44 protein-coding genes, 1 tRNA gene and 1 other RNA gene (1 of these 46 only partly in view) are annotated in these 57,671 nt (G+C 52.0%); 31 read left to right on the top strand and 15 right to left on the bottom strand.

What is annotated here, in order from left to right:
- The first annotated feature begins 37 nt into the window (after positions 1 to 37).
- Together sodA and ACPXSQ_RS19300 are read left to right on the top strand one after the other, a co-directional pair.
- Positions 38 to 655 (top strand): superoxide dismutase [Mn], encoded by a 618-nt coding sequence (gene sodA / locus ACPXSQ_RS19295; protein WP_014607023.1) that lies wholly within the window; start codon positions 38 to 40, stop codon positions 653 to 655.
- A 326-nt stretch (positions 656 to 981) separates the two neighbouring features.
- On the top strand, positions 982 to 1,944 hold the full coding sequence (locus ACPXSQ_RS19300; protein WP_022623756.1) for a VirK/YbjX family protein: 963 nt from the start codon (positions 982 to 984) through the stop codon (positions 1,942 to 1,944).
- A gap of 7 nt (positions 1,945 to 1,951) precedes the next feature.
- Here the strand turns inward: ACPXSQ_RS19300 and ACPXSQ_RS19305 are convergent, their stop codons facing one another.
- From ACPXSQ_RS19305 to ACPXSQ_RS19325, 5 genes are all read right to left on the bottom strand, one after another.
- Positions 1,952 to 2,314, bottom strand: a complete 363-nt coding sequence (locus ACPXSQ_RS19305) for a YibL family ribosome-associated protein (RefSeq protein WP_013024016.1) — start codon at positions 2,312 to 2,314, stop codon at positions 1,952 to 1,954.
- A 102-nt stretch (positions 2,315 to 2,416) separates the two neighbouring features.
- Positions 2,417 to 3,019 (bottom strand): mannitol operon repressor MtlR, encoded by a 603-nt coding sequence (gene mtlR, locus ACPXSQ_RS19310; protein ID WP_014594981.1) that lies wholly within the window; start codon positions 3,017 to 3,019, stop codon positions 2,417 to 2,419.
- A 7-nt stretch (positions 3,020 to 3,026) separates the two neighbouring features.
- Entirely contained in the window at positions 3,027 to 4,175 is a 1,149-nt protein-coding gene (mtlD, locus tag ACPXSQ_RS19315) for a mannitol-1-phosphate 5-dehydrogenase (protein ID WP_028716123.1), read from the bottom strand.
- Positions 4,176 to 4,268: 93 nt separating this feature from the next.
- Positions 4,269 to 6,203, bottom strand: coding sequence for a PTS mannitol transporter subunit IICBA (locus ACPXSQ_RS19320; protein ID WP_014607019.1), 1,935 nt, complete (start codon positions 6,201 to 6,203; stop codon positions 4,269 to 4,271).
- A gap of 436 nt (positions 6,204 to 6,639) precedes the next feature.
- Positions 6,640 to 7,356 carry a DUF3053 domain-containing protein gene (locus ACPXSQ_RS19325; protein WP_019106243.1) on the bottom strand — a complete coding sequence of 239 codons (717 nt, stop codon included), beginning with the start codon at positions 7,354 to 7,356 and terminating at the stop codon, positions 6,640 to 6,642.
- A gap of 1,017 nt (positions 7,357 to 8,373) precedes the next feature.
- Here ACPXSQ_RS19325 and ACPXSQ_RS19330 point away from each other — a divergent pair.
- Positions 8,374 to 8,667 carry an HTH-type transcriptional regulator gene (locus tag ACPXSQ_RS19330; RefSeq protein ID WP_014607017.1) on the top strand — a complete coding sequence of 98 codons (294 nt, stop codon included), beginning with the start codon at positions 8,374 to 8,376 and terminating at the stop codon, positions 8,665 to 8,667.
- A 114-nt stretch (positions 8,668 to 8,781) separates the two neighbouring features.
- Here the strand turns inward: ACPXSQ_RS19330 and tnaB are convergent, their stop codons facing one another.
- The 4 genes from tnaB to ACPXSQ_RS19350 all read right to left on the bottom strand — a co-directional run bounded on the left by tnaB (position 8,782) and on the right by ACPXSQ_RS19350 (position 12,956).
- Complete coding sequence (gene tnaB, locus ACPXSQ_RS19335; protein WP_426144243.1) at positions 8,782 to 10,029, bottom strand: low affinity tryptophan permease TnaB; 1,248 nt, start codon at positions 10,027 to 10,029, stop codon at positions 8,782 to 8,784.
- A gap of 112 nt (positions 10,030 to 10,141) precedes the next feature.
- The gene (gene tnaA / locus ACPXSQ_RS19340; protein ID WP_426144249.1) at positions 10,142 to 11,560 is read right to left on the bottom strand and encodes a tryptophanase; all 1,419 of its coding nucleotides are present in this window, start codon (positions 11,558 to 11,560) and stop codon (positions 10,142 to 10,144) included.
- Between the two features lie 266 nt (positions 11,561 to 11,826).
- On the bottom strand, positions 11,827 to 11,904 hold the full coding sequence (gene tnaC, locus ACPXSQ_RS19345) for a tryptophanase leader peptide (protein ID WP_104933743.1): 78 nt from the start codon (positions 11,902 to 11,904) through the stop codon (positions 11,827 to 11,829).
- Positions 11,905 to 12,362: 458 nt separating this feature from the next.
- Positions 12,363 to 12,956, bottom strand: coding sequence for an HD domain-containing protein (locus ACPXSQ_RS19350; protein WP_426144244.1), 594 nt, complete (start codon positions 12,954 to 12,956; stop codon positions 12,363 to 12,365).
- Between the two features lie 59 nt (positions 12,957 to 13,015).
- Between ACPXSQ_RS19350 and ACPXSQ_RS19355 the strand changes: the two genes are divergently transcribed.
- The 20 genes from ACPXSQ_RS19355 (at position 13,016) to ACPXSQ_RS19450 (ending at position 40,954) form a co-directional block, all read left to right on the top strand.
- Positions 13,016 to 13,480: a MarR family winged helix-turn-helix transcriptional regulator gene (locus tag ACPXSQ_RS19355; protein WP_013024025.1), complete on the top strand. Its 465-nt coding sequence runs from the start codon at positions 13,016 to 13,018 to the stop codon at positions 13,478 to 13,480.
- A gap of 93 nt (positions 13,481 to 13,573) precedes the next feature.
- The gene (locus tag ACPXSQ_RS19360) at positions 13,574 to 14,002 is read left to right on the top strand and encodes an organic hydroperoxide resistance protein (RefSeq protein ID WP_013024026.1); all 429 of its coding nucleotides are present in this window, start codon (positions 13,574 to 13,576) and stop codon (positions 14,000 to 14,002) included.
- A gap of 260 nt (positions 14,003 to 14,262) precedes the next feature.
- A complete protein-coding gene (gene eptB / locus ACPXSQ_RS19365) occupies positions 14,263 to 15,954 on the top strand; it encodes a kdo(2)-lipid A phosphoethanolamine 7''-transferase (protein WP_014607014.1) in 1,692 nt (563 codons plus the stop codon).
- 124 nt (positions 15,955 to 16,078) lie between these two features.
- Positions 16,079 to 16,155: transfer RNA gene (locus ACPXSQ_RS19370), tRNA-Pro, on the top strand.
- Between the two features lie 33 nt (positions 16,156 to 16,188).
- A non-coding RNA gene (locus ACPXSQ_RS19375) (RtT sRNA) lies at positions 16,189 to 16,318 on the top strand.
- Between the two features lie 880 nt (positions 16,319 to 17,198).
- A complete protein-coding gene (gene dppA / locus ACPXSQ_RS19380; RefSeq protein ID WP_014594987.1) occupies positions 17,199 to 18,809 on the top strand; it encodes a dipeptide ABC transporter periplasmic-binding protein DppA in 1,611 nt (536 codons plus the stop codon).
- A 203-nt stretch (positions 18,810 to 19,012) separates the two neighbouring features.
- Positions 19,013 to 20,032 (top strand): dipeptide ABC transporter permease DppB, encoded by a 1,020-nt coding sequence (dppB, locus tag ACPXSQ_RS19385; protein WP_014607013.1) that lies wholly within the window; start codon positions 19,013 to 19,015, stop codon positions 20,030 to 20,032.
- A 9-nt stretch (positions 20,033 to 20,041) separates the two neighbouring features.
- On the top strand, positions 20,042 to 20,944 hold the full coding sequence (gene dppC, locus ACPXSQ_RS19390; protein ID WP_013024030.1) for a dipeptide ABC transporter permease DppC: 903 nt from the start codon (positions 20,042 to 20,044) through the stop codon (positions 20,942 to 20,944).
- 12 nt (positions 20,945 to 20,956) lie between these two features.
- Entirely contained in the window at positions 20,957 to 21,943 is a 987-nt protein-coding gene (gene dppD, locus ACPXSQ_RS19395; RefSeq protein WP_013024031.1) for a dipeptide ABC transporter ATP-binding protein, read from the top strand.
- Entirely contained in the window at positions 21,933 to 22,961 is a 1,029-nt protein-coding gene (gene dppF, locus ACPXSQ_RS19400; protein WP_028716126.1) for a dipeptide ABC transporter ATP-binding subunit DppF, read from the top strand. Before dppD ends, dppF begins: the two co-directional genes overlap by 11 nt.
- A gap of 838 nt (positions 22,962 to 23,799) precedes the next feature.
- Positions 23,800 to 24,387 (top strand): cellulose biosynthesis protein BcsO, encoded by a 588-nt coding sequence (bcsO, locus tag ACPXSQ_RS19405; RefSeq protein WP_013024033.1) that lies wholly within the window; start codon positions 23,800 to 23,802, stop codon positions 24,385 to 24,387.
- The gene (bcsQ, locus tag ACPXSQ_RS19410) at positions 24,378 to 25,181 is read left to right on the top strand and encodes a cellulose biosynthesis protein BcsQ (protein WP_013024034.1); all 804 of its coding nucleotides are present in this window, start codon (positions 24,378 to 24,380) and stop codon (positions 25,179 to 25,181) included. Before bcsO ends, bcsQ begins: the two co-directional genes overlap by 10 nt.
- A 54-nt stretch (positions 25,182 to 25,235) precedes the next feature.
- On the top strand, positions 25,236 to 27,341 hold the full coding sequence (bcsA, locus tag ACPXSQ_RS19415; RefSeq protein WP_014607010.1) for a UDP-forming cellulose synthase catalytic subunit: 2,106 nt from the start codon (positions 25,236 to 25,238) through the stop codon (positions 27,339 to 27,341).
- Positions 27,338 to 30,199, top strand: coding sequence for a cellulose biosynthesis cyclic di-GMP-binding regulatory protein BcsB (gene bcsB, locus ACPXSQ_RS19420; RefSeq protein WP_426144245.1), 2,862 nt, complete (start codon positions 27,338 to 27,340; stop codon positions 30,197 to 30,199). Before bcsA ends, bcsB begins: the two co-directional genes overlap by 4 nt.
- An 11-nt stretch (positions 30,200 to 30,210) precedes the next feature.
- Positions 30,211 to 34,017, top strand: a complete 3,807-nt coding sequence (locus ACPXSQ_RS19425) for a cellulose biosynthesis protein BcsC (protein ID WP_014594992.1) — start codon at positions 30,211 to 30,213, stop codon at positions 34,015 to 34,017.
- The gene (bcsD, locus tag ACPXSQ_RS19430) at positions 34,017 to 34,463 is read left to right on the top strand and encodes a cellulose biosynthesis protein BcsD (protein WP_013024038.1); all 447 of its coding nucleotides are present in this window, start codon (positions 34,017 to 34,019) and stop codon (positions 34,461 to 34,463) included. The genes ACPXSQ_RS19425 and bcsD overlap by 1 nt, the downstream gene beginning before the upstream one ends.
- Positions 34,464 to 34,472: 9 nt before the next feature.
- Entirely contained in the window at positions 34,473 to 35,477 is a 1,005-nt protein-coding gene (locus tag ACPXSQ_RS19435) for a glycosyl hydrolase family 8 (protein WP_014607007.1), read from the top strand.
- Positions 35,478 to 35,682: 205 nt separating this feature from the next.
- Positions 35,683 to 37,692, top strand: a complete 2,010-nt coding sequence (gene hmsP, locus ACPXSQ_RS19440) for a biofilm formation regulator HmsP (protein ID WP_105087902.1) — start codon at positions 35,683 to 35,685, stop codon at positions 37,690 to 37,692.
- Positions 37,693 to 37,910: 218 nt separating this feature from the next.
- Positions 37,911 to 39,200: a dicarboxylate/amino acid:cation symporter gene (locus ACPXSQ_RS19445; RefSeq protein WP_170934936.1), complete on the top strand. Its 1,290-nt coding sequence runs from the start codon at positions 37,911 to 37,913 to the stop codon at positions 39,198 to 39,200.
- Positions 39,201 to 39,445: 245 nt separating this feature from the next.
- Positions 39,446 to 40,954, top strand: a complete 1,509-nt coding sequence (locus ACPXSQ_RS19450) for a M16 family metallopeptidase (protein ID WP_013024042.1) — start codon at positions 39,446 to 39,448, stop codon at positions 40,952 to 40,954.
- 4 nt (positions 40,955 to 40,958) lie between these two features.
- Here ACPXSQ_RS19450 and ACPXSQ_RS19455 read toward each other — a convergent pair whose 3' ends face one another.
- From ACPXSQ_RS19455 to ACPXSQ_RS19465, 3 genes are all read right to left on the bottom strand, one after another.
- The gene (locus ACPXSQ_RS19455; protein WP_014607005.1) at positions 40,959 to 41,831 is read right to left on the bottom strand and encodes an alpha/beta hydrolase; all 873 of its coding nucleotides are present in this window, start codon (positions 41,829 to 41,831) and stop codon (positions 40,959 to 40,961) included.
- A gap of 357 nt (positions 41,832 to 42,188) precedes the next feature.
- Positions 42,189 to 42,578, bottom strand: coding sequence for a hypothetical protein (locus ACPXSQ_RS19460; RefSeq protein ID WP_238492872.1), 390 nt, complete (start codon positions 42,576 to 42,578; stop codon positions 42,189 to 42,191).
- Between the two features lie 176 nt (positions 42,579 to 42,754).
- Positions 42,755 to 43,687 (bottom strand): sugar kinase, encoded by a 933-nt coding sequence (locus ACPXSQ_RS19465; RefSeq protein ID WP_014594997.1) that lies wholly within the window; start codon positions 43,685 to 43,687, stop codon positions 42,755 to 42,757.
- 268 nt (positions 43,688 to 43,955) lie between these two features.
- Between ACPXSQ_RS19465 and pdeH the strand changes: the two genes are divergently transcribed.
- On the top strand, positions 43,956 to 44,729 hold the full coding sequence (pdeH, locus tag ACPXSQ_RS19470; protein WP_105092029.1) for a cyclic-guanylate-specific phosphodiesterase: 774 nt from the start codon (positions 43,956 to 43,958) through the stop codon (positions 44,727 to 44,729).
- A 63-nt stretch (positions 44,730 to 44,792) separates the two neighbouring features.
- A complete protein-coding gene (locus tag ACPXSQ_RS19475; protein WP_105092028.1) occupies positions 44,793 to 46,850 on the top strand; it encodes an AsmA family protein in 2,058 nt (685 codons plus the stop codon).
- On the opposite strand, the gene ppiC is transcribed toward ACPXSQ_RS19475, so the two are convergent.
- Positions 46,851 to 47,132, bottom strand: coding sequence for a peptidylprolyl isomerase PpiC (gene ppiC, locus ACPXSQ_RS19480; RefSeq protein WP_105092027.1), 282 nt, complete (start codon positions 47,130 to 47,132; stop codon positions 46,851 to 46,853).
- Between the two features lie 147 nt (positions 47,133 to 47,279).
- Here ppiC and rep point away from each other — a divergent pair, with 147 nt between their 5' ends.
- Entirely contained in the window at positions 47,280 to 49,301 is a 2,022-nt protein-coding gene (gene rep / locus ACPXSQ_RS19485; RefSeq protein ID WP_029569329.1) for a DNA helicase Rep, read from the top strand.
- A 16-nt stretch (positions 49,302 to 49,317) separates the two neighbouring features.
- On the opposite strand, the gene gppA is transcribed toward rep, so the two are convergent.
- Together gppA and rhlB are read right to left on the bottom strand one after the other, a co-directional pair.
- Positions 49,318 to 50,802 carry a guanosine-5'-triphosphate,3'-diphosphate diphosphatase gene (gene gppA, locus ACPXSQ_RS19490; RefSeq protein WP_014594999.1) on the bottom strand — a complete coding sequence of 495 codons (1,485 nt, stop codon included), beginning with the start codon at positions 50,800 to 50,802 and terminating at the stop codon, positions 49,318 to 49,320.
- Between the two features lie 7 nt (positions 50,803 to 50,809).
- Positions 50,810 to 52,102, bottom strand: coding sequence for an ATP-dependent RNA helicase RhlB (rhlB, locus tag ACPXSQ_RS19495; RefSeq protein WP_013024051.1), 1,293 nt, complete (start codon positions 52,100 to 52,102; stop codon positions 50,810 to 50,812).
- 117 nt (positions 52,103 to 52,219) lie between these two features.
- Between rhlB and trxA the strand changes: the two genes are divergently transcribed.
- The 5 genes from trxA to wecB form a co-directional block, all read left to right on the top strand.
- Positions 52,220 to 52,552, top strand: a complete 333-nt coding sequence (gene trxA, locus ACPXSQ_RS19500; RefSeq protein WP_006121430.1) for a thioredoxin TrxA — start codon at positions 52,220 to 52,222, stop codon at positions 52,550 to 52,552.
- A 341-nt stretch (positions 52,553 to 52,893) separates the two neighbouring features.
- Positions 52,894 to 54,153: a transcription termination factor Rho gene (gene rho / locus ACPXSQ_RS19505; RefSeq protein ID WP_006121431.1), complete on the top strand. Its 1,260-nt coding sequence runs from the start codon at positions 52,894 to 52,896 to the stop codon at positions 54,151 to 54,153.
- Positions 54,154 to 54,431: 278 nt separating this feature from the next.
- Positions 54,432 to 55,520 (top strand): UDP-N-acetylglucosamine--undecaprenyl-phosphate N-acetylglucosaminephosphotransferase, encoded by a 1,089-nt coding sequence (wecA, locus tag ACPXSQ_RS19510; RefSeq protein WP_014595000.1) that lies wholly within the window; start codon positions 54,432 to 54,434, stop codon positions 55,518 to 55,520.
- A 23-nt stretch (positions 55,521 to 55,543) separates the two neighbouring features.
- Positions 55,544 to 56,593 carry an ECA polysaccharide chain length modulation protein gene (wzzE, locus tag ACPXSQ_RS19515; protein WP_013024053.1) on the top strand — a complete coding sequence of 350 codons (1,050 nt, stop codon included), beginning with the start codon at positions 55,544 to 55,546 and terminating at the stop codon, positions 56,591 to 56,593.
- A gap of 10 nt (positions 56,594 to 56,603) precedes the next feature.
- Positions 56,604 to 57,671, top strand: the 5' portion of a protein-coding gene (gene wecB / locus ACPXSQ_RS19520) for a non-hydrolyzing UDP-N-acetylglucosamine 2-epimerase (protein ID WP_078829282.1). Its footprint extends 63 nt past the window's final position; only the first 1,068 of its 1,131 coding nucleotides appear in the window; the start codon lies at positions 56,604 to 56,606; its stop codon lies off the right edge, out of view.

The raw sequence follows: 57,671 nt of genomic DNA on the forward strand, positions 1-57,671 counted from the left end.
TGTCGTGCTGCTCAAACACTAAATGGAGAGGAAGAACATGAGTTATTCACTGCCATCCCTGCCTTACGCCTACGACGCACTGGAACCGCACTTTGACAAGCAGACGATGGAAATCCATCACACCAAACATCATCAGACCTATGTCAACAACGCCAATGCGGCGCTGGAAGGCACTGAATTTGCTGATCTGCCCGTTGATGAACTGATCACTAAGCTGGATCAGCTGCCAGCAGACAAAAAAGGCCCGCTGCGCAACAACGCAGGTGGTCATGCTAACCACAGTCTGTTCTGGAAAGGCCTGAAAACCGGCACGACCCTTCAGGGCGAACTGAAGGCGGCTATTGAGAAAGATTTTGGTAGCGTTGAGAAATTCCAGGAAGAGTTTGAGAAAGCGGCGACCACCCGTTTCGGTTCAGGTTGGGCCTGGCTGGTTAAAAAAGGCGACAAACTGGCCGTGGTTTCCACTGCTAACCAGGATAATCCACTGATGGGCGAGGCCGTCGCTGGCGTTTCTGGCTATCCGATCATTGGTTTGGATGTGTGGGAACACGCCTACTACCTGAAGTATCAGAACAAGCGTCCGGACTACATCAAAGCGTTCTGGAACGTGGTTAACTGGGACGAAGCGGCAGCCCGCTTTGCATCGGCTAAGTAAGCGATAACCCAAGAGACCTGACCGGCAGAACCTGTTCTGCCGGTTTTTTTTCGCCTGAATATCTGGTTTTCGTCCTTTTCCGGTCTGAATGTTGCCATTGCCATTGCCATTGCCATTGCCATTGCCATTGCCATTGCGATAGCTGATGCTGCGCTGCCCGCACCGCTTCCCACCTTTAAAGCCCAACGTTCGAAGTCAGTTAAACCAGAATTAAACGAAGCGTCAGTTTATCCCGGTAAGTTTTTAACAATTTGAGTCATTAACCTGTCGTTGATGTGGCTCGTTTTATCATCAGCGCCACTATCAAATTAATAAGAACTTATGCCATGTCTATTTATACTACACACGAGCCGGTTGCTGATTCGTATGCCTCTCTTTTTTTTCAATTGGTCAGCGGAAAGTACGTGCCAAATAAACGTTGGCTAAGCCGTCAATTCCGTTTTAAATTTGCCTTAAGGACGCTGATTGCGCCCGTGACCACATTGCGCTATTTACAGCAGCTCTCAGAGTTACCCCGGTTTTCGCAATTAATGCGTGTGCAGGGAGTCTTACCCGCGAAGTTACATCGCCCTTATCTGCGTGCCGGAATGGGTGTAGCTGCACGCGCCCAGGCTATTCTCGACCATTATCATTTAATGAACAGCCTGGATAATCTTCAACTTCGCCAGGTTTTACAAAGTGGCGAAGAGAGCGTGCTGGCCAGGCTGAAGGGTAAAAATGATGAAGATTTTGTTATTGCCTGTAGCTCAGGTTATTACGATCGTGAAGGTGAAATAACCTTAGTCTTGCGTTATCAGGGAGAAGGCTTAGCCTCACTTTCATTCACGATCTTGAACGAGGATAACGCGCGCACACTCTTAATCGGTGGCTTACAGGGACCGCGTAAAAGTATCAGTAATGATGTTATTCGTGATGCAACCAAAGCGGCACATGGTTTATTTCCTAAACGCTTATTGATGGAAGTCGTCTTTATTTTATCTCAGCAATGTGGTGTCAGGAAAATAGCGGCGGTAGGGGATGAAACGCATGTTTTTCGCAGCCTGCGTTATCGCCAGAGTAAAGAGGATAAATTCCATGCCAGCTACAGCGATTTCTGGCTGACGATCAACGGAAAGGAGCGTGCTGACGGCGTCTTTATGCTGCCGCTGGCGCTGCCGCGTAAAACGCTGGAAGAGATTGCCAGTAAGAAGCGTGCGGAATACCGCCGTCGTTATACGCTGCTGGATACGCTGGCAGAGCAGGTTGGGACTGCTACTGGCCAGCAAAACAGCGATCGGGCCGCCGCCTGAAACATGATCAAAAGGCGTTTTTAGCAAATCCGGTCATAACGCTAAGCCCCATTTCTCGTCCCAGCGCGGTCATTGGATGCACCACCACCAGGCCGCGCACGCTTTTCTTCAATGCGCCTAAATTTGCCTGCTCTTTTTTCGTAATTTCGCGGCTGAACGGCAATTTTTGCAGTTTTTGCGCTTCCAGGCTCAGCTTAACGTCACGCTGACTGCGAAGACGCTCAATTTCCGTTACCAGCGTTTCTTTCTCTTTCAGCAACGCGCCCAGCTTTTCAGCATCACCGGATTCGAGTAACTGAGGCTCTTTACGATTCAGCGCGTCAAGTTGATCGCTGAGACGTTTAATTTCGTTTTTTTCTTGCTCTTTCATGACAACAACTCGTTGAGGAAAACAGGCTAAGGATACACCAAATTTAACGTAGATTCTCGGTGGTTAGCGTGAAAAGGGGAGCCTTGAGGCTCCCGGCGGGATTTAGCTGACTGACTTTTTAAACGCCTGTTTCATACTAATGCGGGAAATCAGTTCGGTGAGTGACAGGACCATAGTGGAGCGTACCATCTGCAGATAACGTTGCTGCTGCATAGCCTGTAGTGCTGCATCTTCAGCATGAAATGTGGGAACGGGGGGCCAGGCCGCCACGCAGTGCAATTCACCAAAGGGTCCCAGAATTTCATCATCAGTAAAACGGTAATCGCCCGCGTCATGATTGAGTTCTTCACGCAGCGCCAGCAGTAACTCACAGTCTTCATATTCATGCCGACTAATCACGCCAAGGCCATAGATCAGCTTGAGCCTGACGGAGAGCTCACCTAACGGACCGTCACCCAGCAGCAAGGGCTCTACGGCGTATTTCACCGCGTAGTCATCTTTACGGAATACCTGCAGCACCAGCACATTGACGGCTTCAGCTAACAACTCGACAGCGGCGAACAAAAAGCTTCTCACCGAGCGTCCAGCGTTCAGGCGTTCAAGCACCCGGTTTTCAAAAGCCTGCTTTTCTTCCATTCTTGCCTGCATCAGTGTAGTGCTGCTGTCGGGGGCCCGTTTATTGCCCCCGATCTGGGTCGCTAACATGGGGCTATTATGCCATGGCGTGCCAGGCACTCACGGCCTCTTTTATTATTTCACTCTCAGCATCCAGTCCTGAAACCTGCGCTAAGGTTGCCTGCGGACCTTTTTCCGCCAGCAGCGCGGCTAACTCCTGCGCCTGGGGATCCTGATCGCTATGATAATGCATTGCAGCAGCAATGCCCTGAACCAGGTTGGCATGCGGCAGGCCATATTCCAGCGTGCCGAGTGTCGGTTTAATCAGGCGGTCGCCTGCGCTCAGCTTGCGGATTGGCTGACGACCTACGCGTTCAACGTCATCTTTCAGATAGGGATTTTCAAAGCGGCTAATAATTTTTTGAATATAAGCAGCATGCTTGTCTGCTTCGAAGCCGTAGCGTCTAATTAGTACCGCGCCACTTTCTTCCATCGCACCCTGGACGACCGCGCGAATATTCTCATCGAGAATGGCATCGCGAATAGTCTGGTGCCCCGCCTGTTGCCCCAGATAGGCTGTAATTGCGTGGCCGGTATTCAGGGTGAAAAGTTTACGTTCCACAAAGGCCATCAGGTTATCGGTCAGTTCCATGCCCGGAATGGTGGGCAATTCGCCTTTAAACTGGGTTTTGTCCACAATCCATTCGCTGAAGGTTTCCACCGTGACTTCCAGCGGATCCTGACTGCCTGCTTCAGAAGGGGGAACAATACGGTCTACTGCTGAATCCACAAAGCCAACGTGTTGTTCGAGCCAGACATGATATTCAGAAGGCAGCGCCTGTAGCACGTGCTGCTTAAGCTGGCTGGTTCCACGCACCATATTTTCACAGGCGATAATATTTAACGGCCGAACATTGCCGTTATCACTGCGTTTGGCCAGACCTTTTGCCACGCTGGCAGCGATGCGCTCAAGGATTTGCGGACCAACGGCAGTGGTAACGAGATCGACATCCGCGATCAGTCCAGTAATGTCGTCGCTGGTGCTGTTCACGGCGCTGACGCCCTTAACCACTTCAACTTTGGCCTGTTCACCTACCACATGCACGGGATATTCATGACGTGCATTAAGGGCATCCAGCACTGCCTGATTCACATCTGCAAAAATCAGCTCAATACCGGCATCTGCCAGCAGTTTGCCGATAAAGCCACGACCGATGTTGCCTGCTCCAAAATGTAACGCTTTCATAAAATTGACCCATATCAAATAACGATGGGGCGGGCATGTCCGCCCCCAAAAAATGGGACGGGCACAACCGCCCCAGGGAAATGTCGGACCCGATTATGCTACAGCGGGTTTGCCTGATAACAGATCCAGAACATCCTGTACGCTTTCTGTACGTGCCAGTTGTTCAATGACCTGCTCATCATCGAGCGCGTTCGTCAGGCTGGTAATCACCTGAATGTGCTCGTTATTGCGGGCAGCTATACCAATCACCAAACGTGCCACTTCATCAGGTTCCTCGCCAAACTGAACGCCGGCAGGGTACTGGCAGAAAACCACACCCGTTTTCAGTACACGGTCTTTCGCTTCAACGGTACCGTGCGGCACAGCAATCGACTCGCCAAGATAGGTTGGCGTCAGCTTTTCGCGCGCCAGCATGGCATCAATGTATTCGGGTTCTACGTAGCCGCCTTTGACTAACTGCTCACCGGCAAAGCGAATCGCCTGCTCTTTATTGCTGGCACTCAGCCCCAGGAAAACGTTGCTCTGGCCGAGTTTAAACAGGTTGGCATGGCTGTCATCGTAGCTGTCACCCAGCGTCTTCTGTACGGCTTCGCGGTTAGCTTCACTGCGATTAGCCGCCACCAGGCGCTCGGTCAGCGTGCTATAAAGTGCACTATCCAGGAAGTTATTTAAGGAAATGTGCTGGGCATGAGGCGCCTGACGGATGGCTCGTTCAGTAAGATCGCGATGGGTAATCACCAGATCAACGTCACCCGGTAAGGCATTAATCGCGCTGTTGGTGACCGACACGTTACTCAGACCTGCATCATGGACCTTCTTACGCAGGACACCAGCGCCCATGGCGCTTGAGCCCATACCTGCATCGCAGGCCACAATGATTTTACGCACATGGTCCAGATCTACGCTCATCGCGTCGCTCGCAACCGGCGCACCTGTCAGACTCTGACCTTTTGACTGCGCTTTCATATCACGCATACGCTGCGTCGCCGCTTCGATATCGTCATCTTCTTTCACTTTGCTGGTCTTCAACAAAATGGCAGAAATCACAAACGACACCGCAAATGCAGCAAAGATGGCGGCGATATTGGCAAAGTAAGCTCCTTTTGGCGTCATGGCCAATACGGCCAGGATAGAACCTGGTGAAGCAGGCGATACCAGACCACCGTGCAGTACGGTCAGCGTAAAGACACCGGTCATTCCGCCAAGGATGACGGCCAGCAGCAGGCGTGGTGCCATCAGCACGTAAGGGAAGTAGATCTCGTGAATGCCGCCCAGGAAGTGGATGATCGCCGCACCGCCAGCAGACTGTTTAGCACTGCCGCGACCAAAAAACATATAGGCCATCAGCACGCCCATCCCCGGACCCGGGTTGGCTTCGATCAGAAAGAAAATTGATTTCCCTGCTTCACTTGCCTGCTGAATACCCAGAGGTGAGAAAATCCCGTGGTTAATCGCGTTGTTCAGGAACAGGATTTTTGCAGGTTCAACGAAGATTGACGTCAATGGCAGCAGGTTGTTCTGCACCATCAGGTTAACGCCCGTGGCAAGAATGTGTGACAGACCTTCAACCAGCGGACCAATCGCCATAAAAGCCAGCATGGCCAACAGCATACCGATAATACCGGCAGAGAAGTTGTTCACCAGCATCTCAAAGCCGCTTTTAATTTTACCGTCAACCATACGGTCAAAGGATTTGATCGCCCAGCCGCCAAGTGGGCCCGCAATCATTGAGCCGAGGAACATCGGCATATCAGCACCGACAATTACCCCCATCGTAGTGATTGCGCCAACCACCCCACCGCGATCGCCACCGACCAGGCGTCCACCGGTATAACCGATCAGGAGTGGCAGCAGGTAAGTGATCATTGGGGCGACCAGTTTCGCCAGCGTTTCGTTAGGGATCCATCCTGTTGGAATAAACAGCGCGGTGATAATACCCCAGGCGATAAATGCGCCAATGTTAGGCATCACCATATTACTCAAAAAGCGACCAAAGCTTTGTACTTTGACCTTTACTGATGAGGACATAAGCCCACCCCTTGTTGAGACGCGCTGCAACAGGAGCGCGCGTTTGTTTTTGTTTAGCCACTACGGCGATTAGCCGTCAGTATTACTGTATGCAGGCGGACTTTATCACGCGAATAGTGGACTGCGTAGTGCACGAGGCTTAGTGTGATTTAGGTCACATTTATGTCGGGAGGATGGGGGAGTATTAAGTGACTTTTATCACAGAAATGAGCCATTACGGCGAGAAGACGACGGATTTTTAGCCATCGAAATCGATTTATAGTGATTGCGATCACATTTATGGCGTTGAGCTTTGTTTTATAAATGAGACTAAGATCACAATTTAATTTAATGAAAAACGGGCCGGATCACATTTTGATCAGGCCCGTTTGAATGCGGAATCATGATTTCACGTGGCTCAGGTTAGGCGGTGAATGATCCGTCCCCTGCACGCCGATTATTGCAAATTACCCTGTACTGCATTTTTAGCCTGGCTCAGCGCTTGCACATTAGCTGATAAGCTCGTCATTAAGTCATTATATTGCGTCGCCTGTTCCTGAGTTGGGAACTGAACGCCACCGTTATTGAAACTGACGCGTGTTCCCTGAGCCTGCAAAAACTCACCTGTCTTTACAGCATCCTGGCTAAGTGCCTGCAGTTTGGGTAGCAATGGGATCAACTGGCCAGCAGGCTGCGTCACCACTTTGTCATACGCGGTATCGAAGACTTTTTTCAGGTCGTCGTTTTGCTTAAGCGCGCTTTTACTTTTATCTGCCTGCATTTTTGCGGTTTCCAGTTGCTGGGTAGCCACCGTCAACGCGCTGTTGGCCTGGGCCAGTGAGTCGTGGCGGCTCAGATAGTCCTGCGGCACATGAATAGCAGAAAGTTCATCCACCACCGGACGCATCCCCTGATCCACAGCTTTGTTCGCCTGCTGCGAGAAGCCATAAAGAATGGCGTAATCACCGGTGAAAGGGCCAAAACTTTGTTTCTGATTTTCACTCAGGCTGGGTAGATGTTCACCGCTACGCATAACGGTATTTTGCAAAAAATCGATAAACGCTTTGCGCTGTTCGCCCTCTTTATCACCACATGCGGTAAGTTGCAGCACAAGAAGCACGCCAGTCAGCAAAATGCCGCTGCGTGCCAGGATACGGGAAATGCCTGAAGCCATGGGTTCAACTCCTGTCGGTAAAACTGGCTGATGTCCGGATAAGCAGTGGCCTAAAGAATAGAACAAAGGATAACGGCCACACAATGCGAAAGCGCGATGTAAGGCCATAACCTGTAAGAAAGTTTGCCTTAAGCGTGTTTAAGATGATGTTACAGGCTTATGGTGTCAGAAAAGAAGGCCAGCGCATCCGCGACTCGGGCTTTTTTGCACCGATAACGAGCCCGCGTGAAGGGAAGCTAACGGATCCGTAAGTATAGGTCATAAATAATTAATTCCATCTTATGTTTCTAGCGACACAGATGTTCCATCTGAATCGTTAACGTTAAACGTCCATTAACGAGTTGCCCTAAAATTGTTCGTCTGCATTAAAGTGGTGCAAACGCCTGCATGAACGCAATCACTGGCACGAATCGCACAAATTATCGTGTTCACTATAATTAAAACGTCATGTTGTCCTTCGATGATAAAGCTGACTCCCTTTTTAGCGCTTCCGGCGCCACCTACGTCAGGCCTGGCAAGTGTTTTTTTATTTTGGCAGCAAGAAAGGCGTGATGGCTGACAGCATACTCCAGCCTGTATATGTTCAAAAAATGAAAGTCTGGCGCATATTTTGCAATCAACTTACAGAGCCGGTGCGGTTATCCTGGCCAGTTCATCACCTGATTGCCGGCCATAAAGAAAACGCGACCAGCGCTGTTGACAGACGCTGTGGTAACAAAACCAATCGCTTCAAAAGGTTAAGTTGCTTAACCATTTTTCAGAATTGTAAAGTTAAAAAAAATGTCTAATTTGCGCTGCAAATTGTCAGGTATCTATCCATACTTAGTCTCCCGGCATTTGTGGCATTGTGTTGACATGTTTAACAGCAATGCAGGTCAGGCTGTGTCCCATAAGGGTTTTCTTACAATAAAAACAAACTCTTAAGGGATGCAGCTTGCTTAATCCGGTTTCTGAGCCTGATTTCAGGTTCTTGTACCTTCTTTCACGTGATTCATAGTGAGTTTTAAGGAGTTCTCTATGGAGTTAAAAGACCCAATGTTTGAATTGCTCAGCAGCCTTGAGCAGATTGTTTTGACACGTGATAACAGCCCTGTAGCGCTGCAAACTCAGCGTCAGCCAGCCGTGCCAGAGCCACAGCGTTTACGCGAAATGGCAGGAATGCAGGTAGATGAGTTTGCCAGGATTATGGGCGTTAGCGTTTCTTCGGTTAAAAGCTGGGAAGCCCAGCGTACGCGTCCTTCCGCAACTGCACAAAAATTGATGAAATTACTTCACGCCAATCCTTACCTTGGGCGTCAGTTACTCGATTAAGTCACTAAGTCGTATCCTGGCTTTTGTTGGCGCCGGTCACGTGAGTGACCGGCCGTTCAATACCTCTCCCTGATGACAGGCTTCGTTAAACCCGTTTCCAGTCCGTCCTGTCGGTCAGCTAAACTTTGGCAAGATGTTAAGAACATTGCCAAACCAGCAGATGATGACGATAACACCAAATAAAATGACCACCGCCGGAATAACCTTTCCGCCCCAGACAGTGAATGTTTTATCGGGAAAGCGTTTTCTCGATTTTAATGCCAGCAGGGCAGGGACGATAACTGCCCAGATTGTTGCGCACAATCCTGCGCCACCGATACCGTAAATAAAACCATTCGGGAAGAGCAAATATAAGATGCCGGGAGGTAGAAAGGTTAACAGCACTGTTTTAAATCGTCCAAAGTGGGAATTATCGATTTTAAACAGATCCGCCAGATAGTCGAACAACCCCAACGTGACCCCAAAGAAAGAGCTGGCCACGGCGAGATTAGAAAAAACCAGTAAGAAAAATTCAATGACGCCGCCAGGATGCGTTCCCATAAAAGACTTCACCAGCGCGTCAACATTTCCGCCCGAAGAAATGATTTCTTTGAATTTTTCACGCGGGATATTCCCCATGGTGCAATACAGCCAAAAAAGATAGGTAAACAGCGCCAGCAGTGAACCAAGAACAATGCTTTTAACCAGCTTATCTTTTCGTTTTCCATAACAAATGATCAGGCTGGGGATATTACCGTGAAAGCCAAAAGAGGCAAGGCAAACCGGAACGGCCATAAATATATAGGGAAAATAACGATTGCTTTCACTGATACCGCTAACATCGCTAAGGATTGAAAAATCAACTTTGAAAAATAAAGAGCCAAAAACAATGACGAAGGCTAAGATTTTAATACCCAAAAAGAGCGAGGTGATTCTGCTGGCTGCCAGAGAGCTAATCCATAACACGCTGGCAACGAAAACCGCTGTACCGATGCCGATAACACGTGAAGGTATCGTCATGCTGGAATGCATGGACAGGGTTTCGCTAATAATCGCGCCGTTAGCGGAGATATAAGCGTAAGTCAGTATATACAACACAAAAGCAACGGTAATACCGCTTATTACATTCCATCTTTTGCCCAGCAGATCTTTGGTCAATGTATTGAAGCTTGAGCCTGTTGGATAGTTCAGGTTAGCTTCCAGTAACAGCAGACCGGAATGAAGCATGGAAAACCAGGCGATGATCAAAATGAAAGCGCCCCAGAAGAACCACGCGCCCGCAAGATCGACAGGGAGTGCAAACATCCCCCCACCGATTACGGTTCCAGCGATAACCATCACGCCCCAAAAGGCGGAGTGTTTCTGATCTGTATTTTCTTCCATGGTGTCCTCTCAACAATATTCTTCGCTTTTATCGTTGTTATAATTTTTATGCCTGACAGGCAGGGTAATGGAGCAGCCGTGGCCAAAACAGCTGCTCACTGTACAGGTATGACTATGAAATCTCTTTAAGTTTTGCGGTGAAATGGCGCAAAACCTTAGGCTCATAGGTAAAGGCTAATCCTTTTATGTTGCTCGCATTCTCTTTCACATGCTCAAAAGCTTCGATGATGAAGTCCATATGCGTTTGTGTGTAGGTGGCTCTGGGAACGGTTAACCGCAACAGTTCGGCCGGACAGGGCAGTTGTTCTCCTGATTTAGGATCGCGGCCCAGCAAAAACGAGCCGATCTCGACTGCCCGGATACCGGCCACTTTATATAACTCGCAGGCGAGGGCCTGAGCCGGGAACTGATGCGCCGGAATGTGCGGCAATAATTTTCCGGCATCGACAAAGGCAGCATGGCCACCGGCTTGCTGGCAGGTCACACCAATCGATTCAAGGCCATCAACCAGGTATTGAATTTGACTGATACGATAAGCCAGCCAGTCTTGATTCATGCCGTCATAAAGGCCTACCGCCAGGCGTTCCATTGCGCCGCCTTCTAACCCACCATAGGTGGGGAATCCTTCCTGAACAACGCAAAGTGTTCTGCAGTCGGTGTACACATCAAAGAAGCTGTCATCTTTGAAAGACAACAAGCCACCCATGGGGACCATCGCATCTTTTTTTGCCGACATGGCCAGCATGTCAGCATATTTATAGCTTTCCCGGGTAATCGCTTCGATTGTCCAGTTTTTGTACGCTTTTTCCCGCTGCTGAATAAAGTACGCGTTTTCAGCAAAGCGGGCTGAATCCATGACCACCGGAATGTCATATTTTTTTGCAATCTGGTACATGGCTTTTAAGTTTGCCAGCGACACGGGCTGCCCGCCGGCGGAATTGCAGGTAATAGTGGCAACAATATAGGGCACATTCTTCGCGCCGACATCCTGGATGCCTTTCTCCAGGCGCTCAAGATCAAAGTCGCCCTTGAAGTCGTGGCGAACCGCCGTATCGAAAGCCTCTTTGATATAAACATTCCGCACGGTACAGCCATTTATCTGGCTGTGGCCCTGTGTGGTATCAAAAAAGTAGTTCGAGAAGGCCACCATTTTTGTTCTGTCCAGACCTTTTTCTTGCTCCCGTTTTTTTATTAATACCGGAATATAAATTTGTTCTGCGCCACGGCCCTGATGTGTTGGAATAGTATAGGCATAACCAAAAATAGCTTTTACCGCTTCCGCTAACGCGTAATAACTGCGGCTGCCACTGTAAGATTCATCGCCTCGCATCATAGCAGCCTGCATATTTTGCGTAACGGCGCCGGTTCCGCTATCGGTGAGAAGATCAATAAAAACGTCTTCGCTATCCAGCAAGAATGGATTCATTCCGGCTTTTATCATCGCTGCATTACGATGCTCTCGTGTAGTGCGTTTGACGGGTTCAATAACACGAATACGGAATGGCTCAGGTAAGTGTCTAAAGTTATTCATCATCATGTCCTTTTATTCAGACGTGCCGATGCCGTAGGTTTTTTAATGAATGAATTAAAAACCCGGGCAAATGTTTTTATCCTGTTTCAGCCGATAAGAAACGTGACTGCATTGTATGTTGCATCGCGTTTTCAATAGCCAGTTTTGGGCAAGTAAACGGATCGCACCCATAATGCAGGGTTTTTAAAGTCTGAATGAGTGAAAATGCGCCCGTTAAATTACGACCCTGTCAGTCGAAAGAGATGGGCGATTGTAAAAAGAAGACGTTAAGGCAGGTGATTGACAATAACATTATCAATATTAAACCATTTGGATATTACACTGCTGCTGTTTAAGATGATCATAATATTTCAACTCTCATTAAACATAGTGCCACCCTATTATATTAATTATTTATGTCTAGCATTACGTTTAGTTATCGTGACTGATATCACATGAAAACTTCTTTCTGTCTTAATAGTTATTTATTTTTTATTTTAAAAATACATTTTTTTGACAGTTTCCCTGACTGCTAATTACTTTAAAAAACCCGATTTTTTCTACACATTGATATGCCCTCTCTGATCGCTGTAAAAGAGAAAGCCGTGCTGATCGTAATCGATTGGGGATCCCCAGGTCGGGCTTATCGTTTCCTGTAAACCTGTAAACCTGTAAACCTGTAAACCTGTAAACCTGTAAACCTGTAAACCTGTAAACCTGTAAACCTGTAAACCTGTAAACCTGTAAGCCATATAATCGGTTCCTGATGACTGGCTTACCCTGTGCAGTTTACTTCAAAGGCGACCGCATGCAGCGACGGTTTTTAGCTCAACCCACCGTATTTCGCGGCTTGCTTCACAAACCACTTTTCGGGCACGTTATAGGGAGCCTCAGCCAGTTGCGCAATGCCATTTTCAATATTGGCAGAAGCCTGACGCCAGAGCTCTGTGTTGCCCTGTCTGAGTAATTGAATTTGCACCCTTTTTTCAATCAGATAAACACGGGCGAAATGGGGATCGAAACGAACAATTGAACATGTATTGTCAATAATGTCAGCCAGCTTTATCGTTTGTGCCTCTGGGCTGGCCTGAGCCGTATGGCGAAAATCGGCCACTTTACGTGCCGCACGGTTCTTTGCACTCTGTGGTGCCGTGTTGGTCAGCATCTCAACCAGCTTCGCGACCTCGTCACCAAAATGCGTCTGGATATCATTGAGGGTGGTCGCCGTATCTTCCACGGTATCATGCAGCCAGGCGGCGGCCAGCATCACAGGATTATCGGTAATGCTTCTGACCAGTTCCACAACGGCAGCGGGATGCACGATGTAGGGCTCATCGGTATATTTGCGTCGTTGACCCGTTTCGGCATGGGCTTGTGTGGCATAGCGACGCGCCCGTTCTTCCAGAGAATCCTGCATGCACTACCTCATTTCATAAATTGCTTGCAATTAACTAGCGCGCTACTTATATTGCGTCTATGAACAGTAATCAAAATGACAAAAAAGTGAAAGCTGCGCCACTGTTGCTCGATCAGCAACTTTGTTTTGCACTTTATTCCGCCAACCTGGCGATGCATAAAGTATACCGTAAGTTGCTCACACAGATGGATATTACCTATCCGCAATATCTGGTTATGCTGGTACTGTGGCAACAGGATTCACTGACCGTATCAGAAATTGGTGAACGCCTCTTTCTGGATTCTGCAACGCTGACGCCGCTGCTGAAACGGCTGGAAAATGCGGGCTTACTTAATCGCCAGCGTTCCCGTCAGGATGAACGTCAGGTCGTCGTGAGTTTAACGGATGCAGGGCGTTCGCTGCGCCAGCAGGCTGAAAGCATTCCTGATGAGATTCAGTGTGCATCTGACTGCAGCGAAGATGAAATGAATTCGCTCAAACTGCAGTTGAACCAGTTACGTGACAAACTCATGGTGCCGCGCTAAATTTTTAATCTGGATGTAGAAACGAGTCAAACTTCGCAGCTCGGTGCTTATTGATAAGTCGCGAGCGATTAAATAGTGTAATGGAGAGCAGATATGTCTTTAGAACAAGTGGTTTATCGTGCAAAAGCTAAGGCTACCGGTGGTCGTGATGGTCGTGCAACTTCATCTGACGGCGTTCTGGATGTGAAACTGGGTGTACCGAAAGAGATGGGCGGTGCAGGTGGCGAAGTCACTAACCCGGAGCAGCTTTTTGCCGCGGGATATTCAGCTTGCTTCCTGGGCGCAATGAAGTTCGTTGCTGGCCGTGACAAAATTGCGATGCCAAAAGATGCATGGATTGAAGGCGAAGTGGGTATTGGCCCTATCCCCAATGGTTTCGGTATTGAAGCAACGCTGAATATTCACCTGCCTGAAATGGACGAAGCCGAAGCGCAGAAACTGGTTGATGCGGCTCATATCGTTTGTCCCTATTCAAATGCCACACGCAACAACATTGATGTCACGCTGAATATCATTCGCTAAACGTTTAAGGGCCTGAATACAGGCCCTTTTTTCTCTCTTCGCCTTTCTGAGTGACGTTTTTGAAACGTCCTGTCCGGGATTATTTTCTGGTCTAATTTGTTGCCGCATGGTTAACTGTGCCACTTCGCATTATGACGTCTAAAAACGTTCAGAATACTCTTCTTATTTATCCGGCCCGCTTAATTCGCGAACTCTGCCGAAATATGGCAGTCAGATTAACGTTTAGTTAAGCGCTTCGCTCCGGGGAAACACCATTTTTCATGAATTACATAAAATCATTAACACAGCAAAAGCTGTCGCTCTTGCTGGCTCTGTATCTCGGTATCTTTTTGAATTTACCAATCTTTTATCGCCGATTTGATGGCTTTCTGACCCGATCAACCGTGACAAACTGGCTGACCGCGTTTACCGAGGTCGTCGCTATCGTGGTGCTGACGTTTTTCCTAATGCGGTTGTTATCGCTAGGCGGAAAATGGTTCTACCGGATTCTAGCCACCCTGATTGTTCTGATCTCTGTTGCTGCTGGCTATTATATGGCCTTTTTCAATGTGGTCATTGGCTACGGAATCGTCGCCTCAGTCATGACGACAGATACCGATTTGTCAAAAGAGGTGGTGGGTTATCACTTTATCCTGTGGATGGTGCTGGTCAGCGCGCTGCCACTGTTCATGATTTGGCGCAACAACCTTAGTATGACGCTCAATGAGCAGTTACGTACGCCAGGACAGCGCCTGAAACCCACTTTGATTATGCTGGCCTGCGTTGCGCTCGTGTGGTTACCCATCCGTTACTTCGACAAGTTGCAAAAGGCGAATGAGGAAGTGACCAACGTCGATCTGCCAAGCTATGGCGGAATTGTCGCGCACTCATATCTCCCCTCTAACTGGCTGGCCGCGCTGGGTTTGTTTACCTGGACCAAGATTGACGAGACGCTGGAAAATCAGGAACTCCTGGATCCTGCCCAGAAATATACTTATGTTGCTCCTCCGGGGTTAGATGATACCTATGTGGTGTTTGTTATTGGCGAAACCACTCGCTGGGATCATATGGGCTTGCTGGGCTATGAGCGAAACACCACCCCTAAACTCTCTAAAGAGAAAAATCTGGTCGCATTTCGTGGCGAATCTTGTGATACCGCGACCAAGTTGTCTTTGCGTTGTATGTTTGTGCGCGAAGGCGGCACTATGGACAATCCCGGGCGAACACTGAAAGAGCAAAATGTGTTCGCAGTGATGAAAGAACTGGGCTTCACTTCTGAGCTGTTTGCGATGCAAAGTGAGGTTTGGTTCTACGATAACATCAACGCCAATAATTTCTCTTTCCGCGAGCAGATTGGTTCTGAGCCACGTAACCAGGGTAAATCAGTAGATGATATGCTGCTGGTGCCTGAGTTACAGGCCTCACTGCAGCGCTACCCGAAGGGTAAGCATCTGGTTGTCCTGCACACCAAGGGCTCACATTATCTCTACTCACAGCGCTATCCGCGCAGTTTTGCACGCTATCAGCCAGAATGCATGGGCGTGGATGAAACCTGTAGCAAAGCGCAACTGATCAACGCTTACGATAATTCCGTCCTTTATGTGGACAGCATGCTGGACAGCGTTCTGGATCAGCTGCGTGATAAAAAAGCGATCGTGTTTTATGCATCCGACCATGGCGAATCGATCAGCGACAATATGCATCTGCATGGTACGCCGCGTGAAATGGCACCGCCGGAGCAGTTCCGTGTTCCTATGATGGTCTGGGCGTCAGATAAATATCTGGCTGACCCGACAAACCGTGAAAACTTCGAACGCCTGCAGGCGCAACAGCGCGTCGGCAAAACCCATCGTCATGTCGAGCTGTTTGATACCATTATGGGCTGTCTGGGTTACACCTCGCCAAATGGCGGGATTAAGCAGGCTAATAACTGGTGTCAGGCACCTGCCGGGACAGCGTCAAAAGCGCTATAGCGGTAAGGCAATTTTTCGCGGCAAGGCATAAAACTCGCTGGCCGCCTGCTTTCCAGGCGATTGGGCGGGAAAGCGCAAAAAGCGGTTGACGCTTCCTGGGGGGAGCAGTAACATGCGCCCCCATCGGCGAGTAGCGCAGCTTGGTAGCGCAACTGGTTTGGGACCAGTGGGTCGGAGGTTCGAATCCTCTCTCGCCGACCATATTTAAGAAACCTGTCCGCAAAGACAGGTTTTTTTTCGCCTGAATAAAAGAGGATGAGAACCTCCGAAGGAGGGTTGCGCCGAGCGCAGCGAGACAACGTTGCGAACGCAACGGCCCGAAGGGCGCGTCCCGCAGGGGCGCGTAATCCTCTCTCGCCGACCATATTTAAGAAACCTGTCTGCAAAGACAGGTTTTTTTCGCCTGAATAAAAGAGGATGAGCACCTCCGAAGGAGGGTTGCGCCGGGCGTCAGCGAGACAACGTTGCGAACGCAACGGTCCAAGGAGAGCCGGGCCTGTCGCAATCGATTCAGGCAGACAATTTGACCGGCGCAATTCGTATAAAAGGAGGCCGTTTCTCACAGGCATAAATAACACCTCTGCCAGACGCTATCGCCCCGCCTCGGTTATTAGAATATCTCATGTCACACTTTTTTCGGGACCGCCATAATTCCTCCTTGAAATCAATTTCTGCTCCAGACAGCCTGTTTTATTGTCTCATCGCTATGCAGGCCTTCTCATCAGAGGGTTACAGAGGGATAAAAGATAAGTTTTGGTTATGCCACAAAATGGCAAATTGGTCATTTTCAACCCAAAGTTAACAGCATTTTTCGCTGTGTGAACGTCATAACGCACAGTAAATCGTTCAGATATCCAACATTTGGCGCTAAATGATGTCTGTTTTTTTTTAGCGCAAATCACTGCTCATTTATGACCTGTGTAGCAGAATACATGGCATATAAACCCATGCCGCTGTGCATTATATGGCATTGCGTCTGTATGGGTTTTTTTTATCGTTGCTTGCTATTCCTCACACTCTGTGTAAATAAGTAACCGTTGTATTGACGTTCTTTGCAACTGTTGACAAATTGATGCGTCAATAACAGTGCAGATACAGATTTTTCTGATGGGTGCTTATCAATCAGGATTATCCAAACAAACTATCTCACTCTTATCACACCCGCAGGGTGGACCGCCTGAACCGCATAAAAAAACCAGAGGTCGGGCAATGCACACAACAACACATCACAATGGAGCAAAAGCATGATCAACTCCCTGGCCAAATCCAGGATGCTGAAGGTCGGTCTGAGCCTCGTCGCCATGACCGTAGCCGCAGGTGTTCAGGCAAAAACCCTGGTTTATTGTTCGGAAGGTTCTCCGGAAGGGTTTAACCCGCAGCTCTTTACCTCGGGTACAACCTATGATGCCAGTTCTGTACCTATCTATAATCGCCTGGTTGAGTTCAAAACCGGTACGACCGAACTGGTGCCGGGCCTGGCCGAAAAGTGGGACGTCAGCGCTGATGGTAAAACCTATACCTTCCATTTACGCAACGGCGTGAAATGGCAGACGACGAAAGATTTCAAACCTACGCGTGAGTTAAACGCTGATGACGTGGTGTTCTCTTTTGAGCGGCAGTTAGATAAAAACAACAAGTACCACAACGTCTCTGGCGGCAGCTATGAGTACTTTGAAGGTATGGATATGCCAAAGCTGATCAGCAAAATCGAAAAAGTGGACGATCATACCGTACGCTTCGTGCTGACGCGTCCTGAAGCGCCTTTCCTGGCTGACCTGGGGATGGATTTTGCTTCCATCATGTCTAAAGAATATGCCGACAACATGCTGAAAGCCGGTACGCCAGAGAAAGTTGACCTGAACCCGGTTGGCACGGGCCCATTTGTGCTCCAGCAGTACCAGAAAGACTCGCGTATTCTGTATAAAGCTAACCCGGATTACTGGGGAACCAAGCCAAAAATCGATCGGCTGGTTTTCTCAATCACTCCAGATGCCTCAGTGCGCTACGCCAAGTTGCAGAAAGGCGAATGTCAGATCATGCCTTATCCGAACCCGGCTGATATCGCCAGCATGAAAAAAGACAGCAAAATTAATCTGATGGAACAGCCTGGTCTGAACGTCGGTTATCTGTCGTTTAATACTGAGAAGAAGCCGCTGGATAACGTGAAAGTGCGTCAGGCACTGACTATGGCGGTTAACAAACAAGCCATCATTGATGCGGTATATCAGGGCGCGGGCCAGCCAGCGAAAAACCTGATCCCACCGACAATGTGGGGCTACAACAACGACGTTAAAGATTACGCCTACGATCCGGAGAAAGCTAAAGCCCTGCTGAAAGAAGCTGGTATGGCTGACGGTTTCTCAATCGACCTGTGGGCGATGCCGGTTCAGCGTCCTTATAACCCGAACGCACGCCGCATGGCTGAGATGATTCAGTCTGACTGGGCCAAAATCGGCGTTAAAGCCAAAATCGTGACCTATGAGTGGGGCGAGTACCTGAAACGCGCCAAAGCGGGCGAACACCAAACCGTGATGATGGGCTGGACCGGTGATAATGGGGATCCAGATAACTTCTTCGCGACGTTGTTCAGCTGTGCGGCGGCCAAAGACGGTTCTAACTACTCCCGCTGGTGTTACAAGCCGTTTGAAGATCTGATCCAGCCAGCCCGTGCAGAATCCGATCACAACAAGCGTATTGAATATTACAAGCAAGCTCAGGTAGTGATGCACGATCAGGCGCCTGCACTGATCATTGCGCACTCAACCGTTTATGAGCCTGTGAGTAAGAAAGTCACCGGCTATGTGGTTGATCCATTAGGTAAACATCACTTCGAAACCGTCGATATTCAGGAATAACCTTTCGGATTATTGCAGTAAGGGCCGGTTTTTCCGGCCCTCAGGCGATCGCCACCGATCGCCTGTTGCCTGCTCTTTTTTTCCGGCTAATTACTTTTATTAAAGAAGCGCTTCTTGCGTCGCGTCCGGCTGTCGCCGGGTGCGGTTAATGAGCAATGTTATCTCTGGCCAGGGCCAGGGGAAAACGACTGAGAATTACGCCTATGCTGCAGTTCATACTCCGGCGTCTGGGGCTTGTCATCCCAACGTTCATCGGTATTACATTATTGACCTTCGCGTTTGTGCATATGATTCCGGGCGATCCGGTGCTAATCATGGCAGGCGAGCGCGGTATTTCCCCTGAGCGCCATGCTGAATTGATGGCGATGATGGGGCTCGATCAACCGCTGTGGAAGCAGTATCTGCACTATATCTATGGCGTTCTGCATGGGGATTTAGGCATTTCACTGAAAAGCCGCATTCCTGTGTGGACCGAATTTGTTCCGCGCTTTAAAGCCACACTTGAGCTGGGCATCTGCGCCATGATGTTTGCCGTATGCGTAGGGATCCCGGTAGGCGTCATGGCTGCGGTGAAACGTGGCTCGGTGTTTGATCATACCGCGGTGGGCATTTCACTGACCGGATACTCAATGCCGATTTTCTGGTGGGGCATCATGCTGATTATGCTGGTATCTGTTCAGCTTAATCTCACGCCCGTTTCCGGACGTGTTGCAGATACCGTGTTCCTGGATGACAGCCATCCGCTCACCGGTTTCATGCTGATCGATACGTTAATCTGGGGTGAGCCTGGCGACTTCAAAGATGCTGTCATGCACATGATTCTGCCCGCTATCGTGCTGGGTACGATTCCGCTGGCGGTCATCGTACGTATGACGCGTTCTTCCATGCTGGAAGTGCTGGGGGAAGACTATATCCGTACGGCGCGTGCGAAAGGTCTGACGCGTATGCGCGTCATTGTCATTCACGCGCTGCGTAATGCGATGTTGCCGGTTGTCACCGTTATCGGCCTGCAGGTCGGTACGCTGCTGGCAGGCGCAATCCTGACTGAAACCATTTTTTCCTGGCCGGGCCTTGGCCGTTGGTTAATCGAAGCGCTGCAACGCCGTGACTATCCCGTTGTGCAGGGCGGTGTGTTACTGACGGCTATTCTGATCATCCTGGTCAACCTGCTGGTTGATCTGCTGTATGGCGTGGTGAATCCGCGCATACGCCACAAGAAATAAGGGGGCATCATGTCTGTTGTTGATCCCGCAAGCGTAAATGTTGCACCCAAGCCGATGACCCCGATTCAGGAATTCTGGCACTATTTTAAACGTAATAAAGGCGCAGTAACGGGCCTGGTTTATATCGTGTTAATGCTGTTGATCGCCATCTTTGCTGACGTCCTGGCGCCGCACGGGCCGGCGGAGCAGTTCCGTGACGCTCTGCTGCATCCGCCTGTCTGGCAGGAAGGCGGAAGCTGGAGCTATATCCTTGGCACTGACGACGTGGGTCGCGATATTTTGTCGCGTCTGATGTATGGCGCCCGCCTGTCATTGCTGGTTGGCTGTATGGTGGTCGTACTGTCGCTGATTTTTGGCGTCATTTTTGGTTTGCTGGCCGGGTATATCGGCGGGGCGGTCGATGCCACCATTATGCGCCTGGTCGATATTATGCTGGCGCTGCCCAGCCTGCTGTTGGCGCTGGTGCTGGTCGCCATTTTTGGCCCGTCGATTGTTAATGCGTCCATTGCGCTAACGTTTGTCGCGCTTCCCCACTATATCCGTCTGACGCGCGCGGCGGTGCTGGTTGAAGTGAACCGGGACTATGTGACGGCTTCCGGTGTAGCGGGGGCAGGCATGTTGCGTCAGATGTTCGTCAACATTTTACCTAACTGTCTGGCACCGTTGATCGTTCAGGCTTCATTAGGCTTTTCCAACGCCATTCTCGATATGGCGGCGTTGGGCTTTCTCGGAATGGGTGCGCAGCCGCCAACGCCGGAGTGGGGCACCATGCTCTCCGACGTCTTACAGTATGCGCAAAGTGCCTGGTGGGTGGTGACGTTCCCTGGATTAGTCATTCTGCTTACCGTGCTGGCATTTAACCTGATGGGCGATGGTTTGCGTGATGCCCTCGACCCGAAACTCAAGCAGTAAAGAGGCACCGAGATGGCATTATTAAATGTAGATAAATTATCGGTGCATTTCGGCGACGATAAGGCACCGTTCCGCGCAGTTGATCGCATTAGCTACCAGGTTGAGCAAGGCCAGGTGGTGGGCATTGTTGGCGAATCCGGCTCGGGTAAATCCGTGAGTTCTCTGGCCATCATGGGATTGATCGATTTTCCCGGAAAAGTCATGGCGGAAAAACTCGAGTTCAATCAACGCGATCTGAAGCGGATTTCTGAAAAAGAACGTCGTCAGTTAGTGGGCGCCGAAGTTGCAATGATTTTTCAGGACCCGATGACCAGCCTGAATCCCTGCTATACCGTGGGCTACCAGATCATGGAAGCCATCAAGGTGCATCAGGGCGGTAATAAAAGCACCCGCCGCCAGCGGGCAATTGACCTCCTGAATCAGGTGGGGATTCCCGACCCCGCTTCGCGTCTGGATGTTTATCCTCATCAGCTTTCGGGCGGGATGAGCCAGCGCGTGATGATCGCCATGGCTATCGCCTGTCGTCCAAAGCTGCTGATTGCTGACGAACCCACAACCGCGCTGGACGTCACAATTCAGGCACAGATCATTGAGTTGTTGCTGGATCTGCAAAGGCAGGAAAACATGGCGCTGATCCTGATTACTCACGATCTGGCGCTGGTAGCGGAAGCCGCACACCACATTATTGTGATGTACGCCGGGCAGGTTGTGGAAAGTGGCAAAGCGACGGATATCTTTAAAGCGCCGCGTCATCCTTACACCCAGGCACTGCTCAGGGCGTTACCGGAATTCGCGGCGGACAAAGCACGGCTGGCCTCATTACCCGGTGTCGTGCCTGGAAAATACGATCGTCCGTCAGGCTGCCTGCTTAATCCGCGCTGCCCTTATGCCAATGACCGCTGCCGTAAAGAAGAACCTGAACTGCGGACGATTCCGGGACGTCAGTCCAAATGTCACTATCCGCTGGACGATGCCGGGAGACCAACTTATGAGTCCTGATAATACAAAGCACGAGTATCTGCTGCAGGCTATCGACCTGAAAAAACACTATCCGGTGAAGAAAGGATTGTTTGGTCAGGAACGCCTGGTTAAAGCGCTGGATGGCGTCTCTTTTAATCTGGAGCGCGGTAAAACGCTGGCGGTTGTCGGAGAGTCTGGCTGCGGTAAATCCACACTGGGCCGTTTACTCACCATGATTGAAACGCCAACAGAAGGTCAGCTTTACTGGCACGGTCAGGATTTGTTAAAACACGATCCCCACGCCCAGAAGCTGCGTCGGCAGAAGATTCAGATCGTCTTTCAGAATCCGTATGGTTCTCTGAATCCACGCAAAAAAGTCAGCCAGATCCTGGAAGAGCCGCTGGTTATCAATACTTCACTCAGTAAAGCGGAACGTCGCGAGAAAACGCTGGAGATGATGGCCAAGGTAGGATTGAAAACCGAGCATTACGATCGTTATCCCCATATGTTTTCGGGTGGCCAACGTCAGCGTATTGCCATTGCCCGTGGCCTGATGCTTGAGCCAGACGTGCTGATTGCTGACGAGCCGGTTTCAGCACTGGACGTGTCCGTACGGGCACAGGTGCTTAATCTGATGATGGATCTGCAGCAAGAGATGGGGCTGTCCTATGTGTTCATTTCTCACGATTTATCCGTGGTCGAGCATATCGCAGATGACGTGATGGTGATGTACCTGGGGCGCTGCGTGGAAAAGGGCAGCAAAGAGGCGATTTTTGCCAATCCACGTCATCCTTACACCCAGGCCCTACTTTCTGCCACGCCGCGGCTCAATCCTGATGAGCGTCGTGAACGTATTAAGCTGACCGGGGAACTCCCCAGCCCGCTGAATCCACCGCCCGGCTGCGCATTCAATGCCCGCTGCCGGCGTCGTTTTGGCACCTGTGTCCAGCTGCAGCCCCAACTCAAGCAGTATGGCGACCAACAGATAGCCTGCTTCGCGGTTGACCAGGATGAAAGCCAGCTAACGGCATCAGTCGAGTCTGCCAGCCAGCCTTAATCAGTGACAGGCGGAATCCTCGTGGGGTTAACCACAGGGATTCCGCCATCACCGCCGTACGTTCATTTCGTTATTCTGTCTGTTTAACGACACAACGTTTTCATTCGCCTTCGCCTGTGAAAGTCCAGCAACGTGCGATGTGCGTTCCAGATTCCGTGCCACATCCTGCCGGCGAAACGTGCTGCCTGGGCGCTGCTGCTGCGCGTCCGAAGCCTGTTCATCAGCGTAACCTTTTCGCACCGGCACAATCATTAGCGGGTGGTCATGAGGGAAAACGAGAGGTCTTCACCCTAATTGATACATTAGCGACATGAACAGGGGCGTTTTCAGTGCCAGCGTTCTACCGTAGCAGGATGAAGTCGCTTTATTTTTTTACTCCGTGGATGGATTAAACAAACCGACCCCTGAGATAAATGTCCTAAAAGATAATGATTTCAACAGCGATCGGTTTTTTAATTAGCGATAATTAGCAGGGTAATACTTTACCAGCCGTAATTTGAAAACACGGAATCTGTCCAGGGAAAAGGCACTCCAGCCGGTAAAATGCCGAACCGAAAAAATTTTTTTTGCCTAAAAATACAAAGGGTTGGAACAGCGGCTATCCTGATGTAAGCGATCGCTAAGATGTTAATCACCTGTGAAAATATTTAACTTAAGATGGTCTCAACAATTTTTACGGATATATGTGAAATAGTACTCATTTTTTGCTAAAGAGTAGTGATTAGTATTAAGCTTTCTTATTGAATTCGTCGGTTTTGTAATCAGAATTATCTCACTGTGTTTAAATTATTATGATATATTCCTGGAAAAATCCCCCCTTAGTTGTAGGCCAGGGTCTATGAAAAATTACGACGACTTGCAGCGTTTTAAGGAAAAGACAAAAACGCTCGACATCGCCTTTCAGGATATGTCAGGCCAATCGCAGGAAGCGGCGGATAAAAGCAAATGGTCTCTCATTCGTCAACTGGCGAGCGAAGACCAGCACATGCCTTTTAGTGGGGGACAACGTATTGATCTGCCTCAGCCCCAGCCGATTCAGGGTGACGAATTCAGCATGCCTGAGGTGACGGAGCGTTCTCAGCCTGTCACGCCGCCTGCTGCTGTGTCTTCGCATTCTATTATGGATAGCCTGACCAATAGCGAACCCGATGTTGACGTTGTGGCGCCCGTTGCCCCTTCTTCTGCCTCACCTCTCTTCCCGGCTCCCTCCGCGCAGTCTGTTGCACAGGATGCGGTGAGGGTTTCGCCCGTAACTGAGAAAGAAACGCGGATACCACAGGTAACGGCGCAGCCGAATACTGACGTTCCTGCCACAGATCATAGCCGTTTTAGCGGGCTCTTCCGCGCGCGCAGCAGTGGGTCAGAAAATTTACCAAAAGAAACGTTATTAAAACCGCTACTGGAGAAGATTGCCTTATGCCGTTAGTTTGTGTGTGCTCGCCCAAAGGTGGGGTGGGGAAAACGACGTTGGCAGCGAATCTGGCCTGGAGTCTGGCCCGTTCAGGTAGCAAAGTGTTAGCAATCGATTTTGATGTTCAGAACGCCCTGCGCCTTCATTTTGGCGTGCCGCTGCACGATGGACGCGGCTTTGTTGCGCGCTCGGAGGAACAGGCGGACTGGAGCCAGTCTATTCTGACTACCGGCGGAAATATTTTTGTCCTGCCCTACGGCAACGTGACCGAATCCCAGCGCGAACGGTTTGAAGAAAACCTGACCAAAGATCCTCACTTCATTAAGCGCGGCCTCGACACGTTACTGAACTATCCCGGTCTGGTCATGGTCGCGGATTTTCCGCCGGGCCCCGGCCCTGCGCTTAAAGCGATAAAGACCTTAGCCGATATGCATCTGGTCGTGATGTTGGCCGATACCGCCTCAGTATCGTTATTACCGCATATTGAAGAAAATCGCCTGATTGGTCAGCCGCTGAACAGTAAACACGGACATTATTTTGTTCTGAATCAGTGCGACAATCGCCGGAATATTAATCGTGACGTGACGGCTTTTATTCAGCAACGTCTCGGCGATAATCTTTTGGGCCAGATTCATCGCGATGAAAGTGTGGGTGAAGCGAATGCCTCACAGCAATCTGTTTATGATTTCAGCCCGTCATCCGCCGCTGCCTTTGATATTGAACTGATCGCTAAACGCGTCGCCAGTATTCTGAATGTCAATGTAGGGAATGGCGAAGTTCAGGCACAGATTCACACCAGCAACTATTAAATGTAATGACCTGGCCAGGCCAGGTTTAAAAAAACAGCTCTTTCAGGGTGGAACATGGGTAAAATCGGGTTTTACCTGCTGCTGCTGGTGCTTGCACCTGTTGCTGCGGTGATCATTATCACGCCAATGGATAGCCAAAAGCAGTATATTTTTGGCTTGATAAGCATCGGTATGGTGTTTTTATTGGGGGTCAGTAAAAGCCGTAAAATAACGGTCGTAATGGTTATTCTTTCCGCCCTGATGTCGTCCCGATATATATGGTGGCGAACAACGGAAACCCTGTATTTTAATTCTGAAATCGAAGCGATACTTGGCATCGGCTTATATATTGCTGAGCTGTACGTCTGGCTGATTTTAATCCTGGGTTTCCTGCAGACCACATGGCCATTAAAACGTACTATTGAACCCTTGCCAGAAGACACCCACTTATGGCCAACGGTCGATGTCTATATCCCGACATATAATGAAAGCCTCGACGTGGTGCGCGACACGGTTTTGGCTGCCCAGTGCATCGACTATCCACGCGATAAAATTAAGGTTTACCTGCTTGATGATGGTAAACGCAGAGAATTTGCCGTTTTCGCTGCCGATGTGGGAGTGGGCTATATCACTCGTGATGATAACAGCCATGCTAAAGCGGGTAATCTTAATCACGCGATGAAGATTACCAAAGGGGAGCTGATTTGCGTCTTTGACTGTGACCACGTCGCCACCCGGACTTTCCTGCAGGCAACGGTGGGGCCGTTTTTGAAAGATCCTAAGCTAGCACTGTTGCAGACGCCACACTACTTTTACTCGCCGGATCCGTTTGAGCGTAACCTGAGTGCCGCTCGCAGTATTCCTAATGAGGGATCGCTGTTCTATGGCCCGGTTCAGCAGGGTAACGATAACTGGAACGCGACCTTCTTCTGCGGTTCCTGTGCCGTAATTCGTCGTTCAGCCCTGGAAGAGATCGGCGGCTTCGCAGTAGAAACGGTTACCGAAGATGCGCACACCGCGCTGAAAATGCAGCGTCTGGGTTGGGGATCCGCGTTTCTGGCGATTCCGCTGGCTGCTGGCCTGGCGACAGAGCGCCTCGGGCTGCACGTTATTCAACGTACGCGCTGGGCCCGTGGTATGACGCAGATTTTTCGCGTGGATAACCCGCTGTTCGGCCGTGGCTTGAAATGGCAACAGCGGTTGTGCTACCTGAATGCCATGTTGCATTTCCAGTTTGGTCTGCCGCGAGTGGTCTTCCTGACCGCGCCGCTTGCCTATCTGCTGTTTAATCTGAATATCATCCATTCGTCGGCGTCGCTGATTTTCGCCTACGTTTTGCCGCATCTTGTCCTCTCCTTGTATGTTAACTCACGCATGAATGGCCGTTTCCGCTACACCTTCTGGGGTGAAATCTATGAAACGGTCATGTGCTTTCATCTGGTCATCCCGACTATCCTCACGTTGCTTTCACCCAAACACGGAAAATTTAACGTGACGGATAAGGGCGGCGTACTGGACCAGGGATTCTTTGATTTCCATATCGTTCGTCCTCACGTCATCGTTGCCTTTCTGCTCAGCATCGGCATTGTGGCGGGCATCGTGCGCGCCACCATGCATGACTATTTTGGCGTGGATCCCTACGTGATTGCGCTCAACGTCGGGTGGGCAGTCTTTAGCTTAATCATTTTGATGGCAGCCATTGCCGTGGCACGCGAAACCAAGCAGGTACGAAAAACGATTCGTATCGAGGTACAGATTCCGGCCATTATCCACTATGCCAGCGGCATCTCATCCCGCACGATGACCAGCGATCTGTCGATGGGCGGCGCGAATCTGGATGCGCCAGATAATCGTCATGAGCACGATACGATTGAAGAGATCGATCTGATACTGAAATCAGGCACCATTACTATCCCGGCGACCAAAATATCGGGCGATGAAGAAAGCATTCGTCTGAGCTTTGGTGCCATGCCGTTGGCACGTCGCCGCGAACTGGTGCGCGTGGTACTGGCGCGTGCCGATGCGTGGATCCAGCCTGAATATAAGCAGGACAATCCGTTAACCTCTCTGGGCACCATCATTCGAACGGTTTTTGAACTGTTCTGGCTGACCTGGCGAGATCGTCGTGAGAAGCGTAAGAGCGGCCCAGACGTTGCGACGAAAGAGGACAGCGCAGTATGAGGATCTTGATACAGTCGATGCTGGCCGGTTCTCTCTCGGCGGTGCTGTGGGTCATTCCGGCCTCGGCTGAAACGCCCCTTGCAGACAACAGTGTGATGCCAAACAGCAGTGCGGCACCAAATAACAGCGCGGCTCCGACCGACAGTGCGGTACCGCATAACAGTGCGGCTCCGACCGACAGTGCAGTACCGAATAACAGTGCGGCTCCGACAGAAAGTGCGGTACCGAATAACAGCGCGGCTCCGACCGACAGTGCGGTGCCAAATAACAGTTCGGTACCGAATAACAGTGTGGCGCCAAATAACAGCGCGGCCCCGGGCAGCGACCCTGCACTTAGCAGCCAGATCACGCCTGCGGACAGCAGTGCGGCGGATAACCGCTCGGCATCGAGTGTTGCGACTGGCGCGCCTGAGAACAGTACGGTATCTGCCAGCCCGACGGCGCCCGTTAAGGGTGCCGCCGTTGCCGATTCGGCCACACAGATCGGAGAAAAGGTTCCCGCAACGGCGGATGCACAGCCTGTCGGCAGCGCTTCGCCCGTCACTCAGGACAGCAGCGCGTTATCAAGCGTGCCACCGCCAGCCGGCCTCGGTAATGCGGAAACGGGCCTGGAGGCCGCCGCAGGCGAAACGCCCTACAGACCAGGCCAGGCCGCTTCCTCCGTCGACACAACCTCAATGGTCAGCAGCATGCTTAACCAGCCGGTGAGCAGCACGCTAAACGTGGCACAGATGGGACAGCGTCAGGGCATTACGCTGACCGGCGGACAACTGCAGTCAGGCATCATTTTTACCCTACCGGGCGACGAGGTGGTGACCAACGCGCGTCTCAACCTGTCCCTGCGCGTTTCCCAGGCGCTCGCCGCGCGCAATACCTCATTGCAGCTGATGTTAAACGGACAGCCGCTTGGCACGCTGCCGCTGGGGTCGGGTGACAGCGATGAAAGCGATTATCAGCTGGACATTCCGGCAGCGATGATTGTGTCCAGTAACAATTTGAGTTTTAAAATTAACGACGCGGACAAGCTGCTGTGTGAAAAAGACAGCGCAGAGCAGTACCAGGTCACTATTCTGCCTAAAACGATGCTGAGCCTTGAAGGCCAGCAGTTAAATATTGGCACCAGCCTGCGTAATTTCCCGCGTCCATTTATCGATCCTCAGCGTATGACTGCGGCTGACGTGACGTTTAGCTTTGCCGACAATGTCACGCCGGATACGGTGACTGCGGCGGTGCTGGTGGCCTCCTGGTTGGGTATTCAGAGTGATTATCGTGGCATCCATTTTCCTGTCGTGCGCGGTAATCTGCCGGAAAAAAACGGCATCCTGTTTGGTCATCCTGGCGACAGGATCGGTACGCTAACCTTTCCAGCCAGTCGTGGTCCATCCCTGCAGATGGTCGATAATCCGGGTAATCCGGTTTATAAGCTCCTGCTGGTCAGTGGCGAAGATGAAAGTCAGCTGCGCCAGGCCGCTTATCGTCTGACCACCCAGCCACTGGCGACCGATAGCAACAGCATGCAGGTCAAACCGCAGTCCATAGTCCTGCGCAGTCCTTACGATGCGCCGCACTGGATCAATACGACGCATCCCGTGCGACTGAGTGAACTGCTGCGCAAAGATCAAAGCCTGACGGCGACCGGCATCTGGCACGATGCGATGCGGGTGAATTTCCGCGCTGCACCCGACCTGTTCCTCTGGGATGGCGATACGGTCCCACTCTATTTGCACTACCGTTTCCCGTCTGAAAACTGGATTGACGAAAAAAACTCGCTACTTAACGTCACGTTGAACGGCACGTTTTTGCGCAATCTGACGGTGAATAAAGTGGGCTTACTTGAAAGCGCCTGGCATCGCTTAGGGGGAGATGCGCGTCAGGAACATTACCAGATTAACCTTGATCCCTATTTGATTTATGGCGACAACCAGTTGGCGCTTTATTTTAACATCAAGCCTAAAGCCGATGCGCCCTGCGGCGTCTTGCTGAACAACAATATCAAAAGTCGAATCGAAGACGATTCCTGGATTGATCTCAGCCACACGCGGCATTTCAGTATGCTGCCCAATCTCTCCTATTTTGTGGGTGCCTCTTTCCCGTTTTCCCGGCTGGCTGACTTTTCGCAGACTACGCTGCTGTTGCCTGAAAATCCAAGCGATGCGGAGCTCTCAACACTGTTAAACCTGTCCGCCAGGGCAGGAAATGCCACCGGCGTGGCGCTGGCACAAAATCAGGTTCTGTTTGGTCTGCCAGTCGGCGGCAATAACCTGGCTCGCGTTCAGCAAAGTGACATACTGGCAGTGAGCACGACGGGCAACAGTGCGTTTAACCAGGCGATGCTGGCGAACTCCCCGTACGAGGCCAACGGCAGTGCGTTAGGGGTTAAAGAGCCGTCTGCGCTCGAAAAATTACGTAGCTGGCTGGTGGGCGACTGGTATCGCCAGCCGCTGGATGCCGATCGCTACTTCTCTTCAAATGAGTCCTGGCGTGGGTTTCTGAGCTACCGCTCAATGTGGAATCCGGATCGTCTGGTGGTCATGGCAGTGGCGACCAGCGACGATCAACTGCTGCGCCTGCACGGTGATTTAGGCTCGGCCCGCATCAACGCGGCGGTACGCGGTGATACGGCGATTATCACCGATGAGAACGGTATCCGGAGTTTCCGGGTGGGGCCACAGTTCCCTAGCGGCGAGATGCCGTGGTACATGATGGTGGTGTGGTACGCGAATCAGCATTCGGTATTAATGGCGCTGGCTGCACTGCTGTTCTCCGCCATCGTGGGGAGTGCCGCGTGGGTGATGCTGAAACGACATGCGTCGCGGCGTCTACAGTCAAAACACAATCGCGATGCCGGTAAGAAGTAAGGGTCATCATAATGAATAAAAACCAAATCAGTGCCGGTATCTGTCGTGCGTTGTTACTGGGCGGGGCGCTCTCGCTGTCTTTGCCATTGCAGGCGGCGGAGAGCAGCAACCCGGCCTTGCAGGCGCTCTTTGATCAGGCGGCCTACTGGCATCAAAAGGCTCATGACGACCTGGCGAAAGCGTCACTGCAAAAAGTGCTCATGGTTGAGCCGAACAATACTCAGGCGCTTTATCTGCTGGCGCTCTATTCGCAACAAAGCGGTGACAACGCAGGAGCGATGCAGTATCGCACGCGTCTCAGTCAGGTTTCACCTGACAATCCGCACCTTGCTGAACTGGATAATGCCCGTCAGTTGCAGACGATTCCCCAGGCGCAACTCTCGCTGGCCCGTCAGCAGGCCAGAAGCGGAAATATTGCGGCGGCCTTGCAGACCTGGCGCAATACCTTTAGCGGCAACGAACCGCCCGCCAGCGTGGCTGCCGAATATTATCTGACCATGGCCGGCGATCGCACGCTGCTGCCACAGGCGATTGAAGCGTTGCGCGAGTTTTCAGCCCAGCATCCTCAGGATACGGGGGCCAAACTGGCGTTGGGCAAGGCGCTGACTTATCAGGACTCGACCCGACGTGAAGGCATTGACTTGCTGAGTACGCTGGCAAGTGGCAATCAGGATGCCGATCGTTCTCTTCGTCAGGCGCTGTTGTGGCTGGGTCCACAGGCATCGGATGCCTCGCTTTACCAGACCTGGCAGCAGCGACATCCCCAGGATAATGCGGTAATGGACTATTACCGCAAGAACGTGGGCGGAGCCGAAAAAGGCGCGGGATTTAGCGCGCTTAACAGCGGCGACGTGAACACGGCAGAAAGCAATTTCGGCAAAGTGTTACAGGCTAACCCGCAGGATGCGGATGCGCTGGCCGGGATGGGATACGTCGCGCAGCGAGAAGGCCGTTATCAGGACGCAGCGGATTATCTGCAGCGCGCCGCGCAACTGGGTGGCGATCAAAGCGCCGATCGCCAGAAGCAGGCTGCTGATGCGCGTTTTTATGCGCAGTTAGCCAGCGCCCAGCAGGCCTTTAAAAATGGCGACAGCGCGCAGGCACTGGCGCTGAGCGAACCGCTGACGCATGCCGAAGGTGAGAAGGGCGTTGCGGCCGGCTTATTCCGTGCCGATATTTTGCGCCGCAGTAATCAGCCCGATCAGGCAGAGCAGGCTTACCGCGCGATTCTGAAAACCGATCCCGATAACCGGAGCGCACGCGAAGGATTGTTCTACGTGCTGCGTCAGCAGAACCGCAGCGCTGAAGCCAATACGTTACTGGCCTCATTGCCGGAAAGCGTCAGGCAAAGTGTGGCGCCGCGAGGCAGCAGCGTTGATCCGATTCGCCAGCAGGCGAAACGTCAGGTCGCGGCAGGCAATATCAATGCCGCGATTGCCACCCTGCAGCAAGGTATCCAGCGTTATCCGCAGGATGGCTGGTTACGCCTCGACCTCGCCCGCCTTTATCGCCAGCAAGGGAATACCCTGCTGGCGGCAGGCGTCATGCAGCCGGTGATGCGGAGTGGTGCCAGCACCACGGAACGCTATGCGGGCGCTATCAACGCCAGTGAAAGTGGAGCCTGGCAGCAGGCAAGTTCCCTGTTGGCGGGTATCCCTGCCCGCGAGCAAAACCGTGATATGCGGGAACTGGCGCAGCGTGTGAATTTCAATTTGCAAATGGCCACGGCCGACCAGTATCTGGCGCAAGGATCGAATGCCGCAGCGGCAAACACGCTGAAAGCGCTGGCGGTGAATCCGCCTGATAATCCTGTTGATGCCGGGAACCTGGCACAAAAGCTGGCCAAGGCCGGCGATATCAACAGTGCGGTGGCGGTGGTTCGCGGAAATATGCAGCGCGGTGTTCAGGGGAATGCCGGAGATTATGCCGCTCAGATAGCCGTACTGAATCAGGCCGGGCTGGACAATGAGGCACAACGTTTTCTTAGCCTGCCCGAACTGCAGACACGCAGTACACCAAAGCAGCTGGCAGAGATACGTGAAGGTTACCTGATTAACGACGTTGATCGGCTGCGACAGCAGAAGCAGTATGCAGCTGCCTACGATAAGCTGATTGGTGCACTGCAGCGCGATCCGCAGAACCGTGATTTGATGTTCGCCATGGCCCGTCTGTATCAGGACGGCAAAATGAATAAAGACGCGGGCGTCGTCTACGACTATTTGATGACCCAGGATACGCCATCCCAGGATGCGCGCGTTGGCGCAATCAATGTCGCGCTGGCACAAAATAACGTGCAGCGTGCCAATGAGCTGGCAAAAGGACTGACGTCTAGCCAGACGCCACAGCGTCAGTTGCTCCTGGCGCAGGTCGCCGAGGCCAATGGCGATCACATGCAGGCCATGCGCTATCTACGCTCGGCGCGCGGTCAGATTATTGGTTTGCAAGGCGCACAGCCGGGTGCCACGCCGACCATTGGCGGACTGGCCCTGGCCGACAATCCCTTTATCAATCGCAGTACCTCGCCCGTGGGGCGCACGCCGTCCAGCTATGGCACCGTGCTGCCGTGGCAGGTTGCGCCGGTATCCGCAGAGGGCGCGCAGGAGGGCACCCTGGCCAGTGCCAACACGGTTTCCTCTCAGCAGGCTCAGACGCTGCACGATGTTGACGCCATGATGGAGACGTTGCAGGAAAAGACCGGCACCTGGGCGCAGGGCACCGTGCAGGTGCGCGGGCGTGACGGTGAGTCAGGGTTGAGTCAGTTAACGGAAGCCAAAGCACCGCTGACCTTCTCTACCGTGCCCTTTGGCGATGCGCGTTTCAACTTTACCATGACACCCGTTTCACTCACGGCGGGTAGCGGTGCAGGCGATGCCTGGCGTCGCTTTGGCACGAATGCGCTGGAGCAGGGCAAAGTGGTCGCGGCCGGTCTTGCCAAAGTTGACGATGTCCCGACTGCCACAACTGATTCGCAAAGCGCATCCGGTGTGGAGCTGAATCTTGCCCTTCAGGGCGACAGCTATAAAGTCGATCTGGGCAGCACGCCACTGGGCCAGGATCTCAATACGCTGGTGGGAGGGGTGCAATGGTCGCCGAAACTCACGGATTTCCTGACGCTGATTCTGACCGGTGAGCGCCGGGCTATTACCGACAGCCTGCTGTCTTACGTTGGCGCGGAAGACAAATCCAGCGGCAAACGTTGGGGTAATGTCACCAAAAACGGCGGCAATGCGCTTCTGAGTTATGACAACGGCGATGCCGGATTATTTGTCGGGGCAGGCGCTTACAGCTACGTGGGGAATAACGTGGCCAGTAACAATAACCTGCAAGCCAATGCGGGTGTTTATGTCCGTCCTTTCTATGCTGACGATCGTGAACTAAAGGTCGGCATGAGCCTGTCCTGGATGAATTTCTCGAAAAACCTCAGCTACTTTAGCTATGGTCAGGGCGGTTATTTCAGCCCGCAGGACTATGCGTCGATTTCTTTCCCAGTCGACTTCTCACGCACGTTTGACGATCTTAAAGTTAACATTGGCGGCGCAGTGGGTTACCAGAGCTACAGTCAGGATAAGAGTGCTTATTTCCCGGGCGATGCGGGCCGTCAGGCGCAGCTGGAGCAGCTGGCTGCCAATGGCAATGTGAAAAGCGCCTTCTATGAAGGCAACAGTAAAAACGGTGTAGGTTATAACCTGCATGCGGGCGCGGATTACAAAATTGATAAAGATGTCACGATTGGCGGACAGCTGGGTTATGACACCTTTGGTGACTATAACGAGAGCACGGCGCAGCTCTATTTCCGTTATTTATTCGGAGAGAAGTAATGAGTGAAGCATTTAGCGGGATGACCCACCCGTATCAGCCTGGCTGGTTTGATCTGGTCAGCGTTATGGTCGAAGGAATGATCGCCAACGCAGGCCAGGAGCAGGCGGAGGCGTTTCTGCACAGCATGGGCGAATCGCTGGCGACACGCTATCCTTTACCTGAATCGCGTACGGTGCAGGATTTCGAACGAGAAGTGAACCTGCAGCTGGCCCGGTTCAGTTGGGGATTTGTGCAGTTACAGCCGCAGGAAAACGCCCTGTTGATTAAGCATCATGCTCTGCCTGTCGGCGACAGCACACAGTCGGTCGCTCACTGGCAGGCGGCATTGAGCGCCATCCTGGCGGGGATGTTTTCTGGCTGGCTTCAGGGCCAAGGCGGCAGTAAAACCGTACCGGTTGTGCTGGAGCTGAACGATGGTCATACCATGCATTTTCGATATCAATAAGGTGCTCTGATGAGAGTTAAGCCAGTGTGGTCCGGTATTCTGGTCTTGTTTATGATGTTTTTCAGCACCCAGGCGATGGCAAGTGGTTGGGATACCTATAAAAGCCGCTTTCTTCAGTCAGACGGACGCATTATTGATACGGCAAATAATAATGTCAGTCACACGGAAGGCCAGGGTTACGGCATGTTGCTGGCGGTTGCTTATAACGATCGCGCGACCTTCGATAAACTCTGGAAGTGGACGCGCACGAACCTGCGCAATCCGCAAAACGATCTGTTCTACTGGCGCTACATTCCTGATGCACAGGATCCTGTCGCGGATAAAAATAACGCGTCCGATGGCGATGTGCTGATTGCATGGGCGTTGCAACGGGCTGCGCAAAAATGGAATGCAAGCGATTATCAGCAGGAATCGGACCGCATTCAGCGTGCGATAGTCAAACTCGATGTGACGAACTTCGGTGGCTACACCGTAATGATGCCGGGCGCGCAGGGATTCAATAAGAACAGCTATGTGGTTTTGAATCCCTCTTATTTCCTGTTTGTCGCCTGGCAGGAGTTCGGCCAGCGCAGCCATTTGCAGGTCTGGAACAAGCTGATTGACGGCGGGATGGCGCTGCTGGGCAAGATGCATTTTGGCAACAGCGATCTGCCGCTTGACTGGGTCGCGCTGAACGCCGACGGCTCCGTCGCGCCCGCGGTGGGTTATTCAAATCGCTTTAGTTACGATGCCATCCGCGTGCCGCTGAATATCTGGTGGTACGATCCGCAAAGCCTGGCGCTGGGGCCTTTCCAGCGACTCTGGCAGGGCTATGGTCGTATGAATACGCCGGCCTGGTTTGATGTGCTGGCCAATACGGCGGCGCCTTACCATCTGGAAGGCGGCTTGCTGGCGGTACGTGATTTGGTGCTCAACGAAACAGGCTACCTGAGTGACAAACTGTCTCCTGAGCAGAACTACTTTTCTGCCAGCCTGCAGTTACTGACCTGGATGGCTTATCAGGAAAAGCGTTGATCGTGGCCTGAACACAGACGGCAGCATTCCTTCACGGTTCCACATTGAGGGGATGCTGCTGAGGCAACTCTCTTTTTGTTACTTCCTCCTTTCTGAATCGTCTGCTTCCGCCCCCTTAAGCCACAAAATAACACTGCAATAGGATATACTTGACGCGCTTTTCCAGACGGATATCTACGCTCTTAGCGAGCCGGGAGTAAAATTTTTGCGCGTAAGCCGATCACTGACGATAAAACAGATGGCAGCCGTTTCTCTGATTGCGACGGTCACCATCAGCATTTTTATCGTTATTCAACTGTTCCATTTTGTGCAGCAGCGCAGGATCGACTACGCCCAGCAAATGGAGAATATCGCGCATACCGTGCGTCAGCCGCTGTCTGAAGCCGTCCTGAAAGCCGATATTCCCCAGGCCGAACGCATTCTTCACTCTCTTAAGCCGGCAGGCATCTTATCGCGCGCGGATGTGGTGTTGCCCAATGCTTTTCAGGCGCTCCACGCGAATTTTGAAAACGAAAAGCCGATTCCCAGGCTGGTGGCCCGTCTGTTTGAGCTGCCGGTGCAAATCACGCTACCGCTCTATTCGGTGGAACATACTGGCTTACCTAAGCCGCTGGCCTATCTGGTGTTACAGGCCAATTCAACGCGTGTTTATCAGTTTATCCTGAGCACGCTCTCGACGATGATCATCACCTACCTACTGCTGGCGCTGATACTGTCGGTCTCGATCAGCTGGTGCATCAACCGGTTAGTGGTGCATCCACTGCGGCGAATTTCGCGTGAGATCCAGGAGTTGCCGCCCCAGTCAATCCTGACGCACAAACTCACCCTGCCTGCCGATCATCGCGACGATGAAATTGGTATGTTGATTCGCAGTTATAACCGCAATCAACACGTGCTGGAGTCCATCCACGATGAGATGAGCCGGTTAACGACGCACTTTGCCGTTACCGATCTGCCTAACCGGGCATTGTTTTTAGCACTGTTGGACCAGTTTATCTCTTCCCGGAGACAGCCTTTTAGTTTGATGGTCATTCGCATTGAAACGCTGCAGGAAGCCAATGGCGTATTAAGCGACGATCAGCGCGATACGCTGATGTTGACGCTGGTCGAGAAAATTCGCAGCACCATTGATGACCACACTGTCTTAGCGCAGACCACAACCAGCGATTTCGTTCTGTTGATGAAATCGGCCAATAACCCGTTTCGCGCCCTGCGTCTGGCCCGTAATCTGATGATTCGCCTAAACCAGCCCGTCAATCTGCATCAATTGCAGCTACGGCCTAACGCCAGCATCGGCCTGGCATTAGGTGAAGAGGGCGAGTCGATGGGCGCCGGTGAGATGCTGGACAGAGCGACCTCGGCCATGATGTCAGCACGCCGTCAGGGCAAGAATCAGATCCTGTTTTTTGATGCCGCGTTAACCGAGCGTGCGCAAAAACGCTTGACCCAGGAACATGATATTTTACAAGGCCTGCACGACGAACAGTTTGCCCTTTATCTGCAGCCTCAAATCGATATGCAGACCGGCAGGTTAGCCGGTGCGGAAGCGCTGTTACGCATGCGTCAGGCCGACGGCAGCTATGGCTTACCCGAAGAATTCATTGCCAGTGCTGAAGAGATCGGGGTGATTTCCGCCATTGGCCGTTGGGTCGTTGAGGAAGCCTGTCGCATTCTGGCGGGCTGGCAGCGTCAGGGCTTAACGGTGCCGCTGAGTATCAATATTTCTGCCGTACAGTTACGCGATGCCAGCATCGTCAGCCATTTGCACGCTCTGCTTGAGCGGCATCGCATTGCGCCCGGTTCTCTGGTGCTGGAGATTACCGAAACCGCGCAGATTGGCGATGCCGAGCAGGCTATTTCTCTGCTGAGAATGTTGCAAAAAACCGGTGTTGCCGTCGCGCTTGATGACTTTGGGATGGGCTATTCCAACCTGAACTATCTGCACCAGTTTAAGTCATTGCCAGTCAATAAGCTTAAAATGGACCGCAGCTTCGTGGCCGCCTTACCTGAAGATGACACCATGGTGCGCATCGTTGCGGCCATTGCGGATATTATCGATCTGGATGTGATTGCTGAAGGGGTGGAAACCTGTGAGCAGCGTGACTGGCTGCTTGCGCGTGGTATCACGATTGGTCAGGGTTATCTCTACTCTGAAGCCCTGCCGCTGGCTCAGTTCAATGCGCAATGGGTTCCCTCACCTCAACCGGAGGATTAACCCTCTGATTCCTTGATTTTGCAAGAATTTTAGTTACAAAACCCCTTGCTGAAGCGTTTCAGTTCAGAATTACGCTTGTATCATTTCCCCTGACTTTGCAGCCCTGTATTAATCACGTAAACAGAGTGTTATTTTCTGTCCACTGTCTGGCCCGGCCTGCCTCGCCAGCCAGTCACAATAAAAAATCCGACAACATTACCCTATTCGTTAGTGGATACCTGTTTATGAAACTATTTAAAAGCCTTTATTTCCAGGTTCTGGTCGCCATTGCTATCGGCGTACTTATGGGCCATTTCTATCCAGATTTAGGTACCCAAATGAAGCCGTTAGGGGATGGCTTCGTTAAATTGATCAAAATGATCATCGCGCCTGTGATTTTCTGTACGGTGGTGACCGGTATCGCCGGGATGGAAAGCATGAAAGCCGTCGGCCGCACGGGTGCGGTTGCGCTGCTCTATTTTGAAATCGTCAGTACTATTGCGCTGATTATCGGTCTGATCGTGGTTAACGTTGTACAGCCTGGTGTGGGCATGAACGTTGATCCCGCGACGCTGGATGCGAAAGCTGTGGCCATTTATGCCCAGCAGGCCGAGCAGCAAGGCATCGTTGCCTTCCTACTGGATGTGATTCCGGGCAGCGTGATTGGTGCTTTTGCCAGCGGTAACATTTTGCAGGTCCTGTTATTTGCCGTCCTGTTCGGTTTTGCGCTGCATCGTCTGGGCAACACGGGCACGTTAATTTTCAACGTGATCGAAAGCTTCTCCAAAGTGATTTTTGGCATCATCAACATGATCATGCGCCTTGCGCCTATCGGGGCATTTGGTGCCATGGCCTTTACCATCGGTAAATATGGTGTAGGTTCACTGGTCCAGCTTGGACAGCTGATTATCTGCTTCTATATCACCTGTATTCTGTTTGTGGTGGTGGTGCTGGGACTCATCGCTCGCGTCTTCGGTGGCTTCAGCATCTTTAAATTCATTGCCTATATCAAAGAAGAGCTGCTGATTGTACTGGGCACCTCTTCATCGGAATCTGCACTGCCACGTATGCTGGATAAGATGGAACGGCTGGGTTGTAAGAAGTCCGTGGTGGGGTTGGTGATTCCAACAGGATATTCCTTTAACCTGGACGGAACCTCAATCTACCTGACGATGGCGGCTGTCTTTATCGCCCAGGCCACCAATGCCCACATGGATATCTTCCATCAAATTACGCTGCTGGTCGTGCTGCTGCTGTCTTCCAAGGGCGCAGCCGGGGTAACGGGCAGTGGGTTTATTGTGCTGGCGGCAACGCTTTCAGCAGTAGGACATTTACCGGTTGCTGGCCTGGCGCTGATTTTAGGTATTGACCGCTTTATGTCCGAAGCGCGTGCGCTGACCAATCTGGTCGGTAACGGCGTCGCCACGGTGGTGGTGGCAAAATGGGTTGATCAGCTGGATAAAAAACAGCTGGGTGACACGCTGGCGGGCAAAAATAAGGCAGAAAATCCCTCAGAATCTGCGATTTAACCTTTGAATGTGATTTAATCCTCTCAAATGCCCGCTGTCACTTGCCCTGACAGCGGGCATTTGGATAATAAACCCCACTTGTTTTTTTCAACGTTTTTCACTTCGTTGCGTGACATCCCGGTCTTCCTGTGGTCAAACCTGTTGTTAATGATCGGCAGCGCGAATCGGCCATGTCCGGTTTGCTTATAAACGCGGCTAAACGCGCCAGTGATAACGATTTTTGAATTGTTTGAGTAGGGGTTCACATGCAGGGCACCAGAATTCGGCTTTTGGTTGGTGGATTAGTACTGGCAGCGACCAGTTACGGTGCGCCGGCAGAAACGCTGCAACCTGATCCAGCCTGGCAACAGGGAAGACTGGACAACGGATTTAACTGGCAACTGTTGGCAACACCGCAACGGCCAAGCGATCGCATTGAGTTACGCATGGTGGTTAATACCGGTTCACTGGTGGAAAGCGCCCAGCAAACCGGTTTTAGCCACCTTTTGTCACGCCTGGCGCTGGTACACAATACCGCCCTGGATACGAATCAGCAGCGCGCATTATGGCAGCAGAGTATCGATCCACAGCGGCCTCTGCCGCCGGTTATTTCATCGTATGATTACACGCAATACAATTTAAGCCTGCCCAATAACCGCCCTGAGTTACTGAAAGAAGCCCTGAACTGGCTGGCGGCCACGGCGGGTGATATGGCGATTACCAATCAGGTTGTCGATACAGCCCTGTCCGCTTCCGATCCGGTAAGAACCTGGCCTGCGGATACTCAGGATGTCTGGTGGCGCTATCGGCTGAAAGGATCGGCGTTGCTAGCGCACGATCCGGCTGAGAAGCCGCGTGCCCCCGTTGACGTCGCGCAGCTGAAAAGTTTCTACCAGCAGTGGTATACACCAGATGCCATGACACTTTATGTCGTCGGCAATGTCGACAGCCGTAACCTTTCCGAACAAATCAACAAAGCGTTTTCACCGCTGGAAGGCAAGCGCAGCGCCCCTGCATCCATGCCCACCTTGTCTCCTTTACCGCATGATCCGGTTAATCTGGTCAGCGGCACGTTAGCGCAGGATCGCCTGTCCCTTGTCTGGGATACGCCGTGGCAGCCCATCCGGGACTCACAGAACTTGCAGCGTTACTGGCGTAGCGATCTGGCGCGCGAAGCGCTGTTCTGGCACGTGCAGCGCGCGATGAGCAATAAAAAAGTTCAGGGTGTGCAGGTGGGATTTGACTGTCGGGTGCTTTACCAGCGTGCGCAGTGTTCCATTAATATGGATACGCGCAATGACAGCCTGGAACAGAATATGAACCTGGTTGCCCGCGAGCTGGCTGCCGTGCGCGATAACGGTTTGCCACAGGAAGAGTTTGATGCCCTGATGGCCCAAAAACTTCTGGAGCTGAATAAGCTGTTCACAACCTACGCGCGCACAGATACTGACGTGCTGATTAGCCAGCGTTTACGATCGCAGCGCAATTCAGTGGTAGATATTGCCCCGGAGCAGTATCAAAAGCTGCGGCAGGATTTTCTCTCCGGCCTGACGCGCGATCAGCTCAATCAGGAGTTGCGGCAGCAACTTAGTCAGGAGTTAATGATGGTACTGATTCAACCGGAAGGTGAATCAGAAACCAACGTTAAGAGCCTTAAAACGGGCTGGGATAAGCTGATGACGTTGCCTGCGACAGCATCTGCACCAGCGGCAGGCGGGGACGTCAGCCAGCCGGACAGTAACGCTGCCGGTGATGCAGCGCCACCGACCTCCTGATCCATCAGGTTTTTGCCCTGAGCCATTCGGTCACTAACATTGGCCAACTGGCGAGGGGCAAATCCGCGACGCCACGGATGCCAAAACCGTGCCCGCCTTTCTGGTAAAAATGCACTTCGACGGGAACATTGTGTTCCCGTAATGCGCTGAAAAACACCATGCTGTTATTCACCGGGACGGCATCATCATCGGCGGCATGAATCAGCAAGGTCGGCGGCACCTGGTTGTGCACCCGGGTTTCGAGTGAATAGGCATCAATCGCTTTCTGGTCAGGCCATGCGCCTAATAAACGGGTGCGCGAGCCTTCATGGGCCAGGCCATCACGCATACTGATCACAGGATAAACCAGCACCATAGCGTCCGGACGAGGCGAAAAATTCTCTGCGTTGTCCTGAACGGGATAAATCTTCTCCGCAAACCGCGTGCCGAGACTTGCGGCAACGTGGCCGCCAGCCGAAAAACCCATCATAACAATGTATTTGCCGTTCAGCCCACGCTGCGCCCGCTCACGCAGGACGCGCACGGCTCGCTGCGCATCGGCGAGTGGAGCATCTGGTCCTTCATGATGTCCGTCATAGGGCAGGCGATAGGTCATGACGGCCAGGGTGTAACCCATAGAGGTGAAAAAGGTTGCCAGCGCGCTGCCTTCACGGTCAATCATGATGCGATGGTAGCCACCGCCGGGCGCGACCAGGAGCGTAATCCCGTTGGATTCCACAGGATGCCAGATAGCCATTTCCGGGCAGCGAACGCCGGTTGCCACGCGATCGTAGGGTTCGTACTCTTTTGCCGTATCGACGATTTGTGGCTGAGCGCGAGAATCGCTGGCACCGGGCGCATCACCATTAGGCCAGATATTAATGATTTCAGTATTCATAGCTGTGTCCTGATGCGAGAGATGTTGTCGTTGTTTTGTTCGCGGCCGTGAAAACAGCATCCTGCTGTCGCTGTTTAAAAGATGGCCTGTTTTGGCCTAATCGTCCAACTCAAAACCGCTAAAATGCCGAGATTCAGACTATGCCTGGCATGCTGAACATGGTGCTAAGCCGATAATTTTAAAGGAATAAAAATGAATTAAGATTAGCCAGCATTAACGGACGAGGGCAGGATAAAGCAGGAAGAAAACGGGTTGGCTGACTTAAGTAAAATGAATGGATTTTCCTTTTGCCATGACGGAAACGGAGGACATATTTATCGTGTTTTTATTTAAAGAAAGTGATGTGTTGCTGCGCGGTTAATCGCTGTGCAAGCGGGAAGTCTGGCACGGGCTGCGCCGCGCCAGAACGCGATGGCTATGGGCTTTCATCGATAATGAGCATATCCCGATCGTCAAACTTCCAGAATGATGCCCAGGCAATCTCCCAGTAATCGCCGTCGGGATCGCGGAAATAGCCGCTGTAGCCGCCCCAGTGGACTTTTTGTGGCGGCTTGACCTGGTTCCGCCGTGATGTTGTACCAAAGCCATGAGATCATCGACCTCCTGCTCTGACTTAACATTTATGGCAAAAGTAATCCCGTTGAACCCGCCGTAAGCCAGCGCAGGCGGATGGCTTTCATTGATATCTTTTGCCAGATTTTGCAGCGGATAAGGCTCAAGCCTGGTGCCGGCATGATTGAAAAACACAATGGGCGGATTCTGCTCAGTCACCTGCGTTTTAAAACCGATGCCTTTATAAAAGGCCAGGGATTTTCCCTATAACGCCCGCCCAGGCAGACCAGATTGATGCGATTCATACTGACTCTGTTTACAGTCAGGCATGGCCAGGATACTCGTCTCACCCTGGCCACGCGACAGAGCAATTATGCAGGCATATCTTCCTGCGGAATAATCGCCCCACGAAACTGAATAACCGTGCTGGCAGTGAGATGACCACGCTGGGCGGCCTCCTCGACCGAGGCGCCAACCAGACGCTTAGCCAGATAGCCCGCACTGAACGAATCGCCCGCCGCCGTGGTGTCAATGATCTTTTCTTTAGCCAGCATGATTGACGGAACCTCTCTAACAGGCTGGTCTTCCGCGGCAATCAGGCAGGATTCCGCACCGCGCTTGATGACGATCTCGCTAACGCCTGCCTGACGTGCCCGGGCAATGACGTCTTCGACAGGCTGCACGCCCCATAACAGATGCTCGTCATCCAGCGTCAGGAAGGCAATATCCGTGTTGTCGAGCATCTTTTGATAGGCCTGGCGAGTGCTGGCATTGTCTTTCCAAAGGCGAGGCCGGTAATTATTATCGAAAATCACCTTGCCTCCGTTTTTGCGGCAGTTTGCCAGCAGCTGCATGAGCTTTGCACGGCTGGCGTCAGTCAGGATAGCAAGACTGATACCGCTGAGATAAAGGTAGTCGTAATGTTCCAGCTGCTGGCAAATGTCTTCTGCCAGAGGGCCATTTAGCCAGTAGCGTGCCGCCGCGTCATTGCGCCAGTACCAGAATGTGCGCTCGCCCTGGTCGTCTGTCTGGATCATGTACAGACCGGGCATTTTATCCTCAAGGCGTTGGATCAGGTCGGTATGCACGTTTTCCTGCTGCCAGCGGGCGATCATCTGTGCGCTAAAGGGATCGTTTCCCAGCGCCGTCACGTAATCCACCCGGATTTTGTGTTGATCGACCTGTCGGGCAAGGTAAACGGCCGTATTGAGCGTATCACCGCCAAAGCCGCGTTTAATGTTGTCGCCTTTTTCGGACAGTTCAATCATGCATTCACCGATAACGGCGATTTTTTTATGCGTCATGGTTTAAGGCCTGTAGTTTACATTTGCTTCAGTCTCGCGTTTGTTAGCGTCATCGTCAACTTTTTAAAACAGCGTTTTAATTTAATTTAGGGTGAGGTAAAGCGATAATTAACCCGATAAAGCGGCTTGTTTCGGCGATTGTCGCACTAAAAGAGGCGTAGACTCGTTGCTTCAACGTGGCCGGGTTTTCACTAAGTTGTCGAATGTTAAACGATAAACGCTGCCAGGCCGCCAGATGAAGGCGCTTACTATCAACCAGGAAAAGACCATGGTTATGGAGAATTTTAGTCAATGGCTACCTTCTTCAATTGACATCAATCCGCAGCAAAAAAAACGTCTCATCTGGCAACAGTGTCAACGCAGCTATACCTTTCAGCCCATCTATAAGGTTTCGGGGCAACTGCTGGCGATTGAACTGCTGACGGCCATCACACATCCGTCTGAACCAGAGAAGAAACTGTCTCCTGAAGCCTATTTTTCTGAGCTGGAAATAGCACAACGCCTTGTTATTGTTCAGGAGCAGTTAGAATTACTCACCCAGTGGGAATCGTTCTTTGGTCGCAATAACGTCATGGCATCAGTGAATATTGACGGCCCTTCGTTGTCGTTGATACAAAACCATGTACCGATTCGCAGTCTGATTACCCGTTTACCCTGGGTTCGCTTTGAGCTGACCGAGCACCACGTCCTGCCTCAGGAGGAGATGGTCGCGCAAATGCCTGAACTGGGGCCGTTGTGGCTGGATGATTTCGGTTCGGGCATGGCGAACTTCTCTGCACTGACCGAGCTTAAATACGACTACATTAAGCTGTCACGTGAACTTTTTATTCTCTTACGTGCGTCAGATGAAGGCCGGATACTTTTTCCCATGCTGTTGTCGCTGATAAATCGTTACTGCAACGGCGTGATTGTTGAAGGCGTTGAGACGCAACAGGAGTGGGATCAGGTTAAATCGTCCCCGGCGATGGCGGCTCAAGGGTATTTTTTTTCTCGTCCTGCTCCCTTTTCCGAACTGGAAAGCCTTCCTGTCCAGCTTGATTGATCCCTTCCCGCGCGCTCTCGACTATCTTTAACGGAGACCGTGAAAGAGCAGGGAGGAAGCCTAATGTCACGCGCCGGAAAAATTGTAAGCTGGATTGGCGGGATTGTTGTATTGCTGATCGTCGTTGTAGTGATAGTCATTGCAACATTCGACTGGAATCGCCTGAAACCCACTATTAATCAGAAAGTGTCTGCGGAACTTAACCGTCCCTTTGCCATTCGGGGGGATTTGGGCGTCGCATGGCAGCGTAACCCTGAAGAACCCGGATGGCGCGGCTGGTTACCCTGGCCTCATCTGCACGCCGAAGACATTATGTTGGGCAATCCCCCTGATATTCCTGACGTGACCATGATCCACCTGCAACGCGTGGACGCCACACTTGCCCCGCTGGCCCTACTGCACAAAGAAGTCTTTATCCCGTGGATAAAACTGCAGCAGCCTGATGCCCGCCTGATTCAGACCGCCGATAAGAAAAACAACTGGACCTTTACCCTCGCTGACAGCGACAGCAAAGATGACAATGCGCCACCTTCAGCCTGGTCATTTCGTCTCGATAATATTCTGTTCGATCAGGGCACCATTCTCTACCGCGATGCCGTTAACCAGGGCGATGTCACGCTGAAGGTTAACCCGCTCGGCAAGCCTGTGCCCTATTCACAAATCGCGGGCGGAGACGATAAACAACAAGGCGCGGATGATTTTGTCTTTGGCTGGCAGGCAAGCGGCAGCTACCACAATGAAAAACTCACGGGGCAGGGCAAGATTGGCGGCATGTTATCCCTGCGTAGTCAGACCACAGCGTTCCCGATTCAGGCAGACGTTCGGAACGGTAGCACGCGCGTACAGCTGACCGGCGGCGTTCAGGATCCCCTGAATCTGGGCGGGCTGGACGTGCGTCTACGTTTTTCTGGCGATACGTTGGCAAACCTCTATGGTCTGACCGGCGTTCTGTTACCGGATACCCCGCCTTATGAAACCGATGGCCGCCTGATTGCCAAATTTACCGGCAAAGACGGCGCCGTTTTTCGTTACCAGGGATTTAATGGTCATATTGGCGACAGCGATATTCATGGCTCTCTGACCTACAGCCAGGGCAAGCCACGGCCAAAACTGGTCGGTGAACTCAGATCGGATCAGTTACGTATGGCGGATCTGGGCCCGTTGATCGGCGTTAACTCGGGCAAGGGCAGCGAGAAAACCGAACAGGCCAAGGCAAAACGCGGTGAAAAAACCGTACAGCCTGCGGATCGCGTTCTGCCTCACGACAGGTTCGACACCAAAAGCTGGGACGTTATGGATGCGGATGTGAAGTTTAGCGGCAAGCGCATCGAACACAGCAGTTCACTACCGTTGAGCGATCTTTATACCCATTTGCAGCTCGATAACGGAAACCTGCTGCTTGATCCACTCCGTTTCGGTATGGCGGGCGGTAATCTGAACAGCACCATCCGCCTGGAAGGGAATCGCTCACCGATGCGGGGCCGGGCCGATATTCATGCCCGTAAACTTCGCCTGCGCCAGCTGTTCCCCGACGTACAGGCAATGCAAAACAGCCTTGGGCAGCTGAACGGCGATGCCAGCCTGACCGGCACCGGCAACTCCGTTGCTGACCTGCTGGCAACCAGCAACGGTCAGTTGAAACTGCTGATGAACGACGGACTGATCAGCCGCAACCTGATGGAAATTGCCGGACTCAACGTCGGCAACTATCTGGTCGGTAAGCTGTTTGGTGATGATGAAGTTCGTATTAACTGTGCGGCCACCGATCTTAAACTGCAAAACGGTCTGGCCACGCCAAACCTGTTCGTGTTCGATACGGAAAATGCCGTCATTAACGTGTCAGGCAACGCGAACTTTGCCAACGAGCGGCTGGATCTTTCAGTCAATCCAGAAAGTAAAGGCATCCGAATCGTGACCCTGCGCTCGCCCTTGTATGTTCGGGGCACCTTCAAGCATCCGGACGCTGGCGTGAAAACCGGTCCCTTACTGGCACGCGGGGCGGCGGCGGTGGCATTAGGTGCTGTGGTCGGGCCTGCGGCAGCGCTGTTGGCGCTGATTTCACCCAGTGATACTGACGAGAATCAGTGCAGCCGGGTCCTGCAGCAGATGAAGAAGAAGTGATCAGTTGCGATAGAGCACTTTGATAATGTGATAACCAAAAGCGGTTTTCACCGGCCCGAAAGGTTGTAGCAACGGGCAGGTGAATGCCGCTTTATCAAAAGCCGCGACCATTTTTCCCCGACGAAACTCGCCTAAATCTCCCCCGTTCCGACCAGAAGGGCACACAGAATGCTTGCGGGCAAGCTGCTGGAAGTTTTCGCCTTTTTGCAGTTTTTCCAGCAGGGCGATTGCCTGTGCCTCGTGTTTCACCAGAATATGTAAAGCTGCGGCAGTTTTCGCCATGATAATGTCTCTGTTGTGTATAATCGTCCCCCATTATAAACCTGTCTTTTCAAATCGCAGATGCGTTTACCGCACCTGTTCACTGAGCCTGTACATGCCGGCTTGCGGTTTGAAATCGGTATCTTATTTCAACAGAGCGATGTCCCGATGCGTTTAAACTCCAGCCAACAACGAGCCGTCGAATTTGTTACCGGTCCCTGTCTGGTGCTGGCAGGCGCTGGCTCGGGAAAAACCCGCGTAATCACCAACAAAATCGCGCATCTGATTCGTGAGTGTGGCTATCAGGCCCGCCATATCGCCGCCGTGACCTTCACCAATAAAGCCTCACGCGAAATGAAAGAGCGCGTGGCGCAAACGCTGGGGCGCAAAGAGGCGCGCGGCCTGATGATCTCCACGTTTCACACGCTGGGTCTGGAAATCATCAAGCGCGAATATGTGGCGCTGGGCATGAAGTCCAACTTTTCCCTGTTCGACGATCAGGATCAGTTGGCGTTACTCAAAGACCTCACCAGCGAGTGGCTGGAAGAGGACAAGACGTTACTGCAGCAGCTCATTTCTACCATTTCGAACTGGAAAAACGATCTGGTTGATCCGCCGCAGGCGGCCGCGCTGGCCCGCTCGGAGCGGGATAACGTGTTTGCCCATTGCTATGCCCTGTATGACCGGCATCTCAAATCCTGTAACGTGCTGGATTTTGACGACCTCATTCTGTTGCCTACGCTTCTGCTACAGCGTAATCAGGACGTCCGCGAGCGCTGGCAACAACGTATTCGCTACCTGCTGGTGGATGAATATCAGGACACAAACACCAGTCAGTACGAACTGGTGAAGCTGTTGGTCGGCACCCGTGCGCGTTTTACCGTTGTAGGAGATGACGATCAGTCGATTTACTCCTGGCGCGGTGCCCGGCCACAGAATCTGGTCCTGCTTAATGAGGATTTTCCGGCGCTGGAGGTGGTCAAGCTTGAGCAAAACTACCGCTCTTCACAGCGTATTCTCAAAGCCGCGAATATTTTGATCGCCAATAATCCCCATGTGTTTGAGAAGCGTCTTTTTTCTGAACTGGGTCTGGGCAGTGAACTCAAGGTGCTGAGTGCCAATAGCGAAGAACATGAGGCCGAACGGGTAACGGGCGAACTCATTGCCCATCACTTTATCAATAAAACGCAGTATAAAGATTACGCGATACTGTACCGCGGTAATCATCAGTCCCGCGTGTTCGAAAAATTCTTGATGCAGAACCGCATTCCCTATCGCATTTCAGGCGGGACCTCGTTTTTCTCTCGTCCTGAGATCAAAGACCTGCTGGCTTATCTGCGGGTGCTGACCAATCCCGATGATGACAGCGCTTTCTTGCGTATTGTGAATACGCCACGGCGCGAGATTGGTCCGGCAACGCTGCAAAAACTCGGTGAGTGGGCCAATATCCGCAATAAAAGCCTGTTTAACGCCAGCTTTGATGTGGGCCTTGGGCAAACGCTGACGGGGCGCGGCCTTGAACATCTGCAGCGCTTCACCCACTGGCTCAACGACATTATCCAGCTCAGTGAGCGTGAACCGGTTAATGCCGTGCGCGATCTGATTCGCGGCATCGATTACGAAAGCTGGCTGTTTGAGACATCGGGCAGCCCCAAAGCCGCTGAAATGCGGATGAAAAACGTCAATACGCTGTTTCAGTGGATGACGGAAATGCTGGAGGGTAGCGATCTGGATGAGCCGATGACGCTGGCGCAGGTTGTCACCCGCTTTACGCTGCGCGACATGATGGAGCGCGGTGAGAGCGACGAAGAGCTTGATCAGGTACAGCTGATGACGCTTCATGCCTCAAAAGGGCTGGAGTTCCCCTACGTGTTTCTGGTCGGCATGGAAGAAGGGCTGTTGCCGCATCAGAGCAGTATCGATGAGAACAACATTGAGGAAGAGCGCCGTCTGGCCTACGTTGGCATTACCCGCGCGCAGAAAGAGCTGACGTTTACCTTGTGTCGGGAGCGCCGTCAGTATGGTGAGCTCATCCGCCCTGAACCCAGCCGCTTTCTGCTGGAGCTGCCGCAGGACGACGTAGTGTGGGAAACCGAGCGCAAAGTGGTTAGTGCAGAGGAGCGCATGAAAACCGGCCAGAGTCGGGTGGCCGGGTTGCGTGCAATGCTGGAAAAGGCGAAAAAGAGCTAATCCGTCGCAGACGGGATCAGGAAAGCGTTAACGACCAGTGAACATAGGACTGATAGTGGCTTTCCTGTTCGAGCAGCTCGGCCCGCAGAGGATGTGCTTCCAGCCAGCCCGCCGGTAACGTAACGTGCAGTGCTTCATCATCCGCCTGCATACGAACGGCGGGTAACGTGTCATCACGACGCCGAGTCGAGAAGATAATGGACAGCCGTAGCAGACGGCACAAACGCTCGGCCAGCCGCGGCGGCAGGGCGTTTTGTTGCGTGAGTAGCGCAAGGTCGATGCTGCCACTTTGATTTTGCAGTAAACAGGCCAGCAATTTTTTCTGCGCTGGGGTGAAACCCGGAAGATCAAGGTGGCGGACCAGATAGGCCGCGTGCTGCGGTGCCTGACGGAAATCGACGCTCAGCCCGATTTCATGAATCGCACAGGCGCTTAGCAGAAGCTCCCGACAGCGCTGATCCAGTTTCCAGTGAACACTGACCTGGCGAAAAAAACTTTCCGCTAGCTGCCGGACTCTGTCTGCCTGGCAGACATCAATATTGAACCGGCGCTGCACATTTTGCAGCGTGCGGCTGCGAATATCCCGATCGACAGGCAGGTGCAGCATTCCGTACACCAGCCCTTCGCGCAGCGCGCCGCCGGCCAGCGTCATGCTGTCAATATTGAGTTCCTGAAAGATGGCGATAAGAATGGACAAACCGCTTGGAAACACTAACGCCCGCTCCAGCGTCAGGCCTTCGATTTCAAGCTCTTCAAGTTTGCCGCACTGAATGGCCCGCTGTTTTAACTGCTGTAGCTTACTCAGGGTGATGCGCTCATCCATGCCTTGGGCGACCATGATTTCCTGCAGGGCCTGAACGGTTCCGGACGCACCAACGCACACCTGCCAGCTCTGTTTGCGCAGTTCTCCGGCAACAGGTTTCAGCATCGCTTTGGCAGCCTCTTCAGCCTGGTCAAAATTCTCTTTAGCCAGGTGGCGATCGCCAAAGAATCGCTCCAGCCAGGTGACACAGCCCATCTGCAGGCTAAACAACACGTTGGCATGGGAGCCATCGCCGGTGGCTAACTCTGTGCTGCCACCGCCGATATCCACGACCAGGCGTTGATCGGAACCCCCGGTAGTATGTGCTACGCCTTGATAAATCAGACGCGCTTCTTCTTCGCCGCTAATCACATTGATGGTGCAACCCAGAATCTGTTGCGCCTTATCAAGAAACGCCTGCGCATTAGCGGCAATGCGTAACGTGGCGGTTGCCACTACCCGAATTTGATCGGGAGGAATATCCTGAAGCTGTTCAGAGAAAAGCCGCAGACATTGCCAGCCCCGGGCCATGGCTTCGGCGGACAGGCAATTGGATTTATCCAGGCCTGCTGCCAGGCGCACCTTGCGCTTGATTTTGGCGATGGTCTGGATACTTCCTGACACTTCGCTGACGACCAGCATATGAAAGCTGTTAGAGCCTAAATCAATTGCAGCATAGAGAGTCGATGCGCTTAGCATGGTCAACTTAACCCGAACGTTTACGGTTGCTATGACGGGGTGCACCGCGACGGCCGGTATTGTTGCCTCCGCGACGCTGACCGTTGCCTGAGCGATTGCGCGTCAGACGTTTCGGTGGCGGTAATTCAGTTAACAGCGCGTCGCTGTTGTATTTACTCACCGGAATGCTGTGACCAATGTACTCTTCAATACCGGGCAGGTTTAATGCGTACTCTTCACAGGCCAGGCTGATGGAGTGACCGCTTGCGCCTGCACGTCCCGTACGGCCAATGCGGTGAACATAGTCTTCGCGATCGTCCGGCAGGTCATAGTTAAATACGTGCGTCACCGCAGGAATATGCAGGCCACGAGCCGCAACGTCGGTCGCGACCAGAATATCAATATCGCCTTTGGTAAAGTCATCCAGGATACGTAAACGCTTCTTCTGTGCCACGTCACCCGTCAGCAGGCCGACCCGGTGACCGTCTGCAGCCAGATGGCCCCAAATGTCTTCACAGCGATGCTTGGTATTCGCAAAAATGATTGCTCTGTCAGGCCACTCTTCTTCTACCAGCGTCTGTAACAGGCGCATTTTCTCTTCATTCGAAGGGTAGAAAAGCTCTTCTTTAATGCGATGACCGGTTTTTTGCTCAGGTTCAACTTCAACGTATTCGGCGCTGTTCATGTGCTCGAATGCCAGCTCACGCACGCGGTAAGAGAGCGTGGCGGAGAACAGCATGCTCAGGCGTTGCGTGGCCGCAGGCATGCGACGGAACAACCAGCGGATATCTTTTATAAAGCCGAGATCGAACATGCGATCGGCTTCGTCCAGTACCATGACCTGAATGGCACCGAGATTGACGTGATTCTGCTTGGCGTAATCGATTAAACGGCCGGTGGTACCCACCAGAATGTCGACACCGTTTTCCAGTACTTTTAACTGTTTGTCGTAGCCATCGCCACCGTAAGCCAGACCTAATTTAAGGCCGGTTGATGCCGCCAGTGGTTCAGCATCGGCGTGAATTTGCACCGCAAGTTCACGGGTTGGGGCCAGAATTAAAGCGCGAGGTTGGTTAACCTGGCGGCCCTCTGGAGCAGGGTGAGAGAGAAGATGATGAAACGTTGACGTTAAAAACGCCATCGTTTTGCCGGTACCGGTTTGCGCCTGACCTGCGACATCACGCCCTGAAAGCGTAAACGGCAGTGCTAACGCCTGGATAGGCGTGCAGTTATGAAACCCTTTTTTATCAAGGGCTTCCACCACCAGAGGGTGCAGGGCGAAGTCGGAAAACTTCTGTTCAGTTAAGTGTGTTTTGCTCATAGTGTGGTAGAATATCAGCTTACTATCGCTTTACGAAAGCGTATCCGATGAAATAAAGTCAACCAACATTGGTTTATATTACGCCAATTCGCCAGGCACAATCTTGTGGAGTAAAACATGAGCAGCGATAAAATCGTTCATCTGACCGATGACAGTTTCGACACCGACGTGCTAAAAGCCGACGGCGTTATACTGGTAGATTTCTGGGCTGAATGGTGTGGTCCTTGTAAAATGATCGCGCCAATCCTTGATGAAGTTGCAGAAGAGTATGATGGCAAACTGACCATCGCTAAGCTGAATATTGACGATAACCCAGGCACTGCGCCTAAATACGGCATTCGCGGCATCCCGACGCTGCTGCTGTTCAAAAACGGTGAAGTCGCTGCGACAAAAGTGGGCGCATTGTCCAAAGGTCAGTTAAAAGAGTTCCTGAACGCCAACCTGGCGTAATCGGGCCGGGCGTCCGGCAGTGGTTAAATTTTTGCCTGCTGCTGGACGTTCGCTTTTAAGCGTGCTAACTTATTTTCACTGCACTATGAACATACCTTGTAGTTAGCATTCAAAGTTTTCTCTTGTTAGACCCTGTCATACTGTACCTACCAGCGGTTTAGCAATCTAACGACTAGCTCTACTCTGACTAAGTCGACCGTCTCCTCGCTCCCAGTCATTATTCAAGACGATGATCGTTGAGAAGAGTTGAAAAAGTCATTAACAGAACAGGCATGGACTAACTGCCATACCATTCACGACAAACATTTCGAGTATTACCCCGAGTTTAAGAACCCATCAATATGAATCTTACCGAATTAAAGAATACGCCGGTTTCTGAGCTGATTACCCTCGGCGAGAATATGGGGCTGGAAAATCAGGCTCGTATGCGCAAGCAGGACATTATTTTCTCAATCCTGAAGCAGCACGCGAAAAGCGGCGAGGACATCTTCGGTGATGGTGTGCTGGAGATATTGCAGGATGGATTTGGATTCCTCCGCTCTGGAGACAGCTCCTACCTCGCCGGTCCTGATGACATCTACGTTTCTCCCAGCCAAATTCGCCGCTTTAACCTCCGCACTGGTGACACCATCGCCGGCAAAATCCGTCCACCAAAAGAAGGTGAGCGCTACTTTGCCCTGCTGAAAGTTAACGAAGTTAACTACGACAAACCAGAAAACTCGCGTAACAAGATTCTGTTCGAAAACCTCACGCCGCTGCACGCTAACAGCCGTCTGCGTATGGAGCGGGGTAATGGCTCAACTGAAGACTTAACCGCTCGCGTACTGGACCTGGCGTCACCGATTGGTCGTGGTCAGCGTGGTCTGATTGTGGCACCGCCGAAAGCCGGTAAAACGATGCTGCTGCAGAATATCGCGCAGAGCATTGCTTACAACCATCCAGACTGTGTGCTGATGGTGCTGCTAATCGATGAGCGTCCGGAAGAAGTGACAGAGATGCAACGCCTGGTGAAAGGTGAAGTGATCGCGTCTACCTTCGATGAACCGGCTTCGCGTCACGTTCAGGTGGCCGAGATGGTGATCGAAAAGGCCAAGCGCCTGGTCGAGCACAAAAAAGACGTCATCATTTTACTCGACTCCATCACGCGTCTGGCCCGTGCCTACAACACCGTCGTTCCGGCCTCCGGTAAAGTACTGACCGGTGGTGTGGACGCCAACGCCCTGCATCGTCCTAAGCGTTTCTTCGGTGCGGCACGTAATGTGGAAGAGGGCGGTAGCCTGACCATCATTGCGACCGCTCTGGTGGATACTGGTTCGAAGATGGATGAAGTGATTTACGAAGAGTTTAAAGGCACCGGTAACATGGAGCTGCATCTCTCACGTAAGATCGCCGAAAAACGTGTTTTCCCGGCGATTGACTACAACCGTTCAGGTACCCGTAAAGAAGAGCTGTTAACCTCTCAGGAAGAGCTGCAGAAAATGTGGATCCTGCGTAAGATTATCCATCCAATGGGTGAAATCGACGCGATGGAATTCCTGATTAACAAGTTGGCCATGACCAAAACCAACGACGAATTCTTCGATATGATGAAGCGTTCTTGATCCTGTAGAGCGTCATCTGAGCAAGATGGCGTTTTTTTACTTTAAAAGATCATAAAATAGCCCTGACGCCACGTTCTGACGTGGCGTTTTTTATTTTCGGGCTATAGGATTGAGTGCTGGCAGACGTAATAATAATGACGGTGGCAGTGGTGGACGATTAACCGTTCGTGCACCTCTTCATGCCGAATTCGGAATCTGGAACGGTAACAGGCGTGATTTTTAGCGTATGGTGAGTTCCAGGATGATAGCTGAGAGCGTTTAACGTGAATTTACTCACTATGAGTACTGAGCTTGGTTTAGTTTTTATCTTTTCCCTTGTGTTTCTTTTCCTTGCTCGTAAAGCAGCTAAAAAGGTTGGTCTGGTAGACTCACCTAACTCGCGTAAACGCCATCATGGCGATATCCCACTGGTTGGCGGTATTTCTGTTTTTGCTGGCATTGCTTTCACCTTTGCCATCACTAACTATTATTTGCCCCATGCCACGTTGTACCTGGCCTGCTCAGCAATTTTAGTCATCGTCGGGGCGTTGGATGATCGGTTCGATATCAGCGTCAAAATCCGTGCCGTGATACAGGCTGCGGTGGCTATAGTGATGATGGCTGGCGCGAAACTCTATCTGTTGAGCCTGGGATTCATTATTGGTCCGGTTGAGTTAATTGTGGGGCCCTTTGGTTATGTGTTAACGCTCTTTGCCGTCTGGGCGGCAATCAATGCTTTCAATATGGTTGATGGTATTGATGGGTTACTGGGAGGGCTCTCTTCAGTGACCTTTGGCGCAATGGGCCTTATTCTCTCACTGGATGGTCAATACAGCCTGGCGATGTGGTGCTTTGCAATGATTGCCGCCATCCTCCCCTATATCATTCTCAATCTGGGTTTACTGGGTCGCCGCTATAAAGTTTTTATGGGCGATGCAGGCAGCACGATGATTGGCTTCACCATTATCTGGATTTTGCTGGAAACGACCCAGGGGCTGAGTCATCCCATTTCGCCAGTGACCGCATTATGGCTGATAGCCATCCCGTTGATGGATATGGTCGCCATTATGTACCGCCGTCTGCGCAAGGGGATGAGTCCCTTTTCTGCCGATCGCCAGCATATTCATCATTTATTAATGCGTGCCGGGTTTAGCTCGCGTCAGGCTTTCGTACTGATAACTGTCGCTGCTGCCTTACTTGCAGGCGTGGGCGTGTTGGGTGAGTACCTCGCGTTTGTTCCTGAGTGGGTCATGCTAGTCCTTTTTCTGCTAGCGTTTATGGCCTACGGCTATTGCCTGAAACACTCCTGGCGTATAGCGAGACGCATACGGCGCTTTAAGCGTCGGATGAATACTCCTGGTGATATTGATAAAGAAAAGTTTGATTAGACTTAACAAAGGATAACGCTCTGATGCGCGCTAACGTTGTGGAGAACGAACTGGATATTCGCGGCCTGGGCTGCAGCCTATGGCGTGGAAAGCGCTGGATAGTCGGCTGTGCAATCGTGTTTGCATTGGTAGCCTGGATAGCAACGCTGCTGATGAAACAGGTGTGGAGCACGACCGCGATAACAGGGCGGCCTACGGTGAATATGCTGGGATCCTACTATTCCCAGCAACAGTTCCTGAACAATCTGGATATGCGCAATAACGCTTTAACGTTAAATACGGCGTCACCTACCGTGATGGACGAGGTGTATCAGGAGTTCCTGATGCAGCTCTCATCCTGGGATACCCGCCGGGAGTTTTGGCAGCAAACCGATTATTATAAAACGCGAAAAAGCGGCAATGCCCACAATGATGCTGCCTTGTTGGACGATATGATTGATAACATTCAGTTTACGCCAGCGGATAGCGCACGAAATATTTTCGACAGCGTCAAACTCAAGGCAGAAACTGCTGCGGATGCGAACAATTTGCTGCGCCAGTATATTGCCTATGCCAGTGAACGCGCTGCACGCCATCTCAATGCAGAGTTAACGGGGGCGTGGCAGGCACGGACCAGCCAGCTTAAGGCGCAGGTCAAACGTCAGGAAGACGTAGCGAATGCGGTATTCCTGCGACGGCAACATCGGCTGGAACAGGCGCTGAAAATTGCCAGCCAGCAGGGCATTAATGAGAAGCAGACGCGTGAGGTGAGCGAAAACCTGGCTGACAGCGATCTGTTTCTAATGGGCCAGCCTTTATTGCAGGGGCAGTTAGAAACCCTGAGAGCAACCGGGCCGAGCTTTGATATCAGCTACGACCAAAATAAAGCGATGCTGACCACACTGGATGCAGGCCCGACGCTTAACAGCAAATTCCAGACCTACCGTTATTTGCGTACGCCGGAAGAGCCGGTTTCACGCGACAGTCCCCGCCGGGCATTTATGATGGTGATGTGGGGCGCGGTAGGTGCGCTGGTTGGTGCGGGCGTGGCGCTAGCGCGTCGTCAGCGTCCGATGTCAGATACACAAGATTGAGAGAAACAGTGTGAAAGTTCTGACAGTTTTTGGCACCCGACCTGAAGCCATTAAGATGGCACCACTCGTGCAGGCACTGGCACAGGACCCTGCTTTTGAATCACGGCTGTGCGTCACTGCGCAACACCGTGAAATGCTTGATCAGGTGCTGAGCTTGTTTCAGCTGCAACCTGACTACGACCTCAACGTTATGCGACCCGAACAGGGATTAACGGAGATAACCTGCCGTATTTTACAAGGCATGCATACCGTACTGCTCGATTTCAAACCCGATATTGTGCTGGTCCACGGGGATACGACGACCACGCTGGCGGCCAGCCTGGCGGCTTTCTATCAGCAAATCCCCGTCGGGCATGTTGAAGCAGGTTTACGCACGGGCGATCTGGCTTCGCCGTGGCCTGAAGAGGGGAATCGTAAGCTGACGGGACATCTTGCCCGTTTACACTTTACGCCCACACTGCGTTCCCGACAGAACCTGCTGGATGAAAACCTCGCCGACGACAGTATTGTTGTCACCGGTAATACGGTAATTGATGCCTTGCTATGGGTGCGAGATCGGGTGCTGGACGATAATGAGATAAACGCGCAGCTGGCTTCACGCTATCCCTTTCTTGATGACAGTAAAAAGCTGGTACTGGTGACGGGTCATCGTCGTGAAAGCTTCGGCGAAGGTTTTGAGCGCATCTGTAGCGCTCTGGCCCAGATTGCGCGCCAGCATCCTCATGCGCAAATCGTTTATCCGGTCCATCTCAATCCTAACGTACATGAACCCGTTAACCGCATTCTGCGCGGCATTGATAACATTGTGTTGATTGATCCTCAGGAGTATCTGCCGTTTGTCTGGTTGATGAACCGGGCGTGGCTGATTCTCACCGATTCTGGCGGTATTCAGGAAGAAGCGCCTTCACTGGGTAAACCCGTTTTGGTGATGCGTGAAACCACCGAGCGTCCAGAGGCCGTCGAAGCTGGAACGGTGAAGCTGGTTGGTACGGACACGGCAAGAATTGTTAATGAGGTCAGTACATTACTTAACGATGATGAGGCCTGGCAGACCATGAGCCGTGCCCATAACCCTTAT

The sequence above is a fragment of the Pantoea sp. EEL5 genome (assembly GCF_049892805.1).
GTDB classification, from domain to species: domain Bacteria; phylum Pseudomonadota; class Gammaproteobacteria; order Enterobacterales; family Enterobacteriaceae; genus Pantoea; species Pantoea ananatis.

Bases quoted from the DNA above. Each gene is read 5' to 3' on its own strand.
- sodA (WP_014607023.1), top strand. From the start codon at position 38: ATGAGTTATTCACTGCCATCCCTGCCTTACGCCTACGACGCACTGGAA.
- ACPXSQ_RS19300 (WP_022623756.1), top strand. From the start codon at position 982: ATGTCTATTTATACTACACACGAGCCGGTTGCTGATTCGTATGCCTCT.
- ACPXSQ_RS19305 (WP_013024016.1), bottom strand. From the start codon at position 2,314: ATGAAAGAGCAAGAAAAAAACGAAATTAAACGTCTCAGCGATCAACTT.
- mtlR (WP_014594981.1), bottom strand. From the start codon at position 3,019: ATGTTAGCGACCCAGATCGGGGGCAATAAACGGGCCCCCGACAGCAGC.
- mtlD (WP_028716123.1), bottom strand. From the start codon at position 4,175: ATGAAAGCGTTACATTTTGGAGCAGGCAACATCGGTCGTGGCTTTATC.
- ACPXSQ_RS19320 (WP_014607019.1), bottom strand. From the start codon at position 6,203: ATGTCCTCATCAGTAAAGGTCAAAGTACAAAGCTTTGGTCGCTTTTTG.
- ACPXSQ_RS19325 (WP_019106243.1), bottom strand. From the start codon at position 7,356: ATGGCTTCAGGCATTTCCCGTATCCTGGCACGCAGCGGCATTTTGCTG.
- ACPXSQ_RS19330 (WP_014607017.1), top strand. From the start codon at position 8,374: ATGGAGTTAAAAGACCCAATGTTTGAATTGCTCAGCAGCCTTGAGCAG.
- tnaB (WP_426144243.1), bottom strand. From the start codon at position 10,029: ATGGAAGAAAATACAGATCAGAAACACTCCGCCTTTTGGGGCGTGATG.
- tnaA (WP_426144249.1), bottom strand. From the start codon at position 11,560: ATGAATAACTTTAGACACTTACCTGAGCCATTCCGTATTCGTGTTATT.
- tnaC (WP_104933743.1), bottom strand. From the start codon at position 11,904: ATGATCATCTTAAACAGCAGCAGTGTAATATCCAAATGGTTTAATATT.
- ACPXSQ_RS19350 (WP_426144244.1), bottom strand. From the start codon at position 12,956: ATGCAGGATTCTCTGGAAGAACGGGCGCGTCGCTATGCCACACAAGCC.
- ACPXSQ_RS19355 (WP_013024025.1), top strand. From the start codon at position 13,016: ATGAACAGTAATCAAAATGACAAAAAAGTGAAAGCTGCGCCACTGTTG.
- ACPXSQ_RS19360 (WP_013024026.1), top strand. From the start codon at position 13,574: ATGTCTTTAGAACAAGTGGTTTATCGTGCAAAAGCTAAGGCTACCGGT.
- eptB (WP_014607014.1), top strand. From the start codon at position 14,263: ATGAATTACATAAAATCATTAACACAGCAAAAGCTGTCGCTCTTGCTG.
- dppA (WP_014594987.1), top strand. From the start codon at position 17,199: ATGATCAACTCCCTGGCCAAATCCAGGATGCTGAAGGTCGGTCTGAGC.
- dppB (WP_014607013.1), top strand. From the start codon at position 19,013: ATGCTGCAGTTCATACTCCGGCGTCTGGGGCTTGTCATCCCAACGTTC.
- dppC (WP_013024030.1), top strand. From the start codon at position 20,042: ATGTCTGTTGTTGATCCCGCAAGCGTAAATGTTGCACCCAAGCCGATG.
- dppD (WP_013024031.1), top strand. From the start codon at position 20,957: ATGGCATTATTAAATGTAGATAAATTATCGGTGCATTTCGGCGACGAT.
- dppF (WP_028716126.1), top strand. From the start codon at position 21,933: ATGAGTCCTGATAATACAAAGCACGAGTATCTGCTGCAGGCTATCGAC.
- bcsO (WP_013024033.1), top strand. From the start codon at position 23,800: ATGAAAAATTACGACGACTTGCAGCGTTTTAAGGAAAAGACAAAAACG.
- bcsQ (WP_013024034.1), top strand. From the start codon at position 24,378: ATGCCGTTAGTTTGTGTGTGCTCGCCCAAAGGTGGGGTGGGGAAAACG.
- bcsA (WP_014607010.1), top strand. From the start codon at position 25,236: ATGGGTAAAATCGGGTTTTACCTGCTGCTGCTGGTGCTTGCACCTGTT.
- bcsB (WP_426144245.1), top strand. From the start codon at position 27,338: ATGAGGATCTTGATACAGTCGATGCTGGCCGGTTCTCTCTCGGCGGTG.
- ACPXSQ_RS19425 (WP_014594992.1), top strand. From the start codon at position 30,211: ATGAATAAAAACCAAATCAGTGCCGGTATCTGTCGTGCGTTGTTACTG.
- bcsD (WP_013024038.1), top strand. From the start codon at position 34,017: ATGAGTGAAGCATTTAGCGGGATGACCCACCCGTATCAGCCTGGCTGG.
- ACPXSQ_RS19435 (WP_014607007.1), top strand. From the start codon at position 34,473: ATGAGAGTTAAGCCAGTGTGGTCCGGTATTCTGGTCTTGTTTATGATG.
- ACPXSQ_RS19450 (WP_013024042.1), top strand. From the start codon at position 39,446: ATGCAGGGCACCAGAATTCGGCTTTTGGTTGGTGGATTAGTACTGGCA.
- ACPXSQ_RS19455 (WP_014607005.1), bottom strand. From the start codon at position 41,831: ATGAATACTGAAATCATTAATATCTGGCCTAATGGTGATGCGCCCGGT.
- ACPXSQ_RS19465 (WP_014594997.1), bottom strand. From the start codon at position 43,687: ATGACGCATAAAAAAATCGCCGTTATCGGTGAATGCATGATTGAACTG.
- pdeH (WP_105092029.1), top strand. From the start codon at position 43,956: ATGGTTATGGAGAATTTTAGTCAATGGCTACCTTCTTCAATTGACATC.
- ACPXSQ_RS19475 (WP_105092028.1), top strand. From the start codon at position 44,793: ATGTCACGCGCCGGAAAAATTGTAAGCTGGATTGGCGGGATTGTTGTA.
- ppiC (WP_105092027.1), bottom strand. From the start codon at position 47,132: ATGGCGAAAACTGCCGCAGCTTTACATATTCTGGTGAAACACGAGGCA.
- rep (WP_029569329.1), top strand. From the start codon at position 47,280: ATGCGTTTAAACTCCAGCCAACAACGAGCCGTCGAATTTGTTACCGGT.
- gppA (WP_014594999.1), bottom strand. From the start codon at position 50,802: ATGCTAAGCGCATCGACTCTCTATGCTGCAATTGATTTAGGCTCTAAC.
- rhlB (WP_013024051.1), bottom strand. From the start codon at position 52,102: ATGAGCAAAACACACTTAACTGAACAGAAGTTTTCCGACTTCGCCCTG.
- trxA (WP_006121430.1), top strand. From the start codon at position 52,220: ATGAGCAGCGATAAAATCGTTCATCTGACCGATGACAGTTTCGACACC.
- rho (WP_006121431.1), top strand. From the start codon at position 52,894: ATGAATCTTACCGAATTAAAGAATACGCCGGTTTCTGAGCTGATTACC.
- wecA (WP_014595000.1), top strand. From the start codon at position 54,432: ATGAGTACTGAGCTTGGTTTAGTTTTTATCTTTTCCCTTGTGTTTCTT.
- wzzE (WP_013024053.1), top strand. From the start codon at position 55,544: ATGCGCGCTAACGTTGTGGAGAACGAACTGGATATTCGCGGCCTGGGC.